This is a genomic window from Nannocystis pusilla (assembly GCF_026626665.1).
Taxonomy (GTDB): Bacteria; Myxococcota_A; Polyangia; order Nannocystales; family Nannocystaceae; genus Nannocystis; species Nannocystis pusilla.
The window spans coordinates 5427525-5483840 of sequence record NZ_JAPNKE010000002.1 but is presented as its reverse complement, the minus strand read 5'-3'; the positions used below and the strand labels follow the sequence as shown (position 1 = coordinate 5483840).

The following is a 56316-nucleotide window of genomic DNA, read 5'->3' as shown; positions in this document are numbered from 1 at the left end:
GCTCGCCGAGCAATTTGAAGAACGGGGCGAAGCGAGGCTCGAGCGGATCCAGGTGGCGATCGCCGCGCTCCACGCGGGCGATCGGGGAGGGGCGCGCGAGCAGCTGCTCGCGCTGTGGCACGAGCTCGCGGACGACCCGGCCGCCCGCTGCGTGCTCGCGCATTACCTCGCCGACACGCATGACGATCCGGCCGCGGTGCTGCAATGGGACGAGCGGGCGCTGCAGGCCGCGGAGGGGCTGACGGACGCGGCGTTGAAGCGCCTGCACCCGGCCCTGTCGCTGCGCGAATTCTATCCGTCGCTGCACCTGAACCTCGGCGAGGCCCGCCGCGTGGTCGGCGATCTCGCAGGGGCTCGAGCATGCGCGGAACAGGCGCTGACAGCCGCGCGCGAGCTGGCCGACGATGGCTACGGGCAATTCATCCGCGCGGGCATCCGCCGACTCCTCGAGCGCGTCGGTAGCGAGGCGTGACGCGATGCCGAGCTCCGGGAGCGACCGAGTTCGCGCCTGGAGTTGAGCGGCGTGCGCGTCCTGGGACGGGGCGCCGAGGACCGACGGGTGTTCCGCAGCACCTTCGAGTTCCACTCATCGGCGTAGTAAAAGCGAGGATCGATCGCCACGTGTGAAGTAAAGCCAAAGGCGAATCGGACCGGAACGTCGCGCCGACGCGCGCTGATGGGATGCGCTGTTTCTGCAAAGAGCCTCTTGGCAGCGTATGGCGCCGAGAGGCTCGGCGCCGTGCGGTTGGAGATTCCTGGACAGCCTCATCCTGAGCGTTCAGCTCAGCGCGCGACGGGCCCGTCAATACATGTATACGGCGCCGATCTGGGTGCCTGTCAGAGCGTGTTGATCGCCCCCGATACCGGTGGCGCTGCTCTGCTCGATCGCCGTCCCGATCACCAGCGTGCTGCCGTCGGCCGCGAGCCCGACCTGCGCGCCGAATTGGCAGTCATTGTGCGAATTCGGCGCCTTGAGGGAGTGCCGGTGCGTCCAGGTACCCGCCACGCGAGTGAATACGTGAGCAGCGCCGGAAGCTTCTCCTGACTTGTCGGTCGGGTCGGCGAAACTTCCGGCCCCGCCGCCGTCATCACCCGAGGCTCCCGCGACGAGGATGCTTCCGTCTCCGGACAGCGCGATTGCACCTGCAAAGTAGTCTCCTTCCTTCGCGTTCGGTGCATTCAAGAAGGCTTCCTGCTGCCAAACTTGTCCCTGGCGCGAGAACACGTAGAGGGCCCCGGCGTTCGGCTGGTCGCCGTCGAACTCGCTGGCAACCAGATCCTTCGAGGGCGCCGCGACCGCCAGGGTGTCGCCATCGCTGGCGAGCGCGACGCTAAAGCCGAAGCTATCCGACTCGCCCGGATTCGACGCCTTGATGTACGCTTGCTGCGACCATGCGCCGTCTTTCACGGTGAACATGTAGACCGCGCCGGAAGCCAGCGAGTTGTCGGTTTGGTCGCCATTGATCCCCGCGGACTTGCTCTCCTCATGACTCGCACCCACCGCGAGGGTCGTGCCGTCGGCGGAGAGCGCGAGTGCGCTGCCGAAGCCGTCCCACTTGCCCGTGTTCGACGCCTTGAGGTACGCACGCTGGTCCCAGGCGCCGCCGTCACGCGAATAGACATATACGGCGCCGGAGTCCTCGGTGACGCCTTTCCAGGGATTGCTGTCGATACCTGTGGCGGCGCTGCTCTCGTTCGGGGCGCCGACCGCGAGGGTGTTGCCGTCTAGGGAGAGCGCCACCCGGTCGCCGAAGTGGGCATAGGACTCGGTGTTGCTCGCCTTGATGTACGCGGTCTGCGACCACGCGCCGTCCTTGCGCTCGAACATGTAGACCGCGCCCGAACTCCGCCCGCTGTTGTCGCTCGGATCACCGCCGATGCCCGTCACCGCGCTGTCCTCGTACTGAGCGCCGATAGCGATGGTGTCGCCGTTCCCGGAGATGGCGACCGCGCCGAAGCCGTCTTCCGCGTCCGGGTTGAAGGACTTGAGGTAAGCCTGCTGCTTCCAGGTGTCGCCCTCGCGCACGAACACGTATGCGGCACCGGCATCGACACGCGGATTGTCGAACTGATCGACATCGATCCCGTGGGCGCCGCCGTCCTCGTACGGGGCCCCGACGACCATGGTCGTGCCGTCCGCCGAGATGGCGAGGCTGAGGCCGAAGTAATCGCCGCTCTCGGCGTTGGAGGCCTTGAAGTAGCCGATCGCGCCGTCGACCCCCGGATCGACCTGGACAGGCTCCGACTGGCTGCAGCCGGCTTGATTGCACGCGCGGACCGAATATTCGGCCGCGAGGCGCAGGTGGATCGGCATCGACAAGGTGACCGAGGCCTCGAGAAGGTCGTCTCCGAGCTGCGACCAGCCGGGAACTTCGGGATAGGGGCGCTCGAGCAGTTGATAGTACTCGGCGCCGGCGACCGGAGCCCACACGAATTCGAAGTGCTTGATCGGCGAGTAGTCGATGTAGAGGCTCGGGGCGGCCGGAGGAAACTGGGCCTCGTCCCCGGTGCCGGTGCTGTCGTCGGTGCTGCCGGTGGTGGTCGGGTCTTCGGCGATCGTCGTCGGGAACGACTGGCCGGTCGACGATTCTTCGGCCCCGGTGCTCGAGCTCGCGTCGCTCGTCGAGTCGTCCATCGTGGCGGTGGCGTCGCCCGGTTCGGCGGGCAGGGGGCAACCGAGGGCGCAGAGCGTGAGGAGCGGATAGAGGCGGGCGCGGCGTGACATGATGGGCGAGGTCTAGGCAAGCGCCGTGCCAGGGCCGCCGGGCTGTGTTTTCAGGGCTTGCACCGCCTCGCGGGGCAGGCCTGGTTGGCGGCCCCAACCGCGGTTGGGTTCTGGACTTGGGTGCGGGCATGGGGCTAGCTAGCGCTGCCGCTGGATCCGCTCCAGCGAGAAGGCGCGGCGTCTTTCAAAGCTGACTCGCTGGTGACGGTCGAGAGGCCGTCGTCACGCGCCGAGACCGCGACGGATATCGAGGTTGGTGTGAGCCAGGTCATCGGAACAACAATCCACTGCACGCATGAACGGCCGCGTCCGACAGGAATGTCGGCGCGGCCGTGCCCGATGCGAAGAAGTTGCTTGGGGCTGTTCAATACATATACACCGCACCGACCATCGAGCCTGCCGTGTCGTGCTGATCTCCTCCGATGCCGGTAGTGGTGCTCATCTCGTGGAAAGCGGCGATAACCAGCGTGCTACCATCGGCCGTCATGTCCAAGGCCGCGCCGAACAGGTATTCGCTCTGCGAGTTCGGCGCTTTAAGATAATGCCGGAACGTCCAGGCCTCGCCCTGGCGCGTGAACACGTAGGCGGCGCCCGAGTCCGAGCCGGTGTTATCGAACGGGTCGGCGAAGCTGCCCGCACCCCCGCCGTCCTCATTCTCGGCTCCAACTGCAAGAACGCTGCCGTCTCCGGACAGCGCTAGCTCTCTTCCAAGACATCCACGGCCTCCGCGTTCGGGGCCTTGAGGTAGGCGTCCTGTTGCCAGGTCTGGCCCGCGCGCGAGAACATATAGACGGCCCCTGCGGCGAAGGCCTTGTCGTTCCACTGATCCCCGTCGATCTGGATGGAAGCGGAGGACTCGAGGGACGCACCGACGGCTAGCGTGGCACCGTCAGACGCGAGCGCGATGGATTCGCCGAAGCTGCCGGACATGCCCGGATTCAGAAGCCTTGATGTACGCTTGTTGCGACCATAGCGCGTCCTTGAGCGTGAAAACATAGGCCGCGCCCGACATCACCGAGTCGTCGAGCTGATCGCCGTTGATCCCGGCGGACTTGCTGCGCTCGTACATCGCGCCCACCGCGAGCGTGGTGCCGTCCCCGGAGAGCGCGACGGCGTGGCCGAAATGATCTCCCGAACCTGAGTTGGATGCCTTGAGATAGGCGCGTTGCGTCCATCCACCTTCATCACGATAATAGACATAGGCCGCGCCGGAGTTTTCGGCGACGCCCTGCCGCGGATCCCCGTCGACGCCAGTGGCGGCACTATCCTCGTAGGGGGCGCCGGCCACGAGGGTTTTGCCATCAGCAGACAGAGCGAGTGACCGGCCAGATCTGCAGTCGACTGAGTGTTGCTCGCCTTGATGTACGCCGTCTGCGACCATGTCCCGGCCTCGCGCTCGAACACGTAGACCGCGCCCGAGTCCTCTGCCGTGTTGTCGTTGCAGTTACCGCCGATTCCGGTCGCCGCGCTGTCCTCCTGAGGAGCTCCGACGGCGATGGTGTCGCCGTTCGCGGAGATGGCTACCTCGCCGAACCAGTCCTCGGCGTCGGTGTTGAACGACTTGAGGTAGGCCTGCTGCTTCCACGCATCGCCATCGCGTACGAACACGTAGGCGGCGCCGCTGTCGGGCGCGTAGTTGTGAAGCTCGTCGCCGTTGATGCCGTGCGCGCCGCTGTCCTCGAGCATGGCTCCGACGACCATGGTGGTGCCGTCCGCGGAGATGGCGACGCCGGCACCGAAGTAGTCGCCGCTCTCCGCGTTGGAGGCCTTGAAGTAGCCGATCGCGTCGTCGACTCTCGGGTCGACCTGCACGGGGTCCGACTCGCTGCAGCCCGCTTGGTTGCAGGCGCGGAGCTTGTAGGCGGCCGAGAGGCGCAGGTGGATGGGCATCGACCAGGTGGTCGAAGTCCCGACCACATCTGGCCCCAACTGTGACCATTCGGGGGTCTCGGGGTAGGGGCGCTCGAGCAGTTGATAGTAGTCGGCACTGGCGACCGGCTTCCACGAGAACTGGAAGCGCTTGATCGGCGAGTAATCGATGTAGAGGTACGGCGCGGCCGGAGGAACTCGGCCTCGGCCCCGGTGCTGTCGCCGGTGCTGCCGGTCGTGGGCTCTTCCGCGTTCGCCGTCGTGAGGATCGACTCGGTGATCGACGACTCTTGCCCTCCGGTGCTCGAGCTCGCGTCGCTCGTCGACTCCTCCATCGTGGCGGTGGCATCGCCCGGTTCGGCGGGCAGGGGACAGCCCAGCAGGGTGCAGAGCGTGAGGAGCGGATAGAGGCGGGTGCGGTTCGACATGATGCGCCGGGCTAGGCAAGCGTCGTGCCACGTCTGTCGGGGCTCTTTTCCGGGCATTCCATCACTCCGAGATGCAGGCCGGGTTGGCGCCCCCAACCGCGGTTGGGTACCGGATTTGGTGGGCTGGCGACCGCTCACAATGCGAACGCCGCGCGGGCGAACTCTCGCAGCGAGCGCGGGGGCCGGCCCGTGCGGCGGAGGACCTCGTCGGTCACGCGGTCCTCCGCCCCGCCGGCGATCGCCTGCTCGAGCGCGCCGAGCATCGCCGCGTACTCGGTCGGCATGCCGGCGGCGGTGAGACGGGCGCACCACTCGTCGACCGCGATCGGTCGATGCACGACGGGCTCGCCGAGCACCTCCGAGAGGATCGCCGCCGCCTCGTCGTAGGACAGCGCCTCGGGGCCGGTTAGGATGAGATCCGCGTTGGCCGGCGCGAGCAAGGTCGCCACGGCGACGGCGGCGATGTCCTCCGGATCGATGAAAGCGATCCGCCCCTGGCCGCTGGCGCTGACGAAGGCGCGTTCGTTGCGGATGCCGCTGCCGAGCGCGTGCTGCGGATCGGCGAAGTTCGTCATGAACCACGACGGTCGCAGCACGGTCCACTCCGGCGCGCGCGCTTGCAGGGCCGCATGCACCGCGCCGATGCCGGGGGCGCGGGCGTCGATGGCCGACGAGCTGAGCAGGACGAAGCGCCGTACGCCGCGGGCGAGGGCGCGGTCGATAAACGGCACCATGAGACGGTCGGGCTCGGGGTCCATGGCCGGCGTGACCAGGTAGACGGCGTCGACGCCAGCCAGCGCGGCGTCATGGCTGGACGGATCGGCCCAGTCGAAGCGGACCTGATCGGGGCCGCGAGGATGACGACTGCCGATCGTGACCGCGACGTCGCGGGCCCGCAGACCGCGAGCGACCGCGCTGCCGGTCTTGCCGGTGCCGCCGGTGACGAGCACGCGCATCACTCACCTCCCAGCGCGGCGCGGACGCTGCCCTCGCGGAAGCTGCCGGTCGCGGTCGGGTCCCAGTATTCGCGGTAGCGGACGATCCGCCCGTCCTTGCACTCGAGGACCATCACGTAGTCCTGCTCGTAGGCCTCGCCCGTGGGGGCCAGCGTCGCCGAGCCGTGGACCTCGGCGAGGATCACGTCGAGATCGGGGTGGGGTACGTGCGCAGGCCGGAGAACCGCAGGTCGCGGAAGACCGCCGGCGTGCGCCGGAAGTAGGCCGCGATCGCCGGCTTGCCCGCGAGCCGCGGCGGCATCCCGAGGCGCACGGCGTAGGGGAACTCGACGACGGCGTCGTCGGCGAACAGCTCCAGCCAGCGCTCGATGTCGCGGGCGATCCACTCGAGGTGCGCCGCGAGCGCTGCGGCGGCGCGCATGGGTTCGGTGTCGAGGTGTTGCATGCCTGGCAAGCTAGTTCGGCCGGCTGCACCGCGCGTCCGGATCGCCGATCCGCGCGTCCGGATCGGTCGAGGGGCCAGGCCTGCTGCACGGTCTCGGCCGGATGCTCCCGCTCGACGAGAGCGATCCTCCGCGACTCGAGAATCACCGACTCGCGGGGGGCGCGTTCGCCGGGCCCCGCTGCTGCAGGACGCCGGCCGGCGCGGTGGGCTATGCTCCGGGCGATGACCGAGCTCGACGCTCTGGCGCGCTCCCTCGTCGTCCTCGGCAGCGAGGTCACCAGCCTCGAGCTCGGCGGGCGGTGGGGCAAGCACCGCCGGGCCGGCCGCGGCAGCGCCAAGCTGTACGCCGCGCTGCACGGCGGCGGCGAGCTGGAGGTGGCCGGGGCGCGTATGTCTCTCGGGCCAGGTGAGCTGGCCTTCCTGCCGCGCGCCGACGAGCACGTGATCCGCGACAGCGCGGCGACGCTGGTGCCGCGCGACGGCAGCGCCTGCGTGGGCATGCAGCAGACCGCGGCCGACGCGTGGACCAGCGAGGCGACGCCGACGACGACCCTGGTGACGGTGGACCTGCAGATCGATCACGCCGACGCGCCATGGCTGTCGCTGCTGCCGGCGGTCGTCCACATCACCCGCGAGGACCGCGAGCTCGGCCGCTGGCTGGCGGACACGCTGGCGCTGCTCGGCCGGGCCCGCGCGCTGTCGCCGGCGCTGCGCGAGACGATCACTGCCTCGTGGGCGCAGGCGCTGTTCGCCCAGGCGCTGCGGGCCGAGGGCGCGTCGCTGCCGGGGGCCGAGGCGCTGCGCGACGATCGGCTGGTCGCGGCGCTGCTGCGCCTGCGCGCCGAGCCGGAGAAGCCGTGGGAGCTCGGCGAGCTGGCGGCCCAGGTCGGGATGTCGCGCTCGGTGCTGGCCGCCCGCACCACCGCGCTGCTCGGCGAGCCGGTCGGCAGCTACCTCCGCCGCCTGCGCCTCGACCGCGCCGCCAGCCTGCTCGCCACCACCGACGCGCCGATCAAGGCGATCGCCGCCCGCGTCGGCTACGCCAGCGAGCCCGCGTTCACCCGCGCGTTCGTCCGCGCCCGCGGCACCGCACCCCAGGCCTACCGCCGGGCGCTGCGGCGGGCGTGACGACTCTTTTTGGGGGCGGAGGGACATGGCGAAGGGCCCGACGAGCATGGCCCCGAGGACATGTGGCTGTGCGGGCAACCGACGCGCATGTCCCCGAGGACATGTGGCTGTGCGGGCGACTGACGCGCCTGTCCGCGAGGACAGGCCGCGAGGCCTCGGCTGGCCGTCCCAGCGCCGCTCGTCCGCGTCACCCCGCCGGCGGTGACCACTCGACGCGGTGCTCGTAGAAGCGCGCCTGCGCGGCCGCGCCGAGGCGGAGGAACAGCGGCAGCATGCGGTCGCGGAACCAGGCCGCCACCGGGCCCGCGGGGGCCTTGCCGTCGCCGTTCTTGCGCGCCTGGCGGACGACGGCCTCGACGCGGGCGCGGCGCTCCTGCTCGAAGCGCGCGAACGCGGTCTGCGGCTCCGCGGTGTCGCGGAGGCACCGCGCCAGCACCAGCGCGTCCTCGAGCGCGAGGGAGGCGCCCTGGCCGGCCGAGGGCGACGTCGCGTGGGCGGCGTCGCCGAGCAGGCACACGCGGCCGGCGTGCCAGCGCGGCAGGGTCATGATGTCGTGCAGCGCCCACGGCCCGAGCAGCGTCGGCGTCGCGCGGACGACGTCGGCGATCCACGGCGGGTCACCGGCGTGCAGGGCCAGGATCGACGCGCGCCGCTGCTCGGGGTCGGCGACCTGCATCGTCTCGCGCGCGCCGTTGTTGTGGAACCACCACACCTCGCCGCCGGGCGCCGCGAACGCGCCGAAGAAGGCGCGCCGGCCGAAGGTCATCGCGGTCCACCCGGGCTCCAGCGGCGCGTCGGGGCAGCGGGCGAAGCCGCCGACGTCGCACAGGCCGGTGAAGGCGGGCGTCGGCGATGCCGGCAGCGCCAGCGCCCGCACGCGCGAGCGCACGCCGTCGCAGCCGAGCAGGACATCGGCCGCCAGCGCCTCGCCGCTCTCGAGGCGCGCGACGACCTCGCCCGGTCGCTCGGCGAGCGCCACCACCTTCGCGCCCGAGCGACAGTCGGCGCCGCGCTCGGCCGCCGCGGCCATCAGCGTCCGGTGCAGCTCGGCGCGGCGGATCATCACCATCTGCGCGCCGAACCGCTGCGCGTGCTCGCGGTGATCGATCTGCCCGATGCAGCGGCCGCGGGCGTTGAAGAACCGCAGCCCCGCGCACGCCGCCGAGCGAGCGCGGATCTCCGCGCCCAGGCCCAGCTCCGCCAGCACCTGCAGCCCGTTGGGCGCCAGGCCGAGGAACGCCCCGGCGTCGCGGTCCGCCTCGCTGCGGGCCTCCAGCACCGCGACCTCGACCCCGAGCCGGCGCAGGAACATCGCCACGGTCGGCCCGGCGATCCCGCCGCCGACCACCAGCGCTCGCCGGAGCGGCGCACGCATCGAATCCGTCACATCGCACCTCCTGGGCGCGAGGATTCGCCCTCACGACAATCATTGCAAGTGACGAAGCGTGACGGTAAACATCACCAACCGTGAATATCGCCGCGCTCGATCTCAACCTGCTGCTCGTGCTCCACACCGTGCTCGTCGAGCGCAGCGCGGCCGCGGCGGCGCGGCGGCTGCACGTCACGCCGTCGGCGGTCAGCAACTCGCTGGCCAAGCTGCGGGCGCAGCTCGGCGACCCGCTGGTGGTCCGCAGCGGGCGCGGGCTGGTGCCGACGCCGCGGGCGCTCGAGCTGGCGCCGCACCTGCGCGCGGCGGTCCGCGAGCTCGAGCGCGTGGTCGCCGGCAGCGAGCGGTTCGACCCGGCCACCACCACCCGCAGCTTCGCGCTCGCGCTGTCCGACGCCCACCAGATCTGCGACCTCCCGCGGGTGGCCCGGGCGTTCGCGGCCGCGATGCCGCGGGCGCAGCTGCGGATCGTCAGCATCGATCACTTCGAGGCCGTCGGCGGGCTCGCGGGCGGCGAGGTCGACGCGGCGGTGGCTCCGGCCACCGCGCCGCAGGCCGGGCAGCACGCGCATCACCTGTACGAAGAGGCAGGTGTGCTGCTGGTCCGCCAAGGCCACCCGGCCGCCGGCAAGCCGGTCACGCGCGAGGTGTGGGCGTCGCTGCGTCACGTCGACATCCACCTCGCGCTCGGCCGCGGCGGCATCGGTCACCGCGCGGCGCGGGCCTGGCTGGCCGGCGAGCGGCTCGCCTTCGACGTCGCAGTGGTGGCGCCGAGCTTCCTCGCGGCCGCGGTGGTCGCCGCCAACTCCGACTACGCGTGCGGCCTGCCGCGCCGGGTCGCCGAGGCCCTGGCGCCCGTCCTGCCGCTCACGCCGCTGGCGCTGCCGGGCCCGCCGATGGCGTTCTCGATCGACCTCGTGTGGCACGAGCGCACGCACCTCGACGCGGGGGCGCGGGCGTTCCGCGAGCTGGTGATCGCCGCGCTGGCGAGCCCGCGTCCGGCGAGCAAGCGCGGCCGTCGAGCCCGCGCGTGAGGCCCGCAGGTGCTCGCCCGCTGCGGGCCTCGTTCGACGGGCAGGCTCGTCGGCCACGGCCGCGGCGCAGCGAGTCGTCGAGCCGCGCGCAGGTAGAGGCTGAAGGTGTCGTCGGTCGCCGCCGAGGCCGCGCGCTCTGTCGCCGGACTCGCGGCGCCGGGCGGCCGAGTGTCACGACGAGAGGATCCATCACCGCGGTACCGTCATGCGGAGCGAGCGGGTATCGTAGGTCTCGCCATGCCGCGTCTCGCCGTCCGCGCCATCCTCATCGAGGACGAGAAGATCTTGCTCGAGCAATTCCAGGACGCGAACGAGTCGTGGTACGTGACTCCCGGCGGCGGGGTCGACGAGAACGAGACGATCGAGGAGGCCTTTCACCGCGAGCTGCGCGAGGAGCTCGGCGTGCAGGCCGAGTTCGGCGCGGTCGCCTTCATCCGCGAGATCATCGCCGACCGCCTGGCCGTCACCAACTTGCCGCGCGGCTTTCATCAGGTCGAGGTGTTCGTGCACGGCCGCCTGCTGCCCGGCCAGACCCTGCAGATGCTCGCGCCCGATCGGTCGCAGATCGGCCTCGTCTGGGTCCCGCTGGCCGAGCTCCACACCCTGCCGTTCTTCCCGCGCGACCTGATCCCCGAGTTTCAGGCCCGCGCCTTTCCGCGGTTTTATTACGGGCACCGCCGTTAGGGCCGCGACCTGCCGAGCCCGCTCGCGGATCAATGCAGTAGCGGGCGCCGCATGGGTGGTCGACGCGTCGCCGACTCTGGTACACCCGGGCGATGCACCACAGCCGCCTCGCCGGATTCATCATCGATTGTCAGGACACCCCGCCCGACGACGCCGCCGCGTTCTGGAGCCGCGCGCTCGGCATGGCCTCCGAGGGCGACGACGGCCACGGGTACGCGGTGCTCGACGCCAGCGCCCGCGACCTGCACATCGAGGTCCAGCGGGTCGATCACGCGAGCCGCGTCCACCTCGACATCGAGACCGACGATCAGCCGGCCGAGGTCGCCAGGCTCGAGCGCCTCGGCGCCCGGCAGGTCGCCAAGGGCGCCCGCTGGGTGGTGATGGAGGCGCCGACCGGCCAGCGCTTCTGCATCATCAACGCCCGCCGCCCGCTCGCCGGGGCGCCGGGCACCAACGTGTGGCCGTGAGGCCCAGAGCGCACCCGCGATCGCGGCTGCGTGGTGATCACGAGCCCCCGGTCATTTCGACGGACAGCCCGCGTTCATCTCGCGCCGACACGATCTCGCCGTGATGCCGCTCGTCGCGTCGCGCCCGTGGAATCACAGCAGGGCGATCGTCCGCGCCGTCGCGGCGGTCATGCGAATCGCGGCGAGGCCGAGCCGCCGCAGTGACGCGCTCCGAGGCCGAGCGACGCGGGCGCTGGCAGGGCCGGAGAGCGCTCAGTCGTCCACGATCAGCTCGACCGCGCCGATCGCCTCGGCGCTGCCGTCGTCGACGCGGACCTTGATGTAATAGCGGCCCGGGGGCAAGTCGGCCGGCACGGCGAGGTCGGCCTGCGCCGCGCCGCCGACCAGCGCGGCCTCGGTGTCGACGACGACCTTGTCGTTGGCGACCTCGTAGTTGGCGGCGATCACCGCGTCGCGCTGGGGGTCGTCGTCGGGCGGGACGGGGACGAGCTCGCCGAGGATCTTCGAGCGCGCGGTCTCGAGGGTGACGTGCGCGGCGCCGTCGCCGAGGTTCGCCGCGAGGATGTCGACGGCGACGCTGCCGCCCGGCGCGACGGTGGCGGGAGCGACGCTGACGGTGGCCGGCTCCGGGTAGCCGATGACCAGCGCCGGGTCGCCGAACAGGGTGTAGAGGTGCAGGTGGCTGCGGCGCAGCGCGTCCATGTCGGCGTCGGACAGCGAGAGGCCGAAGGCGTTGTCGATCTGGGCGCGGAAGCCGTCGACCTGGGTCATGACGCGCTGCTTGGCGCGCAGGAACGCCTCGCCGACCGTGGCCGGGCGCTCGGCGGTCATGACGAGGCCGAGCTCGCGGATGAAGATCGTGTTGGGATAGACATAGGAGAGCTCGGTCGACGAGAGCACCGCGACCGGGCCGTTCGGGGCGGCGAGCAGCGTGGCGCCGACGCTGTCGCCCGGGCCCGCGAAGGAGCCCATGGCGCAGGCGATCAGGGTGACGATCGGGCTGCGACCGGTGATCGACAGGTCGGCGAGGGCGTCGACCTCGAGCAGCGGATACAGCTGATTGTTCCACTCGAGCGGAGGGAAGCTCGTGGCGCTGCCGTGGCCGATGTAGGTGACCATCAGCGAGCCCTCCATGAAGCGCTCGACGACCTTGTCGCTGAACTGCTGCGGGACATAGACGTAGGGCGAACTCTGCAGGCCGTACGTCATGGTGATGTCGAAGTCGTAGGGGATCTCGTCGACCGCGGTGTTGACGAGCTTCTCGACCAGGCTGTCGACCAGCGCGCCCTGGCCGAGAGCGCTGGCGAACATGTTGATGCGTCGATTGTGCGGGCCGACGCTGCGGACCTGCTCGTGGCGGACGATCTTGTCCAGCGCGGCCGTGACGGCGGCGGGGTCCCTGGCGGGGATCCGGCCGACCGCGAGGTCGGTGATGTCGTCGTTGTCGAGGTCGGCGTAGAGGTTGTCGGTGGGGATCGTCATCGGCGGCGCGACCTCCAGCACCTGGACGACCTCGCCGAGCGGGACGGTGTCGGCGTCGACCGGGCCGCCCGGCTCGGCGTCGCCGACGAGCAGGGCGAACATCGGCCGATCGGGGTCGCGCGCCGCGTGGTAGCCCCGCAGGCGCGCGCGGATCGCTTCGACCGGATCGCCGCCGTCGGCCAGGATCTCGCTCATGCGCACGAGCGCGACGGTGTGCCCGCCGGCGCTCCGATGCTCGCCGATGCCGGCGGCGGCGTCGGCCAGCGGATCGGCGGCGATGATGACGTAGTCGACCGGCGGCGGACCGACCTCCTCGGTGGTCGATTCGCCGCCGGTCGGGACCGCGGTGGTGCCGGTGGTCGAGGTCGTAGCATCGACGACATCGTCGGTGGTGGTGTTGCTGGTGGTCCCTGGGCCGTCGGTGACGCCGTCGGAGGCGGTGGGACTGCAAGCGACGAGCGCCACGAGCAGCGATGATGCGACCGATGCGACCGATGCGACCGATGCGACCGATGCGACCGATACCCGCGATTGGACCATTCGCGCATTCTAGCAAGCGCCCGGCGAGGCGCAGGGCGGACGCGCGCGAGCGGAAGAGAGCAGCCTCACCCGTATCACGGATGCCGCGCTGCTGCCCCGAGGGACAGGTCCTTTCGCCGATGATGCCCGCGCCGGCGGGAATAGATCGACTTCGCTGCCTGTTTCGCCGTCGTCTCGTCGAACGACGACCGCTCGCCGATCACAGGCTCCGCTAGCGCAGTCCGCCGGACACGCTGAGGAGCTCGCCCGTCAGCCAGGCGGAGGCAGGGAGGCGAGGAACACCGCCACCGAGGCGATGTCGTCGACCTGGCCGAGGCGGCCGAGCGGGGTGGCCGCGATCAGCTGGCGCGCGAACTCGGACTCGGGGATATGCAGCGTGCGCGCGCCCTCGGTGTCGACGGCGCCCGGGTTGATCGAGTTGACGCGGATCTTCCGCGGCCCGAGCTCGAGCGCGAGGGTCTGCGTGAGGCCGTCGACCGCGTGCTTGCTGGCGGTGTAGACGACCGACTGCGGGGCCGGCTTGCGCGTCACCGTCGAGCCGATGTTGATCACGCTGCCGCCCTCGGGCCCGAAGTACTTCAGCGCCTCCTGCACCGTGAGCAGCGGCCCGAGCACGTTGGTGTCGAACTGGCGCCGGAACTCGGCCTCGGTGACGGCCTCGAGCGCGTCGAAGCGGAACACCCCGGCGTTGTTGACCAGCACGTCGAGCCGGCCGAACACCCGCCTGGCCTCGGCGAACAGCCGCTTCACGTCGGCCGCCTTCGACACGTCGCCCTGGACCGCGAACGCCTTGCCGTCCTGCTCGGTGATGGCGGCGACGACCCGCTCGGCGCCGGCCTTGTCGCTCGCGTAGTTGACGACCACCGCCGCGCCGGCGCCCGCCAGCGCGGGCGATGCCCGCGCCGATGCCCTTGGACGCGCCGGTGACGACCGCGACCTTGCCCTTCAATGAATCGACCATCTTCGCTCTCCTCGTGGTGTTATCAGTTCGACCGTTCGATGAATGTCTAAGTGACGCCCGAGGTGAAGTCAAATCGCTACCCCGGTTTTTTCTTCCGTTCGTCCCGCCGGCTCGGCCTGCCCGAGCCCCCTCGTGACCGCGCACACGGCCGTCCGCCCGGCTAGAGCCCCGGCGGTCCGCGTGTTACGCTGTCAGCGATGCTCCGCTTGACGGACAAGCAGGTCCAGCGAATCTCGAGCGCCCTGGCCGAGCCGCGGCGCTTCCGGATCTTGCAAGACCTGGCCGCCGACCGCACGCAACAGATGCCCTGCACCGCGATCGTCGAGTGCCACGGGGTCAGCCAGGCGACGATCTCCCACCACCTCAAGGAGCTCGAGACGGCGGGCCTCGTCGAGATCGTCCGCGACGGCAAGTTCGCCCACGTGGTGTTCCAGCGCGACGTCTGGCGCGCCTACCTCGCGCGCCTCGCCTCGCTGTGAGCGCCAGCCGGCACCTCCCGGGTCGTCGTGACTGCGTTCATTTGGACGTTTAGGTTAACGTCTAAATGTTGCATGGGATGAAGTCAAGCGCCCGCAGCGCCGCCGGGACGTCGAGGTCGGGCGCGCAGCCGCGCGGGCAGGTGGGCGGCAGACCGCGCAGCTCGAGCTCGAGTGCCGCGCTCAGCGATAAGCTCGTGGCGATCCGCTGGCTGCCCTGAATGAGCCCAGGCCGGACGTTCGGGGGCAGGACCCCGGCTCCGTTCGTGAGCGAACGAGCGCGGGGCGGCGCGGGCGCGGCTCGAGGTGACGCCACGGGGCTCCACTCACCGCCAGCGCCACCCGAGACAGGGCGCCGGCTTCTCGGCGCGAGAATTCGTGTGTCCCGGAGGACATGTCCCGAGGGACACGCTCGCTCACTCGAGGCGGACGTCGTCGAGCTCGAGCGCGAACGGGCCGGTCTGGGTCGCGCCGAAGAACAGGCCGAGGACGTCGTGGGGCTCGAGGCCGCCGAGCTCGGCGAAGGTGACGGTGTGCTCGGCCCACTCGCGGCCGACGGCGATCTCCTTGCGCAGCGGGGCGACGCCGAGCTGCTCCGCGAACACCATCACGGTCAGGGCGCTCGCGCCGTCGCTGCGCGCCGCGAACACCAGCTTGGTGAACTTGCCGAGGTTGGCCGGCTGCATCGGCGCGGCGCCGGGGAAGAACATCGCCCCGGCCCACTTCGGCTGCTCGCCTCCGGCCACGGTGCCGCTCATCCGCAGCGCGCCCTTGCTCTTGCGCGCGCCCTTCTTGGCGAGGCCGAGCTCGACCGTCGAGGCGCCGCCGATCAGCGCGTCGGTGGCCGGCTGCCAGCCGGCGCCGAACTCCGCGGCCAGCTTGCCGGCCTCGAAGGCGGCGATCTTGCCCGACTCCGAGCCGGGCGGCGGCGGGCGGCGCGCCGGGCCTCCAGCGCGGCGTACTCGTCGGCCACGGCCTTGCGATAGCCGTCGCGGTCGAGCCGGTGCCCGGCCTTCCACACCGCCTCGATCGCGCGCGTGGCGGTGATGTCGGCGGTCGGATCGCCGCGCACCAGCAGCAGGTCGGCGCGCTTGCCCGCGACCACGCGGCCGCGGTCGCTCATTCTGAACCTGTCCGCGGGGACAGACGTGGCCGCCGCCAGCGCCGCGGTCGCCGGCAGGCCGGCGCGCACCAGCAGGGCCAGCGCGTCGTGCAGCGACACGCCGTGGACCGTGCCCGGGTTGGGCGCGTCGGTGCTGGCGAGCAGCGGGACCCCGGCGCGGTGCAGGGCGCCGACGGTCGCCAGCGCCCCCTCGCACGCGGCGGCCGGCAGGGGGCTCGGCCAGGTCGCGGACAGCGCTCGCACGTCGGCCGGCCCGAGGAACGGCTTCAGCTCCGGGTCGTCGGCGACCGCCTTGCCGCGGCCCGGCTCGCACAGCCCGAGCACCACCGCCAGGGTGTCGGCCACGAACACCCGCCTGTCGCGCGCCAGGGCCACGAACGCCTCGGTCGCCGGGCCGTCGAGGAACACGTGGGCGAGGCCGTCGGCGCCGGCCTCCAGCGCGGCGGCGGCCTCGCGCTGGCTGCTGACGTGGACCACGGTCGTCAGCCCTTTCGCGTGGGCGGCCTCGACCAGGGCGCGCACGGTGTCGACGGCGAGGGTGGGCATGCTGCGGCCGAAGCCGGACCCGTCGTCGAGCACGATCTTGAGGTAGTCGGCGCCCTCGGCCAGGCGCGCCGCGACGAACGCCGGCGCCTGGTCGGGGCCGGTGAGGGTGGGGATCGCAAACCCGTACTCGGTGCCGTGGCCGCCCGGCGCGGTGGCGAGGATGCCGGCGCTGCGGAAGTCGGCCAGGACGCGCCCGCCGGCCCCGGCGACGGCCTTGCGCAGCGGCCCGCTCACGGCCGGCAGGGTGAACATGTCGAGCTCGGTCGTCACCCCGAACACCAGCGCCTGGCGCAATTGGACCTGCGACTGGATGTGCGTGTGCGCGTCGATCAGCCCCGGCAGCAAGGTCCGGCCGGCGCCGTCGACCACGGTGGCCCCGTCGGCGACCGCGAGGTCGGGGCCGACGCCCACGATCACGCCGTCCCGGACCGCGACGGAGGTGCGGGCGACCACCGCCTCGCCGTCGAACAGGCGGACGTCGCGGATGACCAGGTCCGCGGCGATCGGCGGGGAAGTCCGCACCGGCGCCTCGCTCGCCGAGGGCCGCGAACAACCCAGCGCGGCGAGGGCTGCGAATGTGAGGACCGTGCAGGACGAGCGGAGGCGCATCTGTCCCCCCGATACCACATGACTTCCGGGACAGAGTCGCGACCGGTCCGCCGAGGTCGTGCGAAAGCGCTTCTACGGCGATCCCTGATCGTGGTATTCACAGCGCGATGTCCATGGGTCGGGTCGCGTCGCTGGTCCCCGGTCTCTTGCTGCTCGCGTGCAACTCGCTCCCGCCGCCGCAGACGACCTTCGGCGTGCTCGGCAGCTCGACCGACGACGCGCCGGTGATGATGGGCGACGCGCACGCCAGCCTCGACTTCACCCGCCCGGGCGAGCCGGTCGGCGACCTGGTCGGCTGGAACCTCGGCCGCGGCACCGCCTACGCGCCGGAGAACGACCCGCTGCACCCCGAGTGGCGGACGCCGCACAAGGTCGCGGCGGCGCAGGCGTTCGCGGAGGCGCGGCCGGGCCACGGGCGGGCGCCGCTGATGCGCTTCTCGGGCCTGCAGATCGACGGCGCGCGCGGCGAGGACGGCTATCACTTCTATCGCTGGGTCGAGCCCGGGCACGCGCCCGCGGCCGGCGACGCGATGGCGACCTTCGAGTACTTCGCGCTGATGCAGGACGCCGACGCGGCGCCGATCGTGACCCTGAACTTCGGGTCAGGTACCGCGGCCGAGGCCGCCGCCTACGTCGCTCACCTCAACGGCACCGACGCGGACGACGTCAACGTGGCCGCGCGCCTGCACTGGGGTCAGGACCAGCCGTATCGCCAGACCCTGTTCGAGCTCGGCAGCGAGCCCTACGCCGCATGGAACACCGGCTATTCGGCGGACGGCGATTACGCGTACGCCAACCCCGAGGCCAAGCACGGCGGCGATCCGAAGTGGTCGGGCAAGCCGAGCGCCTCGGCGGCCGACTTCGCCGCGCGCGCGCTCGAGTACGTGGCCGCGGTCAAGGCCGTCGAGCCCGAGGCCCGCTTCTGGGTCCCGCTCGCGCCGGCGTCGATGGACGGGTGGGGCGGCGTCGAGGCGGCGGTGCAGGCGCTGGCGCCGTTGCTCAAGGACCCGGCGGTCGCCGGCGCGGTGGTCCATCACTACCTGGTCGACGACGCGAAGGCGCTCGGCTGGACCGAGCCCAACGATCTGTTCTTCGCGCTGGCCGGCGCGGAGGTGTTCCGCCCCGGCTTCGCGCGCGCCCGCGCGGCCCTCGACGGCGTGCGCCCCGGGCTCGAGCTGGTGGTCAGCGAGTACCACGTCGCCGGCACGTCCTCGCGCGGGCAGTTCGAGCGCGGCCGCGAGGCGGTGGTCGGCCTCGGCCTGGCCGGCATGCTGCTGCTGTACGCGCAGCTCGGGGTGGAGGCCGCCTGCCAGCACGCGGCCCTCGACTACGACACGATCGACAGCCCCGACCGCGACCCACTGCTCGAGCCCTGGTACAACCCGTTCCGCGAGGGCAAGAACGAGACGGTCACGCCGATGGCCAGCTACACGGCCACCCGCTTCGTCGGCGAGCACCTGCTCGAGCGCGCGGCCCCGCTCGAGTTCTCGAAGCAGGTCGATCAAGACATGACCGTCGGGACAGAAAAGGTGAAGGTCCCGCTGGTCCACGCGGCCGCGTTCGTCGACCCCGCCGGCGAGACCGGCAGCCTGGTGGCGCTGCACCGCGACCTCGAGCGCAGCCACACTTTGACGATGGACCTGCCCCCGGGCTGGACGGCGACCGCGGCCAGTCAGTGGGCGCCGCCGGCCGCGGATCACAACACGCTGTACTTCCCGATCGCGCCCGAGCCGGCGCAATACGTGCAGGAAGGCGAGCGCGTGCAATTGACGCTGCCGCCGCACAGCCTGGTGGCGGTCCGCTTCGCCGCGGCGCAGTGAGGGCGCCGATCTGGCGTGAAGGACATGTCCGTACGGGCATGTTGCGATGAGGCTCAGAGGCGGCGGATGTGGCCGCGAATGGCGAAGGTTCCGTCTTCGACGATGTCCTTGAAGTCCAGCCGCCCGGTGACGTCGCCGAACTCCTCGGAGCCGTCGGCGATCGGGTGCTGACAGCGGCCGTGGAGCTCGACCCCGCCGGTGAATTCCGGGTCCCACTTGGACTCGAACTTGTACGTGGTGGTGAACTGGATCGGCTCGCCGTCGAGTTCGCCGATGAAGAGCTCCCGGCCGGTCTCGAGATAGACGCCGCTGGGCGGGCCGTTGTCCTTGAAATCGTCGACCTTGGTGTACCAACAGCCCTCCAGGTCGCCGCTGATCACGATCGTGAGGTCGATGAAGTCCGTAAAGGGAGGCGGCGGCGGAGCGCACAGCTCCTCGGTGTCGACGACTCCGGTCGCCGCGATCTTCGTCATCGCTGCGCTCGCGGGCGAAGGTTGGAGCAGTATCCACGCCATGAACAGGGGGAGCTGGATCGCCGACCGGAAGAGCGTTCGCCCGCGACTGCCGGGGCGGGCGGAGTGATGCAGGTGCGTCATGGTTCCTCGCTGTCCTTTTCGTAAAAGAAGACGTTCGGATGGATGTCCCCCGAACGTGGCGGCGGCCAGGTGACGATAGCCACAGGTCTCTCCGGTGGAAGCGCTCGCGGAGCGGGCCATCGATTGGATTGCAGCGATCTACGGCAGCATGGGGACGCCGCGTCAGCGAGTCAGAGGGGCCGGGCTGATGTGCGGGCGAGCAAGTCGCTAGCGGGTTCGGCGCGCGACCTCCCGGGTGCGTGGCGCGCGGAGCCTCGCTGGCGTGGAGGACATGTCCGAAGGATCCTGTGATCCAGGCGACGCCCCCTCGTCGCTCGCGGCGTCACCTCGGCCGAGGGGCGGGGAGGACGCGAATCGCGTGGATCGGCGAGAGGCAGGGCATCGAAAAGTTCTGGGCGCCCAGTTCCGGGCGCTTGGGCGGCTCCGGCTGCAACACGCCGACGACCTCGACGCGCTCGCCTTCGAGGTCGGCGATCTGCTGCGGGGTGGGGCGGGTCTCCTTGTGCCAAAGGCTCTCCAGGAGCACTGCCTGCCCGTCGGGCAGGATCACGACCGGCCAGACGTCGAGGACGACCTGCCCGCCCTTCGCGGTGAACGTGCGGAGCGCGTAAGTGCCGACGGCGCGGCACAGCCCGCCGTCGTGAGCGGCGCGCAGCACTGCCTCGCAAGGAGGCGTGCTCGAGTCGACGGGCAGTGCGGACTGCGTGGCTGCGACCTTCGGAGGTGACGGTTCGGGGGGCGCCGGGCGCGTACACGGGGGCTTGCAGGCGACGAGCAAGAGCGCGACCACGAACGGGACGCGCGATGCACGGGGGAGCGGCTCGTCGCGGAGCGGTTCGTCGTGAGGCAGGTGCACGGCCGGATGTTAGCAACGGTCGCGCTTGGGTTCACGTCGGAACCCCGCCCGCGTCTCTGCGGTGTATGCTCGTTCCGTGCCGGACGGTCGCCCTGCGGTTCTCTTGCCGATGCGCCTCTTCCTCCTCGTGTTCGTCGCCGGCGGCTGCCAGGCGGTCCCGTGCCCGGAAGCGGACGAGAATGCGAGACCGACGCGGGTTCCCGAGCCGCCCCAGGAAGACCGGCCTGCCTGCACGCTCTCGCGTGAGGACGCGTCGCGTCACGCTCGAGCATGGCTGGCGTCTCTGGCGGGTACCGAGGCGCTCCCCGACGGCCTGGCCGCCGATACCGCGTGCGTCTCTCATTGCCTCCAGCCGCGAGACGACGTCGAGGGAGGCGGGACCTGCCCGTCCTGGGAGTGCGGCTTTCGTTACGGCGAGGGCGGGCACCGCGACGGCTCCGCGCCGGTGAGCGTGCATGTCGTCCGCTGCGGCGAAAAGAGCTTCGCGTCGCTCGGGCTCGCTGGCTGCTTCGCGCGGCCGCACCGCTGTGAGCTGCGAGTCGGGCGCGAGCACGCGGCGAAGCTGGCGGCCGTTCACGGGACCTTTCGTTACCTGTACCTGGCTTGGGTCCCCGCTGCCGAAGAGTTCCAGTGGATCGCCGAGGACGACTGGCGCTCCGCCGCTCCGCACGAGCTCGTGCGGATCAGCGCCCACGACCCAGGCGACGTTCGCCCGGGACCCGCTGCTACCGCTCCGAAGAGCGAACACGGATCGTCGTCGGATTGAGCCCGTAACCCGGCACGTCGCCGTCCTGCCGGATCATCTGCTGCTCGTGGAACGTCTGCCCTTCCTTGGTGGGCGGCCCGTACATCTGGTAGTTCCAGGCGTCCTCTCCGCTGTTGGCGAAGTTCTCGAGGGTGATCGAGTCCCCTCCACTCTTCAGGATGACGGCCCCCCAATGGAAGTTCCACGGTGCGTTGTCTCCCCAGGCGATGCCTGAGTAGTTTTGCGCGACGATGCTGTACGCTTCTCCCGTCTCGGGCCGCGCGAATCGATTGATCCCGGCCATCGCATCGAAGGAGTCGTTGGCTTCCAGCCTTCGACGCATCGACGTGGCGAAGTCGTCGTCCGCCCCAAGGGGGACCGAGCGTCGTTTCTGGAGGTACTCCGGCCACGCCTTGGCGAACGGTCGTCCCGACGCGCCGGCATAGATGTCCTCCATCATCATGTCAGGCGATTGATGCACCGGTCCGAACTTTTCACCGTACTGATAGGCGGCGGTCTTCGCCGGGGTCGGAATTGCAGGCGCCCGCGGGAGCGAGGGCCTGGCGCTCGTCGAGCCAGCAACCGGGTGCGAACTCTCCGATCCGGTTATAGACGCCCTGCGTCTTGCGACCGCTGCCATGCATGATCGAATGCGCTGCATCACCGCAATCGTCGACGAGTAGCATCCCGCCGGCTCGCGCATTCCCCTCGGTCTTGTTGCGCCGATTTTTCGGACGCACCCGCCGCAAGCGAGCGACGCCGCGCTCGCTTGCCGGCAGCGCGAGTTCCTCCTTGTCCGCCGTGATCTCGAGGTCCGATTTCTGGGCCGCGAGCAGCTTGTTGGCCCGAGCGATCAGGGCCGGATCGGCATAACAATGACGACCGCCTACGACCGGGTCGTCCTGGCGAACGGCCATCCGGAGGTCGTCGGCGATGCGCCAGTCGTGGCCGCCCCATTCTTCTTCTCGAAGTAGAATTGCAGCGACGCGGAACTCGTGAGCGCCGGCCGCGGCGCCAGTCTAGCGCGCGTTCCGGCGAACGAATCGAGCAGAGGGCGCGCGCTCCTGCCTTCCACGACGGCGTCTGCGACGGCGTCGGCGCCGCGTTCGTGTGCGTCGCCGGGCCGGCCGACGCCGCCCTGCAGATTCACGCCGGCTCGCTGCTGGATCACGTGCGCCGCCTCGTGAGCGGCGACTCGCAGGTTGGGGGTTCGAGAGAATGCGACCGACTCGCCCAGGACGTGCGCCGATGCGCCTATCGTTCGATGCAGGTCGACGGCGCGACCTCCGGTCGTGGCGTTGATCGATGCGACATCGTAGGGGCCGAATGACCGCTGGATCTCCGCCGCGAAGGGCAGTGGCGCGGTCGCGCCGGAAACGGCCTCGGCGGCCTTGCGTCGCAGCGTCGCGTCGCTGTTCTCGTCGACGGGAGGAGACCCCATCAGGGGGCGAGAGGGTTGCCGCGGCTTTGCGGCAGGCCGGAGCGGCGCGGCCTCGGTCGGCTTTTTCAGGAGCGGTGCGTACGTCATGTCGACATCTCTATCGCCACGGACACACGTGGCGCGCGTGGTGCAGGGCTCACGAAGAGAACGATCGTACGCTCCCATGCGCGGCGCAACAAGCGGCCCCGGGGCTCGCCGAATCGAAGGCGGGGGAGGCCACGCTGGATACCGGAGAGCGCGCGTTGCGCCCTCCGTGCGCGCGAAGAAGACCGGCGCGCGAATGATCGCTCGAACAACTCCCTCTCGCGCGAAATACGGTCTGTCACGAACTCATGGCTTCACCTACCCCGCGAACATCCGCCGACGATCAACCGCTCGCCGGCAGCAGGCCGATCGCGCGCATCAGCGCGATCGCGTTGCTGCGGCCGACCAGGCCCGGGCGCATGCGGTAGTCGAACACCAGGTTGCCCTCGACCACCTCGTCGGCGAAGTGGACGTTGCAGGCGCGGGGGCCGAGGTCGGCGACGGCCTCGGCCAGCGCCAGGTCGTGCGTCGTGCACAGGCCGATCGCGCCCTCCTCGACCAGCGCGCGCAGGACCGCCTCCGCGCCGATCTTGCGGTCGTGGGAGTTGGTGCCGTGGAAGATCTCGTCGAGCAGGAACAGCAGCGGCGGCGCGGCGGCGCGGGCCAGGTCGCGCAATTGCAGCAGCCGGCGCAACTCGCTGTAGAAGCGCGAGCGGGCGTTTTGAAGCGAGTCTTCGATCCGCAGGGTCGCGCCGATCTGCAGCGGGCTCAGCGTCATCGACTTCGCCGACACCGGCGCGCCCGCCAATGCGAGCACCACGTTGATCCCGAGCGTGCGCAGCAGCGTGCTCTTGCCCGACATGTTCGAGCCGCTCACCATCATCACCCGCAGCGGCTCGCCGAGCGCGACGGAGTTGGCCACGCAGGCGCGGAGCAGCGGGTGGCGCAGCGCCTCGCCGGCGACCTGCGGCCCGCCGGAGACGATCGTCGGCATCGGGTCTTCGGGGCGCTCGTAGGCGTAGGTCGCCAGCGACGCCAGCGCCTCGAGCTGGCCGAGCGCGGCCAGCCAGCGGGCGATCGAGGGGCCGTGGGTCTGCCGCCAGCGCTCGACGGTCAATGCGCCGTGCAGCTCCCACATCAACAAGAAGGCGATCGGCGCGAACAGGCCGCTCTTGCGCGCCTCGAGCCAGTCGACCGCGCGCGCCAGGCGGGCGATCGCGGTCGAGCCGGCGACCTCGCCGGTGCGCAGCTCCGCGGCCAGCTCGGCCAACCTCCGGCTGCCGGCGGTCGGCTCGCGCTCGACGCGGCCCAGCAATTGCGCGATGACGTCGAGGTCGCGCCGCGGGCCCTCGACCGCCGCGACGATCGCCGCGGTGCGCGGACGCAGCGCGCGCATCACCACGCCCTCGATCACCGCGACGATCAGCAGCGGCACGAACCCGAGGTCCGCGGCGAACGCCAGCACCGCAGTGACCACGCCCGCGAGCGCGAGCGCCGAGGCGAGCAGGCGCAGCGGCACGAACCGCGCGGCGTCGATCTGCGGCGGCGCGCCGCCCCACGCGACCAGCGCCTCGGGCGCGACCGCGGCCCGCACGTCGCCGCCGAGCAGCGCCAGATCTTCGCGCAGGTCGAGCCGCTCGCGCAGCGCCAGCACGGCCTCCTGGCGCGCCGCCACTTCTTCGACCGTGGCCGGCTGCAGCAGCCAGCGCGCCAGGGTCGCCTCGCCGCCGCGGGTGCGCGCGGCACACAGCAGCGCGAACAGCGAGGCCGGGCCGAACAGGTCGAGGTCGCCGGCGTAGGGGTGATCGGCGGGCACGAACTCGCGGTGCTGCACGCCCTCGTCGCGCCACTCGTCGTCGAGGCGCCGGAGCGCCCGCCGGTAGTGCTCGACGGCCAGCTCGGCGCGAGCCCGGCGGCGATACGCGCCCTCGTGGAGGACTACCAGGGCGAAGAAGCCGAACAGGGGCGCGAACGAGGCCGCGAGCACCGCCGGCCGGTCGGCCAGGCCGAAGCCGAGGAGTATTAAAGACGACGAAGACGCCGAGCCGCCAGTCGGAGATCCGTCGAATCTGGCGGTCGACGCGATTGACCACCGCCTGCCGCGCGGCGAGCCGGCGCTGGTACTCGCTGCGCGGGTCGGACACCCGCGGGATGATGCCGCACCCGCGCCGGATTACAACGAGAACCCGCGCGCCCGCAGGCCGCGCAGCCGCGGGCCGCCGTGATCCCGGGCCCGGTGTGAGGACGATGGGAGCGCAGCGAAGCCCCGCCGCGCCTCACAGCTCGCGCGAGAGCACGACGGGAGCGCAGCGAAGCCTCGGACGCGCCTCACAATTCGCGCAGGAGCGCAGCGAAGCCCGGCCGCGCCTCACCGCTCGCACAGGAGAATGACGAGACCTCGAGCGCGCCCCTCGACGCTCGCGCAGGAGGACGACGAGGCACCGAGCGCAGCGAAGCTCCGGCGCGCCTGAGGGCTGCGCAGGAAGACGACGAGCGCTCGCGCGAGGCTCGTCTCGCGCGAGGCGCTGCCCGGGAGCCCGCCCACGCCGATGCTCCTCGGCAGCAGCATCGGCGCGAGCGAAGACCGCGACGGAGCCTCGCGCTCGTGCGATCAATAGAATGACTTAAAAAACATGTCCAAAGGATAATGTCTTGAAGAGCATGCCCTTTCGGGCATGTGAAGAGGGCGCAGTCACTCGAGGTCGCAGAGCCGGCGCAGCGCCGCGCGGATCTCGCTGAGGTTGTGGCCGTCGTAGCGGAGCGCGTTCGGGTGCGAGAAGCCGGCGTTCCACGGCTGGGCCGGCAGGACGACCAGGCCGCGCGGGCGCCATTCCAGCCAGCGCTCGACGTAGGGCGGCCAGTCGTCGACCAGGACCTTGCCGTACACGAGGCCCTTGTCCATCGTGATCGTCACCGGCACGCCGGGGAGGTGTTGTTGGCACCACTCGAGCTTCTCGGTCCACGCGCTCGGGGTGCCGACCGGGCCCTTGGTGAGCACATGGGTCTCGAAGCGCAGCGCCTGCAATTCGGCGAGCACGTCGAAGCCGAGCTGCAGCCGCGGCAGCGAGCGCCACCAGCCTGGTTGACGGCGGATCACCGTCTCGCGCGCGCAGCCACGGCGGGCTGTCGTCGTCGCCACCCAGCGGCGGATCGGCGGGCCCCCGAAGGGTCTCCAGGTCGCGCATGAGCGCGCCCTGGTAATCACAGAGGGTGCCGTCCATGTCGATGAGCGCGACCAACCCGACCTTCGCCATGTCGTGATGGTAGCGTGAGGGTCGCGCGATCGCCACGCGCCTGGTGCTCGTGCGGCCGGCGTGATACCCCCGGAGGCATGATGAAGCGCGCCTCATCGTGCATGTTTTCGCTCGCGCTCGCGTGCGGCGGCGGCGGCGGCGAGACCACCACCGACGCCGGCTCGACGAGCACCGACGCGACCGGCACGACCACCGAGACCGGCACGAGCACCGAGCCTGGCACGAGCACCGAGACGGGCACGACCGACACGTCGACCTCGACCGCGCCGACGAGCACGAGCGACCCGACCACCACGGGCACGCCGCCCACCGGCACGAGCACCGACGCGACCACCACCGACGCGACGACGACCACGAGCACGACCACCGGCGCGATCGATCCGCCGATGTCGCTGGAGGACGTCGTCGACGGCGAGCTCGAGCTGATCGCCGACGGCCACATGTTCACCGAGGGCCCGATCTGGAGCCCCGATGGCTACCTGCTCTACAGCGACATCCCGGCCAACACGATCTTCCGCTGGTCGGAGGGCGAGCAGGCGAGCGCGTTCATCAACCCGAGCGGCAACTCGAACGGGCTCGCGTTCGACCTCGAGGGTCGGCTGCTGGCGGCCGAGCACGGCGGGCGACGGATCTCCCGCCGCGTGATCGGCGAGCAGAACGCCGAGACCCTCGCCGGTGAGTTCGAGGGCCAGAGCCTGAACAGCCCCAACGACATCGCGGTCCGCAGCGACGGCACGATCTACTTCACCGACCCGCCCTACGGGATCCAGCCCAACCAGCAGGAGCTCGACTTCCAGGGCGTGTTCCGCATCGACCCGCAGGGCCAGCTGTCCCTCATCGCCGACGACTTCGACCGCCCCAACGGCATCGTCCTGGCGCCCGACGAGAGCCTGCTCTACGTCGCCGACACCAACGCCGAGCACGTGCGCGTGTTCGACGTGCAGGCCGACGGCAACGCGGTCGGCGGCCAGGTGTTCGTCGACCTGCAGAGCGATCAGCCGGGCAACCCCGACGGCATGGCGGTCGACGCGTTCGGCGACCTGTTCGTCAGCGGCGGCGGGGGCGTCCGCGTGGTCACGCCCGCGGGCGAGCTGCTCGGGACCATCCAGGTGCCGGAGCAGGTCACCAACTGCAAGTTCGGCGACCCCGACGGCAAGGCGCTGTTCATCACGGCGCAGGCGCGGGTCTACCGGATCCGCCTCAAGGTCCAGGGCGCCGGCGCGTAGGGTACCATGCGCGCGATGTCGCTTGTGGAAGCGTTCAGCCAGCTCTTCCCGATCTCCTCCCCGCATTTCTCGCTCGAGCTCACCGACGAGAGCGTCGACTCCGCCGGCGAGACCTGGGGCGGGTGCAAGGTGACGGAGGACGGCCGCCTGGAGGCGACGGTCCGGCTCGTCGTCTGGGACGTGCAGGGCGAGCAGCGAACGATGCGCGACATCAAGGAGCAGCAGGTCACGATCGTCGCCGCCGCGCACCTCGACGATCCGCGCGTGCTCGCCTACTTCGAGGGTTTGGCCGCCGCGCTCGACTTCGCGTTCGCGCGGATCGACGAGGCGATCGCGGACAGGGGCCCCGCCGCGGCGACCGACCGGCTGGAGGTGGCGATGCCGTACGAGTTCCTCCCGGGCGATGTCCTCGCGCTGCGCCGCCCGCAGACCGCCGAGGACTTTCAAGATGCGCTGCTGACGAACCGCAAGCGACTCGGCTGGCTGCTGCCGTAGGCGCGGACGACCACCGATCCTGTCCTCGGGGTCAGGTCACGGGCCTTGCGGCGACGCGCAAATCTGCTGTCCTCGGGGGCAGGTCGTGGGCCGAGCGGCGAGGCGCGTTTGGCTGTCCTCGCTCCCGGACTTCGACCGTCACGCGCGGCGCCGGCTCGCGGCCGCCGCGGGTGAACACGAGGCGCGGGTCGTCGCGCCGCACCAGTCGGACGTCATCGCCTTTGACCGCGCTCACCGCTGTGAGGACCACGTCTCGCGGCGCCGCGAGCCGGAGGGTCCAGGTCGACAGAGGAGCGGGGAGGTTCGGCGAGTCCAAGCTCTGGACGACGATAGCAGACTCGACCGCGCGAAGCGGTCGAACCTGTCCTTTGGACATCCAGATTCGGGCGCTGTCTGCTTCACAGGTACGACGACCGGCCATCGGCGAATGACGGCAGCGCCGCGGCCAATCACGGGACCTGCTCGGCGACCGCCTGCGTGGATGTCTCTCGGGCCAGGTCGATGCGACGCCTCGCCGTGGCCACCCGGCCCCGCGCGTCGCGCGCGAATCGGTCCGTCCGCGGCGTCGTGGCCTTCCTCGCGGCGGCCGCGCCCGGCGGGCACCTTTGACGCCGCGGCCGGGCCCGGCGTATCGTCGCGCGGCCGATGACCGACCCCTCCGCAGCGGCCGGGAGCACGCGCTGGGCCTGGCTGCGCGGCCACGGGGGCATGTTCGTCGGCTTCGCGGCGATCCACGCCGCCCTGGTCCTGAACTCGATCCCGCTGCGGGTGGTGTTCGGCGCCAAGCCGTTCGGCGGGCCCGACTACCAGACCCACTTCCAGCACACGCACACGCTCACGCGGGCGCTGGCCGAGGGTCGGCTGTGGGTCTACGACCCGATGATGCTGGCCGGTTATCCCGCCGGCCTGTTCTTCGACGTCGACAACAAGGCCCACTTCCTGTTCTGCACCGTGCTGCACCGGCTCGGCGTGCCGCTGGCGACCGCGTTCAACCTGTTCACGCTGGTCTCGGCGATCGCCATGCCGATCTCGCTGTGGCTGGCGGCGCGGCTGCTCGGCGTGTCGGCCAAGGCGCAGGCGTGGAGCTTCGGCCTCGGCGTGCTGCTGTGGCACTTCGAGTCGCTGATCCGCTTCTTCTGGGGCGGCGGCATGATCTCGTTCGCCACCGTCTCGCACCTGTGCGTGCTCGTCCTGGCGCTGTTCTGGCGGCAGCTCGCCGGCGCGCCGGTGCGCGGCGGCTGGGCTGCCCTGCTGGTGCTGCTCCCGCTGGCGCTGCTGACCCACGTGTGGAGCTTCGCCGCGCTGGCGGGGCCGATGATCGGGCTCTACCTCGCGCGCGCCCGCGTGCTCGAGCTCGTCGACCACGCCCGCGTGTGGGCCCTCGCCGCGCTGACCGTCGCCACCAATGCTTACTGGCTGTGGCCCGCGCTCACGCACATGGAGCTGATGGCGCCGTCGCACAAGCTCGGCCAGGCCACGCCCGACTTCTTCTTCTACGACCTGCTCGAGGTGTTCGTCGACCCGCTCACCACCGGGTTCGTCCGCCAGCGCACTCTGGTCCGCACCGTCGCGGTGCTGGCGGCGATCGGCACCCTGGTCGCCTGGCGCCGCGCGCGGGCGCCGGCCCTGCGCTACGCCGGCGGCACCCTCGTGTGGCTGTTCGGGCTCAGCTACGTGGGCGCCTTGCTGCCGCTGGTGCCGGCCACCGAGCCGTACCGGTTCGCGGCGCCGATGGCCTGCTGGGCGGCGGTGCTGGCCGGTCCGTGGCTGGCCGACAACCTGACCCGAAAGACATGGTCGCAAGTACCCGCGAGTCTGCGCGGCCTGGCGATCGGCCTGCTCGTGCTGCTGGCCCCGCGGGTCTACGCCCAGCTCGCCACCTTCTTGCCCGGCGTCGACGTGTCGCCGATGGGGTTCTTGCAGAGCGCCGTGCTCGAGGAGCAGTTCTTCCCGAGCATGAAGCTGCGGCCGATCAGCGACGACTTCCAGGAGGTCGCCGCGTGGGTCGCGGCCCAGCCCGACGACGGCCGCGTCCTCGTGCATTACTGGGCCCTCGGCGAGTACCTGCGCTGGGCCACGGACCGCCCGATCCTCGGCGGATTCCCCGATCGGCGCACGATCCACGAGCAGGCCAACCTGTTCCACTGGACCGACAGCGACGAGCGCTATGGCGAGGGCCTCGAGCGCTACCTGCAGACCTTCAACGTCGCCTACGTGCTGATGTCGGTGCCGCACATCCCGGCCATCGAGCGCCGGCTCGACCTGCTGGAGCCGCGCGGGATCGTCGGCGGACGCTATCGCGCCTACCGCGTGCGCCGGCCGACGGGCTACGTCGTGGGCGGCAGCGCCGAGGTGAAGGCGGGGCTCGGCCGGCTCGCCGTCTCGGCTGCGAAGCCCGCGCCGGGGACCGAGGCGCTGGTGCTGCGATTCCACTGGCTGGCCGAGCTGCGCTGCCGGAGCGGCGTTCCGAACGTCGATTGCCGCGTCGAGCGCGAGCCGGTCGAGGGCGACGAAGCCGGGTTCATCCGGGTCGTCGGCGCGCCGACGTTGCCGGCCGAATTCGTGGTCGAACAGGGTCCTTGACGCCCCAGTGTGGACGGGGGGCCGATGCCTGCCGCCAGGGGGCGGCCGGTATCACACAGGTAGGGCGGGGGCGGTGGCGGTCCGTCCGAGTCTGTTCATCCTTGGCGTAACCGAGGCCCGTCATGCGCAGTATCTCTATCGGCCCGCGGATGCACTGGCCCCCGCTATTTGTCGACCTCTCCGTCGCCGCTATCTCCGACGCCGAGGCGAGCACTCGCTCTATTCACACTCCCCCTATCGAGACGAAGCACGCGCTCGCTGGCGTAGCCCTGGATCGCCAGGGTCGACCCGCCAGCGGCGCGGGGGCCCGGGTCCTTGCATTCGAGGCCAGGGCCGCAGACGCGGGCCGCACCGCCGCGACGGACGGCCCCGCCGCGTTCGAGCTGGAAGACCTCGACCGGCGCTCCGTGCTCCGCGAAGGCATGCGCGCCGGGTCCTACCCGTACGAGCGTCCTACTGCCTATTCGCACTCCGAGGTCCTGGCCTGGCTCACGGCCACGATCGACGGGGTCCGCTCCGGCGACGATCCCGTGTTCGACACGAGCGTCGCCGACCACGGGTCGTCGCGGCAGCGCGACGGCTCGCCCATCCACGCCGCGAAGTGATGCCGCGCGCCCGCGTCGCCGAAGCCCGAGGCGACGCGGGCGCGAGGTGTCACCCCGCGATCACGGCCCCGTGCAGCAGCGCGGCTGCGCCGGCGCCGACCAGCGGTCCCGCGATCGGCACCCACGCGTAGCCCCAGTCGCTGTCGCCCTTGTGGCGCAGCGGCAGGACGGCGTGGGCCAGCCGCGGCCCGAGGTCGCGCGCAGGGTTTATCGCGTAGCCGGTCGGCCCGCCGAGCGACAGGCCGATCGCCAGCACCAGCAGGGCGACCGGCAGCGCGTCGAGGGCCCCGAGCCCGTGCGTCGGCGCGGCGATCTGCAGCACCCCGAGCACGAACACGAAGGTGGCGATCGCCTCGGTCAGAAAGTTGTGGCCGAGGTCGCGGATCGCCGGGGCGGTGCAGAACACCCCGCGCACGGCGGCCGGGTCGGCGGTCGCGTCGAACTGGCGGCGGTAGGCCAGCCACACGCTCACCGCGCCGACAAAGGCCCCGAGCAATTGAGCGCACATGTACGAAGGGACAGCCTCCCACGCGAACTTGCCGCGCAGCGCCAGCGCCAGGGTGACGGCCGGGTTGAGGTGCGCGCCGCTGGCCGAGGCGGCCGCGTAGACGGCCACGAACACCGCCGCGGCCCACCCGGCGGTGATGGCGACGAGGCCGCCGCCGTGGCCGTACGTCTTCGTCAGCGCGACGTTGGCGACCACGCCGTCGCCCAGGACGATGAGGATCGCGGTGCCGAGGAGCTCGCCGGCGAAGGGGGTCATCGCCGCGAGGATAGACCGGGCGCGCCCGGCCGGTCCATCCTCGAAAATGGCCGCCTCACAGCCGCAGCCCGCGCTGACGGTTCGCCGAGGCCTCGGGGAGGGTGTCGACGAGGTGGTGGAGCCTGACCGCGTCGCGGAAGCTCGGGGCGATCGAGGTGCCCCCGAGGTCGCATCGCGGCGCGACATGTTCCATCCATCGTGTGCGTCTCGGACCGAACGAGCGTACGGCGTGAGCGAGACCGGTCGCAGGCGAGCCCGAAGCCTGGGCCGCGGGCTCCGCTGGTCAGGAGAAGAGGGTATGGAGAACGCATCCACGATACCTGCTCGCCGCTCGCTGCTCGATCGGCCTCAGAGGCTGGGACTTTTGCCGACGATCTGGTTTTGGAACAATTGGGACGCCCAGCGCCTGCTCCTGCCCTTCGTGTTGCTCTTTGCCGTCCCCGCCTTCCTCGTTTGCGACGCGCTCAGGATGTGGGCCGGGCTTGATACGTGGGTATCGCTCGTGCCAAGTCTCTTGATCTTCTGTTTGACGATGGGATTGGTCGAGAGGCGCGTGCGCAAGCGGGCACGCCTGCGTTGCGCGCCGGACATCGCGGAAGCCCGGCCAACCGTCACGCTCCGTGCGCAGGAGTCCGAGCAGGGGGAGCGGTGGGCGAAATCAGTCCGGAGAGAGTCTCGCGTTCCGCCAACTCCGCGGAAAGACGGCGGCGCGCGCTCGCTCGGCGAAGCCGCGGAGCGGCTCGACCTCTGATCATTCTGCGCTGTCGCCCACCGGGCTCATCGGCGCGCCGGTCGGAGCGATGACGAGAGCATCGAGCACGAACGCGTCGCCGACCTGCTCGCGGCCGATGCGGGCGCTCCTTCCATCGCCTGCCAGGACGTATTGGCCTTCGCGCAACGCGAGCTCGGCGACGCGGAGCTCGGGCGCGTCGCCGCGGAGGAGCTCGACGGCAAGGGCATGCCCGCCACGCCCCGTGCCGGCAGGATGCGCAGCGTGCGACCGTCGAGCAGCGGAAGATCGACGGGCTCGTCCCGCTGGAGCCGCGCGGCGGCCCGCTCGATGCGCTGCGGATAGCCGACCTCCACCAGCGCGAAGTACATGCCGGCGCGATGATGAGGAGCTCGGCCCTCCATTCGATCGTGGAAACTCCACACGCTCTTCATCGTCGCGCGGAGCCCGAGGCTCGCGCGGTCCCGGACGAACAGGACCATCTCGACGCTCGTCGGGGTCGTGGGCTTCGGATGGCCAGGACGGCGCGTGTAGATGTTCGTGCCGTACTCGAAGAAGAGATATTCGTCGTCCCGGTAGCGCACGACCACCTTCGAGAGATCGTCGCCGTCGACGAGGCCGACATCGAGCCCGTCGCTGCCCACCACCGCGCTGAAGCCTTGACGCTTCGGCCGGAACAGGAACGTGAACACGAGCGTCAGTCCGACGATGAGCCCGACTACCGCAGGGAGCGAGTCCATGCTGCGCTGGACGAGCAGCACGAGCGCGCCGATGAGGCCTCCGAATACGAGCCCGATCGCGAGCGCCGGCTTGAAGGCCTTCATCCAGTGCTGCAGGGGGGTGGCCCGGCGGCCGAGCGTCGACACGTTGTAGCCGCCATGATCGACCTCCGAGAACGCGAACAGGGGGGCGCCGATCGCCGGCGAGACGGGGCCCACGAGCGCCAGGATCGAGCTCGCCGGTTTCCTGATGTCAGCTGGGAGTGTCGACAACGGGACGAGCGAGAGGGAGCCGTCGGGGGTCATGGCGCCGCATGCTAACCGAAGCCGCCGCCGATCGCTCGTCGCAACGCGGGTGCCAGGCCGAGGGCCTCTCCGGACCCCTGCTCCAGCTCGCGGCGCGCCGCCGGGAGACCTGGCTTCACTTCGGCGGCTCGGCGTTCCAGTGCACGCCGAGCATGGAGTCGGGGCTGACGATGAAGCCGGCCCCGTCGGCGACGCGAATGATCACGGCGTTGCGATAGTATTCGATGCTCTCGACATGCTCGATCGTGCGAGCACGACCGCCGGCCTCGCGGATCACGACGACGCCGCTCTTGCGCTCGAAGGTGAAGACATCGAGCATCCCGGAATCCGGAGGGGTGCTGCCGACCGTCCCCGTCAACTCGAGCTTGGCCTCGCCGTCGAGCTTCACGCGGTCCCGCTCGGCCACGGTCTCGGGGTCGATGCAGCGGCTGATGACGCGCGCGGCGGTTCCTTCTTTTGGGGCTTGGTGGCGCGCGTACGCCAGTCGTAGACCGTGCGCCACCGTTGAGCGGGGCAGGCCGAGGCGTCGAGACTGTGGATACCCGGCGGCAATCGATCGGGCTCTTCCGTGGTGATTTCGAGCTGGTAGTGAGTGCCGCAGCCCGAGACGACGAACAACAGGAAGATGGCCCGAAACGACATTCGGGCAGGATGCCGCAGGGATTGGGTGTCGTCAAGCACGCACCCCGGGGCGCCGGGATGGCCGTCTTCGCCGCGCGCGACCGACGGAGCCATGCCTGAGCGGATTTTTGTCAATCGAGCTGCCGCGTCCGGGCTGTCGCACCGATGCGGAACGCTCTGGCACCGAGGCGAACAGCGCCCGCACGTTTCGCCGCGCGTCCGGCCGCGGCGTCGGTCGGTTCGGCATGCGGCCGGGCCCTCGTCGGCGACCCGCTGTGGCGGTCGCTTTCGCGTAGGTCGAGCGCTCGCGGGTTTTTCGCGGGAGGGAGTCGCAGGTGCAGCGCCCTTTTCGCGTAGGTCGAGCGCTCACGGGCTTTTTGCGGCGGGGAGTCGCAGGTGCAGCGCCCTTTTCGCGTAGGTCGAGCGCTCACGGGCTTTTCGCGGGAGGGAGTCGCAGGTGCAGCGCTCGAAGGGTGCAGGATCGGCCTCGGTGGCTCCGAGGCTGCGCAATAACGTAGACTGCGCGCAAGACCGTAGACCGAGGCCCCGCGCGCGCGGCGGCGCGGGCATGGTCGCTCGTTGTGGTTGGTGATACAAGAAGAGAGATGCACGCCGTCGCCGCATGGGTCTCGCTCCTGCTGTCAAGCCCGGCCCTCGCGGCTCCGTCGGGGCTCCCCACGGAGCAGGACCTCGATCGTATGCTGGCGACGATCCAGGCCGCTCACCCCGCCCACGCGCCGGGGGGCCTGCTCCGGCCCGTGGCGGATCTCGTGAAAGTGGCGGAGGAAGCGGGCCAGGCGCTGGAGTACGCGCCGGCGCCGGCGCTGCAGCGGCTCATGCACTACGTGCATACGTCGCGGACCGTGGCCTACGAGCGATCGGGCGATCGTTGGCACGCGTGCGCGCTCCTCGAAGACGCGGAGCTGCTCCTGTCGTCCCGCAAAGACGCGCCCGATCCCGCAGTGAAAGAGGCGTACCAGGCGCGGGTCGAGGCCACGCGGATCTGCGTGTCGTCCGGCCCGACTGCGACCGCGAGCGCCTCGAGCCGGCCGAGAGCGCCGGAGCCGGCCGCACGGGAGCCGGGTCCGCATTGGCACCGGGGGCGAGCTCCGCCGAAAGGCGCGCATGTCGAAGGACGCCGCGTGGTTGTTCGCTGCGGCTGGAAGCATGACGGCGATCACCATCGGCACCTCGGTGATCGCGGCAGTCAGCAAGGATCTGCTGCGCGACCAGGTGCGAGCGATTCAGGGGCAGGGCTATCGTCTGCCCACGGACGACGCGCTCCTCGATTTGAGTTATGGTAGCTACAAGCTCGGCGTCGGGCTGGCGATCGGCACCGGGGTCTTCGCGGCGGCGCTGTTCAGCGTGGCTGCGTGGCTGGCCAGGACCGAGAGGGCAGGACAGCCGAAGCGTGTGAGCCTGTCACCATTCGCTGGTGGGCGGCAGGCAGGGCTTTCGTTGTCGGGTCGCTTCTAGCGCGATCTCGCAAGGCGCGATTTCGTGCTACGTTGGGCCATGCGCTCCTGGCTCGCTCCTGCCCTGGCCGTCAGCCTCGCCCCGCTCGCCGCCTGCAACGATGCGGACGCGCTCTATGCGGCCGGCAAGGCGGTCCCGCCCTACGAAACGACGACGACCGGGACGACGGGGACGGGCGGCGCCGGCGAACAGACGAGCGGCACCGTGGAGACGAGCGGCGACGAGGGCACGAGCGCCGCGAGCTCGGCGGGTCCAGAGGCGACGTCGCTCGGACCTACGTCCATCGGCACCGACTCGATGGGCGACGCGCCGGTCGAGCCGCCCACGATCGAGGGGTTGCTCGTGCCCTTCAAGGTCACGACCGCCGGGCCGATGCCGGTCTCGGTCTACGCGAAGCATGCGCTCTCGGCGGAGGTCACGCTGGACGATAAGGCGACGTTCTTTCTCCACAACGAAGGGGACGTCGATCAGGACGGGACGAACCTGTTATCCGGTGTGATCCCGATCTACGGGAGCGCGGACAACGGGCAGCACGGCCTCGTGGTGACGGTGCGGCGAGGCGGTCTCAAAGATGAACGGAGCCGGAGCTTCGAGGTGGCGACCCCGCCCGCCGGCGCGCTGGCGTGGGAGAAATTCGGCGGCGCGGGCTCCCGGGATTCGCGGCTGGCGGTGACGCCGGACGGGTTTGTCTACGAGGGCGGGGCGCTGACGATCAACGGGGTCGCGCACCCCGCGATTCGCCTCCGCGACCCGATCACGGGGAACGACGTGTGGCCGGAGGGGACCCGTGTGATCGATGCCCGCGAGGGATCGATCGCCGACATCGCGGTGACGCAGGACGGCGAGGTGTGGGTCGCGATGAACGTGAAGGACGGCAACGTCTGGACGGCGAGGATGGCGCTGTTCACGGCGGACTTGACGCCGAAGGAGGCGCAACTGGAGAAGCCAGGAGCGACGATCCAGGCGATCGACACCACCAGCGCGGGCGGCTGCTTCGGCGCCGGGTTCTTCACGACGATCTACGGGGACGCGGACATGCTGGTGTGGCACGTGACGGCGGAGGGGACGCCGATCCTGTCGGGCTATCCGTGGGACTACGTGCCCAAGGAATGGACGCATGAGTTTACGGATCTGGCGTTCGATGTCGTGGTCGATAGGCTGACGGACGAGGCCTGGATTGTCGGCGGGTCGCGAGGCAAGCACAACGTCGACGAGCCCGCTTCGGAGATCCGAGGGACCATCCTTCACGTGGACGTCGACACGTTCGAGCACCTCAGCCCGGTCCTCGTCCGGCTGCCCAACGGAGACGTCCAGCAGAGCGCGTTCTACGGGGCGTGGCTCGAGCCCGAGGGGCTGCTGGTCACCGGCTATCAGTGCGACATGATGTGCCTCGGGCAGAGCGTCATCGCCACGCGATACAGCTTCGCAGGGATCCCCCAGTGGGGCTTCGAGACCCTTCCGAATGGGATTTCGGCCGGCAACGCCATCGCCAGCACCACGCATGGGACTATCCTCATCGCGGCGACGATGAAGGAGGGCGGCACCACGCACGGCTTCCTGTTCGGGCGGGAAGGCACGGAGCAGGCGTTCGCCCCGGTGGTCTTTCCGGGGGCGGACTCGTCGAGCGCGACCTCGGTGGTGGTAGGGCCGTACGATTGGCCGTTCGGCGGCGGCAACGTCACGATGGGCGGCGAGCCCCAGGGCTACGTCCTGCGTCTGCATCCGTAGCGCGGGCGGATGCCGCGTCACTGCGGGATGAAGGCGCTGCAGGTCTCTTTGACCAGCGCCGCCGCCTCGGCGAACGTGGGGACGAAGGTGTCCGCACACACGTCGCCGATGGCGCGGTGGGGGAACAGCTCGGCGAAGGTCCGCAGAGGGTTGATCTTCGGGGCGCCGTCGTCGTATGCGCAGTCCGCCTTGGGCGGATCCTCGGGCAGGGGGTTGATGATCGCGGCCATCACCATGGCGTCGAGATCGCCGCCCTTCGCGGCGAGAACCTTCTCGAACCAGTAGGCCGGAGTCTTGATGGACTTCTCATCGGCCGAGTCCATCACCATGACGATCACGAGGAGCGCGTCGGGGCGCAAGAAGCCCTCGTTACAGCCGCCTTTCTCGTTGAGAACGTGTGTGAGGGTGGTAGCGATCCCCCGCATCATCGGCGTGTCGGGCCCGAAAAGGCCGACGCTGGCGATGCACTTGAATTGTTCGTTGAGGTCGGGTTCCTCTTTGGTGACGATGTAGCGCCGGCCCCCGGCGAGCTCGCACGGATAGTTGGTCGCATGCGGCCCAGCGTTGAACAGGATCCCCGCGCCCATCTGCGTGTCGCAGAGCGTGGTCAACCCCTGCGAGCCGCACATGTATTCTTCTGCGTCTGGCCCGCAGTTCGGATAGTACTTTGGGCAGCGTAGCTCCTCGCAGCCGGTGCCGCTCCAGGCCCCATCCACATTGGCGACCATGATGTGCGCGTCGAAGTCCGCGAACTCCTCCTGAATCGTCGACATGAAGCCGTCGAAGCTCGCCAGCAGGGCTGCCTCCTCCTGCTCCATGGTGAAGAGGCGAGAGATCGCAAAGATAAAGTCGATCTTGCCCTTGCAGCCCACGGGCTGGTGCGACCCGAAGTCGGGCGCGGTGCCCATGTCCGGGACGGACGCCTGGGTCGTGCTCGATTCGCCGGCAGAGCCGCTCGCGCTGATGGAGGTGGTCGAGCTCGTCGAGCTGCTCGAGCTCGTCGAACTGCTCGGGTCGGTGGACGCGGCGGGCCCGGTCGGACCCTCTCCCGGATCGGTCGAGAAGCCGGCTGCGCCGGGCCGTTGTGGCAGGCGGCGAGGAGCAGGAGCGAAGCGAGCGCGCGCACGGCCCTCAGCGTAGCCGGCGTCGCCGGGGCGTGTCGAGCCCGCGGCGGCCCGCAGGCTCCGCCCCACGTTCTTCGAAACCATTGTCTCCTGTCGGGGGTGGCGGCAGCTCGTGGCCAACGACGCGCGGGACGACCGGTCGAGACAGGACATGGAGGGCCGTGCACCACACCATCATCGTCCCCCTCGCCTACGTTGCGGCCGAAGAGGTCGCGGAGAGCGCCGCTGCCGCGGCCGGCGGTGATGCCCAGGCGCGACGCCGTCCTCACGATCCGGACCCGAAGCTCGAGCTGCGGCGGCCAGAGGCCGCGCGAGTCGACGCCGCAGGTTCGTTTCGAGGCCGCGGCAGGGGAACTTGAGGCTGCGCGCGCCGCTCACTCGCGCTGCGCAATCACGATCGTGTCGTCTCGCGCGAAGCTCCGCACGTCACCTGTCATGGCCGGTCGGAGGGCCCAGACGCGTCCCGGCTGAGAGCTGCGACGGGCCCACGGCGGGCGCCTCGGCCGGGAGAGAGGCGGCCCGCCAGCGCCTCGTGCATCCTCGCACGATAAAGAACGACGCGGTCATCAGCAAGACCGCGACGAGCTCGAAGTCCACCCGGGATAGAAGAACAGGAGAAAGAAGCCCAGGTCGGACGCGACAGACGCGACACCTGCGAGACGCCCGAACACTCTCTTGTAGAATTCAGTCCAGTCCTCGGTCGTGGGTACCCGCGGTGGTGTGGGCGCCCGCGCGGGCGACCGCACGAGCTGCGCTTCCTCCGAGCCAGCCCGGGCCTCCAGCGCTGCCGGGCGCTCGTGGGCTTCAGCGGGTCCAAGCGCCGGCCGGCGGTCCGCAAGGTATTGCCGCGACCAGCGCTCGATGAGTCCACCCCAGACCCCGAAGAACACCCAGAAAGCGAGCGCGCTTTGCCACCAGGTGAACCCTAGATACTCGATGAGCGTAAAGAAGAAGGGGACGGCGGCCCAGAAGAGCAACGAGATCGGTGTCAGTGATGCGAGGACCCAGAATTCATTCGTCGCCCAGAATCCCCATTTTTGCGGCGGCAATGGCTTGGGCGGCGCTATTTCCCGCATCTCATCGCCCCTCACCCGTTTTGGGCTCCGTTACACTTTCCAGTGATCCATCCAGTCACCTTTTTCGAGACAAACGAACCGGCGCCGACGCACCATTTCTTTTTGATCAGGAGTAAGCAACCCGCTCCCACCAACGTGCCGGTACTGGCGCCCGCGATGTTACCGGCTACTTCACATTTTCCATCGCGCGATACGACACCGAGCGCCTCTGTGACCCCATTCTTCTGCCAAGCCTGGACGACGCTGGCGAGGACATCTTGTACCTGATGGGTCTGTAAGCCCGTGAGATCGGCCCACTCCGAGGCCAGGACGCCGTCGACGAAGCTGACTTCGGCCACGACGGCCTCGCCGACCGTCACATGGCCGCGGCCGGAGCCCTCGTCCTCCCAATAGACGGTGATGGATACCCTACCGACCTCCCGCAGGTTGAAGCTGACCTCGAAGTAGCCGTCCTCCGCGCTCACACGGACGTTCTCCTGCGTGATGGGGGCCTCGAGGCCGGAGTAAAAATCGTCGGCGGTCGCGCGCGGAACAGGCGCCGGGGGACTCTCGGCGGTTGCTGGCGCGGCGAAGAGGGAGAGAAACAGGGAGGCGACGGCGGCGGGGAGGTGCATGCCCCTCCATGTCTCGGCTGCAGGGCGTCGCGCGCGCCTGCAGCGAAGAGCAGCCGCAGCCGCAGGGCGACCTGGTGGGCATGGCGCCGCGGGCAAGTAGGCGGGGGCGGCGACGGTCGCCGGAGGCCTCGCACCCGCTGCCCGCGCCGGCGCGAGCCCCGGCGAGAACAGTGAAGCCGTCCCCGGCCGTGGGCTCGCAGACCGCTCGATCCAGTCGCAAAGGATCAAGACGTGATGGACATGCTGTCACAGGTCCCAGGGGCAATCCCAGTCGGAGCCGTAGCACGACCAGTTGAACCCCGCGGCCCAGTGGAACTGGTCGCCGCTCGCGTCGAGGACGTCCCAGCGGTGGGACTGGACGTCGAAGTCCCAGTCCGAGCAGGCGAAGATCCCGCAATCCCAGTCCCACGAGCTGTTCAGCCACGCCTCGCGTACGTTGCCCTGGAGCACGTTCTCGGTGAAGACCGAGCTGCCGCCGAGTTGGGCCCGCAGGACGACGTTGCCGGCGAACGGGGCGACCGCCGACGCCGAGGTCTTGGCGTTCTGCTGAGCCCAGGCGCCGCCGCCCCAATTCGGCAGGCACCACTTCGAGTCGGCCTCGGACCCGTAACACACGTTGGCCGACCACCAGGGGCCGTCCGCCGAGGTGAGCGGCTCGGCGGTGGGTTCGTCGGCAGAAGCCGACAAGGCGAGGGGCCGAGCGAGCTGGCGCTGGTCGCCGGCGGGCGCCGCGGCGACGCGGTTCTTGGCCCGCGCCTGCGCTGCGACGAGGGCCTCCGGCACCGCCGCGTCGTCGCCGGCCAGGCGCACGTAGAGGTCGGCCACGGTGCCGGCCGCGAGCGTCCCGGTGTCGACCGCCCGCGCAGCGCCGAGGGGACGGCTCTCCGAGGTGAAGATGACGCCGGGTCGGGCCTCGTAGAAGCTGACCTCGTGGCCCGGGGCGACGGAGACGCGCGCCACCAAATGGTTCAGCTCGTCGAGCCGCGGCTGAATCGCCCCGAGGGCCGCGAGCGCGCGCGCGTCCTCGGGGTCATCGCTCAGGAGCGCGTCGATCTGCGCCAGCGCAGCGCTGGCGTCGTCGTGGGTGGCCGGCTCGACGTCGATCGGGGAGACCAGCGCGAGGTCGGCGGCGTCGGCGTCGTCCGCCGCCTCGGGCTCGTCGCCGGGCATCGCCGGATCACACGCGAAGAGCTGAGGGAGCGCGAGGGTGAGGAGGAGCGTGAAGGTTCGTTGCATCGGGGTGAAATTTCCTTGATGGAATGGCTCAGGGCGCATCGCATGCATCCGGGCGCGGAGAGCCTCGCCACGAGGTCTCGTCGCCGGGTCCACTGCATGCGCCCGCCTGACTAGTGCTCGACGCCTTCGGGTCAATGCGAGAATTCGGCGATGGAGCGCGACGCCGCGGGCCGGCAATGCGACGGCCGCATGCACGGCGGCAGAGGGGCCACGAAACGCTGTTGCGATTCGGATCGCTACGACGCGGCGCGGACCCGTCACGCTGCGTCACACGCCGCCGTCGGCGAGCACACCCAGGCGGGGCCCGGGTGCGGCCCGAGGCTGAACGACCCGCGCATTCGGGGCCGTCCTGTTCGACTGCTCGATGGGGCTTTTCACCCGCGGCGGCGCAGGTCGCTCGCGACTGTACGGACAGCCGCAGGGATATCGCTCGAGAAGAGGAATGCGCAATGTCCGGCCGTCGCTCGGTTCGAGAGCGTGCCGGGCGAGCGGTCAAGGTCGGCGCCCACGCGGCGCCAGAGCGTGGCGCCGGCGCAGGCCCCGGCGGGAGCCCCGGCGGGAGATGAAGCCGGCCCCGCCGGCGGCTCGCAGGCGGCCGTGCCGGCCTCAGCTTGCTCGCGCGCTCGGCGGCTGGCCATAGCGGCATATGGAGGGGCATGCACCACACCGCGCTCGTCCTGTCATTCACGCTCGCGGCGGGGCCAGGAGCCGCTGAGGCCGCCCCGGCGCTGCTCCCGGCCGCTGCTGCCGAGGAGCTCTTTGCCGAACTGCAAGCGCCGGTCGCCATCGAAGACGTCCGTGTCGGCGTGGCCGACAGCCAGCTCGAGATCAGCTTTTATTTGCAGGCGGTCGGAGCAGTCTCCCTGATCATTCGTGAGGACGATGCAGGGGCCGGTGTGGGCCTCGTCAAGGTCGAGGACGCCGTCGTGACGGAGGTCGGCTTCGTCGACGGTGTCGTCCTCTCGCAGGCGAGCGACTTCGCCACTCTCAGCCCTGAACAGGCCGTGGCTGTCGTAGCGAGTCTCGTGCAGGTCTGGTACGAGGACGCCGAGATCGGCGTGCTGGAAGGCGACCGGGACTTCAAGTGCTGGTGGGCCGGCAAGATCGCCGGAGCGACGATTGGCGTGGCGGCGGCCGCCGGGTGCGGGCTCGTGGCCAAGGATCCGAAGTGCATGGGCCTCGGCTGGGGTGTTCACACGACCATCGCGGATTATGTCAGCGACAAGTGTAACGGGGCGCAGAACAAGTGATGGACCGCGGGACCATGGAGCTGCGGCAGCTCGCCCCCTCGCGCGGACCCCTGCCCCCGCAACGGTGGGGGTTCTTGCCGACCGAGCAATTCTGGCACCTCGCGTGGTTCACGCCGATCATGTTGGCGTTCTGGATCCCGGCCTTCATTTTTCATGACTGCCTCGTCCTCCTCGGATGGCCGTGGTGGCAGAACGGGCTCGCGTGCATGGCCTTCGCCATCCTCTGGACCGGCCTGGTCGAGCGCTGGAGCCGTCGATATCTCGCAGGGCGACGCATGCGGGCGCTGACCGAAGGCGAACTCGACGATGCACAGGAAGCGCCAGTCCCGTCGCCGGCGCAGTCACGAAAGCTGCCGGTCTTCGCCACGCATGAATCTGGGACTACGCGTACGCGAGGCTGTTCGGCCGGGCGAGAGTCGTCGCTTCCAGGCTGATCGACTTCATGTTCTTCATGGCCTGCTTCTACCCCTCCGGATTTGTCCTGGTCGGGGCCTTTTCACTGCTGGTCGTCATTTCCCTGGGCCTGGGCGCATGGCAGCGCCGGCTGCTGCGCCGAGAGCTCGCGGCCGGTGCGCAGCCGGGGCCGGCGCTCGCGGAGGCGTCCGGGTCACGCGCCTCGCGGCCTCCGCGTATCGCGTAGGCGCGAGGTGTCCTCAATGTCCTTCAGGACATGTCCCGAAGAATCCCGCGCGATCACGGCTTGCGCGGCTTGCCGAACAGGCGCCCGCGCAGCAGGTTGCGCTTGACGGGGCGCTTGCCGGCGTCGTCGGGCTCTTCGCCGTCGCGGGTGATCCGCAGCTGCCCGCCGGCGACCCACACCTTTTTCAAATGCTGCAGGACCTCGTCGGACAGCTCGGCCGGCAGCTCGACGAAGGTGTGGTCTTTTTGGATGTCGATGCGGCCGATCTGCTTGCTCGTGAGCCGGGCCTCGTTGGCGATCGCGCCGACCAGGTTGCCGGGCCTCAGGCCGTTGAGGTGGCCGACCTCGACGCGATAGGCGGCCATGCCGGGCTCGGGGCCGCGGGGCGGCGGGCGCTCCTCGGGCTCGCGGCGCTCCGGCGCGAGCAGGAACGGCTCGCCCTTGCGGACCAGCTTGGCCAGGGCGGCGGCGATCTCGAGCGCCGGGATGTTGTCCTCGCGCTCGAGCTCCTCGATCGCGTTCTGGAACGGCTCGAGGCCGCCGCCGGCGATGCTGTCGCGGATCTGCTGCTTGAAGCGGGCGAGCCGGACGTCGTTGACCATCTTGACGGTCGGCAGCTCCATCGCGGTGATCGGCTGCCGGGTGGCGCGCTCGATCATCCGCAAGAGGCCGCGCTCGCGCGGGGAGACGAACAGGATCGCCTCGCCGCTGCGGCCGGCGCGGCCGGTGCGACCGATCCGGTGGACGTAGCTCTCGGGGTCGGTCGGCACGTCGTATCCATGACGTGGCTGATCCGGTCGACGTCGAGGCCGCGCGCGGCGACGTCGGTGGCGACGAGGATGTCGATCGCGCCGTCGCGCAGCATGGCGATGGTGCGCTCGCGCTGGGCCTGCGGCAGGTCGCCGTTGATCGCGGCGGCCGAGAAGCCGCGGGCCTGCAGCCGCTCGGCCAGCTCGTCGGTGGCCAGCTTGGTGCGGGCGAACACGATCATCGCGTCGAACGTCTCGGCCTCGAGGATCCGGGTCAGCGCGTCGAGCTTGTGCACGCCGCTGACGACCCAGTAACGCTGGCGGATGTTGTCGGCGGTGCGGCTCTTGCCGGCGATCGTGACCTCGACCGGCTCGCGCAGGTGCATCTGGGCGATCCGCCGGATCGGCGGCGGCAAGGTGGCCGAGAACAGCGCGGTCTGCCGCGTCGTCGGGGTGGCGCCCAGGATCGTCTCGACGTCGTCGATGAAGCCCATGCGCAACATCTCGTCGGCCTCGTCGAGCACGACGTGGCGCAGGTGCGAGAGGTCGAGCGAGCCGCGGTGGAGGTGGTCGATGATCCGCCCGGGCGTGCCGACGACGACGTGGACGCCGCGCGCGAGGGTGGCGAGCTGCGGGCCGTAGCTCTGGCCGCCGTAGATCGGCAGGATGCGGAAGCCGGGCAGGTGGGCGGCGTAGCGGTGCAGCGCCTCGGCGACCTGGATCGCCAGCTCGCGCGTGGGCGTGAGCACGAGCGCCTGCAGGATGGGCCGGCTGCGATCGAGGCGCGCGAGGATCGGCAGGGCGAAGGCGGCGGTCTTGCCGGTGCCGGTCTGAGCCTGACCGAGGAGGTCGCGCCCGGCGAGCAGGTGCGGGATGGTCTGCGACTGGATCGGCGACGGGGTCTCGTAGCCGATGTCGCGCAGCGCTCGCTGCAGCGGCTCGGGCAGGTCGAGCGCGGCGAAGCCGGTCGGCTGGGGGAGGTCTTCGTCGGCGCTCATGCGCGGGAACCTCTACCTGATAAAAAGGGCCGCGGGGCCCGCGGCGGCGTGCCGTTTTACACGCCAGCGGGTCCCCATTGGCGCGGGGATGGAGGCGGCCCGGCAGCGGCGGGTCTGCTGCGCGAGCGCAGGCCGGTCGTGCGGATGACCTCGCCGCGGCGCGCCGGCGGCCGCACGCTCGGCCGCGGCGGGGCAATGCTCGGGGCTTGTTGACCGCGACGGGTGTGAGGTCCTCGACGAGGACGGGCCCGCGTGTCCGGGCGGCGCTCTCGACGAGGATGGACCCCAGGTTGCGACCTGCGCCCTCGCCAGCGCGGCGGTGATTGTCGCCGAGGATCGCAGACGGGCAGCGCAGGTCCTTGCCGGTGCAACGGTTCGGGGCATCCTGGCGGCGGCGCGGCGAGGCCGTGACGAGGAGCCGGCGCCATGGGGTCGCTCGTACGTGTGCGGTCGCCCGCGAGTTCGTCCAGCCGCTTCGCAGCGGAGCGCGTCGGCACGTACGACGTGATCGTGATCGGCGGCAGACCCGCCGGGCTCGGCGCGGCGCTCGTGCTCGGGCGGAGCGACCGCGACGTGCTGGGGTGCGAGGAGCTGGCCGAGGGCGTCCGCCGGGGCTCGCCGGCTCCACGGGCGAAGTGAGCGTCGGGTCCGGACGATCGCCCGCGCAACTGCGGCCTGCGCCGCATTCGTGGCAGGAGGTCGATTGCCGGTCGGCGCACATCATCCATAAACGGGGCATGCAGGAAGACCGAACCATCGAGGAGCCGGCCCACGAAGCCCACACCTGGCTCGCCAACCTCGCGCGCGAGCTGTTCCAGACCGAACAATCGGCGCAGCGTCACCCTCGCCTCGAAGCCGAGCGCCTGGGCGACGTACCGCCCGCCCATTGCCTCCGGGCCATCGCAGCGCACGCGGAGTCGGCGCTGGCCGATCTGCCCCGCCTGGCCGCTCAGCACGACCTCCCCGTCAGCACGGGAGGCCGCGCGGTGGGGACGGCGTTCTCGGTGGTCCGCAACCAAGTCGCGGACATGTTCCTCAGCCTCGAGCGCTCGTATCGCGGCACCCTGCTCGGGATGCGCCACGGGGTCGATCTGATGATCCTGTTCGAACAGGTGGCCCGGCGCGACGGGGCCGTCGAATTGGCCGACTGGTGCGCCGCGTGGCTCGAGCGGCGGGTGGCCCTGCTCCAAGAAGCCGAGCAGGCGCTGGCCTGGTTCGCGGAGCACCCGGAGCGGGCGCTGGAAGCCGCGACGCATCGGCCGCTGGCTCGCGCCTTCCGCGCGACGGTGGCGGGGATCGAGCACCTGGCCGACCGCCTGCGCCAGCCGCGACAGGCGCGAGCTTCGGTCACCCGGGGCTCGGAGCAGCGGGCCGGGTAGGGCGATCCGAGGAGGGCGCGAAGCGGGCGCTGCCGCAGTGACGGCAGCGTTCGCTGCACTCGTGCGAAGCGGTCGCTGCCGCGGTGCGGCAGCGGTCGCTGCATTTTCGCGCACAGAGGCGCGATGCGGGCTCTGCTGTGATTCCGGCAGGGCTCGCTGCATTCCACACGCGAGGCGTGCTCGTGCGTGTGGGCGCTCGCCGACGCGGCGGCGCGCGGCGACGGGCGCCGCGCACCGCCGATTCAGGTCACTCCGGCTCGCAGCCGCAGCCGGTCTCGTCGAAGAAGTGGACCATGCCCTTCGGGCACGGGAACTTCATCGCCTTGCACTCCTCCGGGTCGTAGCTGACGTACTGCCGGCCGTCCTCCTGGCAAACGCCGGGGCAGTCGGCGCCGCCGTTCTGCGGGTCGCAGTCGTCGTCGGGGATGTCGACGCACTCCTGGCCCTTGGGGCAGGCGTCGCCGGCGAAGCCGCCGCAGGCGAGCGGGGCGTCCTCGCAGATGCCGATGCAGTCGGCGCCGCCGTTCTGCGGGTCGCAGTCGTCGGCCGGGTCGTCGACGCAGACCTGACCGTCGGGGCAGGGCGTGCCCGGAAAGCCGCCGCAGGCGAGCGGGGCGTCCTCGCAGATGCCGATGCAGTCGGCGCCGCCGTTCTGCGGGTCGCAGTCGTCGGCCGGGTCGTCGACGCAGACCTGACCGTCGGGGCAGGGCGTGCCCGGGAAGCCGCCGCATGGGGTCGGCGCCGGGTCCACGCAGATGCCGATGCAGTCGTTGCCGCCCTTCGAGGGGTCGCAATCGTCGCTGGGATCGTCGACGCAGACGAGGTCGCCCGGGCACTCGAGGCCCAGGAAGCCGCCGCAGGCGGTGGGCAGCTCGCCCTTCCGCGGCGTCAGATCTTCGGAATCGCAGGCCATGACGGCGCTGAGGGTGAGAGTGAGGTGGGTGAGATGCCTAAGGTATTTGCGCATGATTTCTCCGTAACCCTTCGGTGATGGAAGGGCCATGGAGGATGCGTCGCGAATCGGCCAATTGGCGCGACCAGTCCCTGCAATCGAGCGAGAGGAACGTCCGATCGATCGGGTGAAACCTCGGCGCCAGAGGCGTAAACGATCGCGCGTAGGGCCGCGATTCGCTGCAGAGACCGGCTCGCGAGATCGCGGCCCCGGGGGCAGCGGCGGCCGCAAATGGCGTCCTGGAGGCTGCGTCGGCGCAAATGCCACAAGCGTGGTCTGGAGGCAGCAGCGGGGGTCGTCCTCGCACCTGAGGGGAATTCCTCGACCGCGCCGCAAAACGCACGAGCTGTGATCGGCCGCGGCTGCACAGAGTGACCGTCGGCCATTTCGATGGGCCATTTCGATCGGGGTTATTTTTCGCTCTGGCGCGAATCCTCGACGAAGGAGGCATTGCCGACAATGGCCCCTCGGTCCCACCTCTTCACTGAGGTCGTGCGCGAACAGCGGATCGCCGGCGCACCAGGAGCAGGCTCCACGCCCGGGCCCTTGCTTCGCCGAGCCGGACACCGGCAGCAAGCCGGCTACGGCTCGCGGAGGGGCGCGGGCGCGTGGTGTCGCGCGGCGAATCGTTCACGTCGACATCGACGAGGCGCGGCTCTGGCGTTCCTGGACGAACGCGAGCTGCGGGCGCTGGCATGCCTGCTGTCAGAGGACATGCAGCGCCGGTGGTTCTCGCGCCCGGGCGGACACCAGAGCGGGGTCCCAGGCTTTTACAAGCTGGTCCCCGCCGACGTTCTCGGGTCGTGATGGCCGATGGATTTACGACGAAGCCGGACGGGCTGCGAGCATTGGCGTCGTCGACCGACGCAAGATCCTGCCATGATTCGCGCCGCGGGCAGAGCTCGCCGCGGCGGGCGTGCGGACGACCCCTGGCGGGCGGGCGGGCGATAAAATCTGTGGTCGCTCGCTGGACGCTCCCGCGAGGCGCCTCAACCTTGCCAGGGGCCGTCGAACAAGCGACGTCCTCGATTCCTGCAAGGAGATGATGCTCATGTGGATCTTCCAAGCTGCCACGACCGCGCTCCTGACGGCGCTGTTCGCCACGACCGCCGAACCCGAGGGGCCGGTGATCGACCTCGACGAGGTGGTGGTCGCCGACGAGTCCGGCGACGCGGCCCGCGAGGAGGCGTCGCTGGTGTTCTTCATCGACGACAGCGCGGGGCTCGACCTGCTCGAAGACGGGGCGGTGCGGCTGTCCGAGCGCGGCGACTTCGTGGTCATCCGCGGGCCCAGCCAGGTCGAGATCAAGGTGATGCAGGGGCAACGCGGCGGCGCGATGTCGACGAGCTACATCATCCGCCGCATCGAATACGGGACGCTCTACCGCCTGACGAACAACGAGACCGCCGGCTGGGACATCGACATCGAAGTGCGCCTCGTCAAGCCCGGGTGAGGGCCGGTCCGCTGCCGAGCGACAGCGGTGCCGCGGGCGCGGCACCGCTGCGGCGCGGGCTACTTGAAGTTCACGAAGTAGAGGAGCGTCTTGGGGCTGTTCCCGCCCCGGCCCTGCTTCATGGTCGAGTATCCGCCGTTCTGGCTGAACCAGATGTCGAAGCTGGCCGACTGCTCGGCGTCGAGATAGGCGGCGAACGACACGTCGACCTGCCAGCCCTGTCCTGCGAACAGGCTCGAGCAGGTGCCCAGGAAGCGATCTAACTCGTCGTTGCCGGCCTGCTCGGCCTGGCTCCACGCGTAATCGACGAACGCCTGGAAGCTCTGGTCGTCGGGGCCTCCGGTGGCGTTCGCCCGCAGGGTGCGGCCCGCCGCGGCGAACTTCTGGTTCTCCTCGTCCGAGAGCTGCTTCGGCTCGACTCGCTGAATCGTCGTCATGCTCTGACCCTCCCCATGCTTTCTCGTGAAAGCTGAAATGCGCCGACGATTGCGGCGAGCGCTCGCGCGCGCCGTCGTCCATCGGCGATTGCTCCGGGAAAGTAATGCCGGTTCTGCCGCGCCGTCAAGTCGGTTGGAGTAGGCCGGAAATGCGCGTTCGTGGCGCGGCCGGGCGGGCGCCCGCGGGCTTCGGGCGGGCGCCCAGAGCCCGTGCAGGGCCGGCGGCGCGGCTTCGATACCCCTGGTGTTGCGTTTGGTGTCGCGGTGATAGGAATGGGCGTCGTGTGGGTCCTGTGCGCGTTTGATTGCTGGAGCTTCCAGGGCAGCTGCGGGGCGAGAATAGAATGCACTCTGGCGAATGGATTTCGGCGGAGCTTCCGCATGGTCGCCGACGTCGAATGATGCGACCGTGAGCGGCGTAGCGTTCGCAGCGAGCAGCAGGCCGGAGCGCATGCGACATTCGCTCCGCTCACCCGCGGGGTCGGTTGGCCGCGCGGAAGAAGTCGAGGAAGCAGCGCAGCTTGACCGGCATGTGGGCGCGGTTCGGATAGTAGAACGAGAAGCCGGGGAACTCGGCGCCGTGGCTCTGCAGCACGCGCACGAGCTGCTTGCCGGCCAGCGGCGCGCGGACCAGGCCGGCGAACACCTGGGCCAGGCCGAGGCCGGCGATCGCGGCGTCGACGATCGCCAGCATGTCGTTCAAGACCACGCGGCCGTCGACGTCGAGCTCGACGTCGTCGTCGCCGTCGCCGAGCCACCAGCGCTGGAGCCGCCCGCTGGTGACGAAGCGCAGGCGGATGCAGTCGTGGCCCTGCAGGTCGCGCGGGGCGGTCGGCCGCGGGTGACGGGCGAAGTAGTCGGGGGCGCCGACGATGACCAGCCGCTGCGGGCCGCCGAGCGGGGCGGTGATCATGTCGCGCGGGATGGCCTCGCCGAGGCGCACGCCGACGTCGAAGCCCTCGCCGACGACCTCGCTGAGGCCGTCGCTGAGGCCGAACTCGAGGCGGATGTGCGGGTGTTCGCGGGCGAAGCGGGCCAGGTGCGGGGCGATGAACAGGGCGTAGGTGACCCGCGACAGGGCGACCCGGACGAGCCCGCGCGGGGCGTCGCCCTCGCCCTCGAGCGACTCGCAGGCCTCGGCGAGCTGCGCGAGGCCGGGACCGACGCCGGCGAGGAAGCGCGCGCCGGCGTCGGTCGGGCCGACGCTGCGGGTGGTGCGGCGCAGCAGGAGGACGCCGAGGTGCCGCTCCAGCTTGCGCACGGTCTGCGACAGCGCCGAGGTCGAGACCCCGAGCTCGGCGGCGGCGCGGGTGAAGCTGCAGTGGCGAGCGACGCACTCGAAGGCGGCGATCGCCGGCAAGTCGGCCGGGCGGATTGTGAAGCGTCGATTCACAGTCCTGGAATGTTAAGCCCATTTTTCTTCACGCGGGAAGGGGCCACATTGCTCTTCACAAGGCGGCCAACGAGGCGCCCGCACGGGGCGGACGCCGGCCGGACGAGGAGAGAGACATGGCGAAAGTTTGGTTCATCACTGGGGCTTCGCGGGGACTCGGGCTGGAGATCGCCGAGGCGGTGCTGGCGGCCGGCGACATCGTGGTGGCGGCGGTGCGCGACCCGGAGCGGGCGACGGCGGCGACCGGCGAGCACCCGCGGCGGATGTTCGTGCGGCTCGACGTGCGCGACGAGGCGCAGGCGCACGCGGCGGCGGCGGCGGCGATCGAGCGCTTCGGTCGCATCGACGTGCTGGTCAACAACGCCGGCTACGGGCTGCTGGGGGCGATCGAGGAGGGCTCGGCCGAGGAGGTCGAGGCGCTGTTCGGCACCAACGTGTTCGGCCTGCTGGCGGTGATCCGCGCAGTGCTGCCGCACATGCGACGCCAGCGCGCGGGCCACGTGCTCAACATGTCGTCGCTCGGCGGCTACGCGTCGGGCCAGGGCTGGGGCCTGTACTGCGCGAGCAAGTTCGCGGTCGAGGCGATCACCGAGGCGCTGGCGCAGGAGCTGCAGCCGCTGGGGATCCACGCGACCGTGATCGAGCCGGGCTTCTTCCGCACGGAGTTCCTGGCCGGCGGCTCGCTCGGCCGGGTGCGGCGCGAGATCGCCGATTACGCGGCGACAGTCGGCGCAGTGCGCGAGTTCGCCGACGGCCACGACGGCGCGCAGCCGGGCGACCCGAAGCAGCTGGCGCAGGTGATCCTGAAGGTGGTGGCGGCCGAGCGCCCGCCCGTGCGCGTGCCGATCGGCGCCGACGCGTTCGCCCGCGTCGAGGCCAAGAACGCGGCGGTGGCGGCCGAGCTGGCCGCGTGGCGCGAGGTCGCGGCGGTGCGAGGCTTCGCCGGGTGAAAGGCCACGCGCACGACGGGCCCGACCGATCGTCGGGCCCGTCGTCGACGGCGCTGCGGAGCACCGGGCGAATGGTTGGCCGCGCGCTGCGGGGTGTGCAGATGAGATGTCCCGAAGGACATGTCCAAGCGGAGGCCGCGGGCGCGTCGAGGTTCGGCTCACTCGACCTGTGGGAACCCGCAGCAGGCCTCGGCCTTGTCGGCGAGCGTCGCGAGGGCGAGGCAGGCGGCCTCGGCCTGGCATTCGCCGACCTGCACGCCGTCCTCGAAGCACTGGCAGGTCTCGGTGTCGCAGGTCATCTCGAAGGTCGGCTCGAGCGGACACTCTTGCATCCACTGGCACGACGAGCCGTCCATTTGGCCGCCGGCGCCGGTCCCACAGCCGCCGGCGCACTCCGCCTGCTGGCCGACCTCCGCGTCGCACGCGGAGGGCTGGCCGTCGTTCAGGGCCGCGAGCTCCTCGCAGGTCAGGCCCGCCTTGCACTCGAGCCCCGCGATCCAGGCCGTGTGGCACTTGCCCTCGAAGAACGCCAGGTCCGCCGCGCAGTCCGCCAAGCAGGCCTCGAGCGAGGTCGGCTCGTCCTGCTCACAGGCGATGCTGTGGGCGCAGAAGGCCTCGCACGGGCCCGCGGGCGGCGCTTCGCCGGTGGCCGTGGCGTCGGTGGTGGAGGTCGCCTCGTCGGTCGTCGAAGTGGCCGGGGTCTCGCCCGAGCTCGATTCGGGGGCCGCGCTCGAGGTCGGCTCCGAGGCCCCGGCGCTGGTGGTCGAGCCGGACTCGCCTTCGCTGCCCGACGAGCCGTCGGTGCTCGGGTCGTCGCTGGTCACGAAGCTGGTCTCGTTCTTCTCCATGCCGCAAGCGATCAGGAGGGTGAAGGCGAGGCTGCATACATTTTTATTAAGTGACATCATGGTTCCTCGATAGCGAGGCTATCACTGGCGAATGGCCGCTCTACGGACCGCAATCGGAACTGATCCGACATCGTGTTCGTCCGTGTCGTCGGCGAGCTCGGGCGCGCGAGGCCGCTATTGCGGAGGCGGCGCGAGCCCGCGTGCAGCGAACGGGATCAGGCGCACCCGGCCGACCGCCCGGGCGGTGGTGTCGAGGACGACCAGCACGCTGCCGTCGCCGGCGGCCAGGCGAGCGCCGGGGTTCGGCAAGCCGCCGGCCAGGTGGCTGCAAAGGCCGCCGATGGTGTTGACATTGTCGGGCTCCTCGAGGCCGAGCGCGAGCTCGCGATTGACGTCGCGGATCGGGGTCCGGCCCTGGACCACGGCCGTGCCGTCGTCCTGGCGGACGATCGGCTCGCGCGGCTCCTCGTGCTCGCTGTAGACGTCGCCGACGAGCTCCTCCATGAGGTCCTCGAAGGTGACCATGCCGGCCAGCGCGCCGTGCTCGTCGACCGCGATCGCCAGCCGCGCGTGCTCGCGGCGCATGAACTGGAGGACCTCGATCGCCGGCACCGTCTCCGGGAACATCTTGACCGGCCGCAGCAGCGACTCCAGCTCGACCGACTGCGCCTCCCAGGTGCGGGCGAGGATGTCCTTGGCGCTGACGTACCCGACGATGTCGTCCGGGCCCGGGTCGTACACGAGGGTGCGCGAGCGCCGGGCCGCGAGGATGGTCCGCCGCTGCTGTTCGGGCGCCGCCCGCAGCGAGACTGCGTCGATGCGGTTGCGCGGAATCATCACGGTCCCGAGCGGCAAGCGATCGAAGCCGAGGGCGCGGGTGGCCAGCTCGCCGGCCTCCTCGTCGACCTCGCCGGCCTCGGCCGCCTCCTCGACCATCTGCTGCAGCTCTTCCTTGGAGATCCGCGTCTCCATGAAGTCGGTGCGGTCGGAGAAGGGCCGCAGGATGAGGTTCGAGCTGGCGGTCAGCAGCCAGACGACGGGCCGGGCGGCGCGCGACAGCAGGTGCAGCGGTCGCGCGATCAAGAGGGCGTAACCCTCGCCCCAGCGCAGGGCGAGCGACTTGGGCACGAGCTCGCCGAGCACGAGGCTCAGATAGGAGACGCCGACCACGACCGTGGCGAGGGCGAGCTCGGGCGCGCTGCCCTCGACGCCGGGAATGCGGCGCAAGACCGGCTCGAGCTGGCGGGCGAGGTCGGCGCCGCCGACCGCGGCTGCCGTGGTGCCGACGACGGTGATGCCGACCTGCACCGTGGCGAGGAACCGCTCCGGCTCGGCCCGCAGCTCGACGACCGCCTGGGCGGAGTGCCGACCCTCGTCCACGAGCTGCCGCAAGCGCGAGGGTCGCAACGAGACGACCGCGATCTCGGCGGCCGCGAACACGCCGTTGGCGAGGACGAGCAGCAGGATGAGAGCGAGCTCGACGAGGATGGCGACGACACCTCCGCCCGTGCTGTTAGCACAATGTGTAGAGCGTGCCCGGCGGCGGCCTCAGGCTGATGGCTCGCTGCCAGGGAATTCCCGGCGCCCAGTGCCCGGCCGCCTCGGCCGGGTCTTGTATTTCATGTCATCAGAATGACATGTCCCGAGGGGCATGCTGTGATGGCGGCGGTGATGAGCCGGTCGCTGCCGGGGACAGACTCGAGCGCGTCGGCCCCGGGCCGCGATCATTGGGGGTCGGAAGATTCCGACACGGACTCTCCGGCCTGGGGTCACGTCGATACGACATGCCCCGAGGGACATGTTTTTGGCGATGCATCGGCCTCCTGGATGTCGCCCCCGCCCGGGCGCCGGAATCATCAGGGGCCGGAGGACGGGACCCGGCGTCCTCTCGCAGGCCACGGCGAGCCTTCGGCAGAGGTCGCGGCCGGTCGGGCACGATTCCGTCGCGCCTCGTCCCGAGACCTGCCTCACCCGCTCGCGCAGGCGACGGGCTGCGCCGGTGAAGCGGCGCGGCGACAATGGCCGCGAGGACGAGGACGCCGAGATGCTGCAGATCGCCGCGCTAGCCATCGCCACCGGCCTGGTGGAGCCGCCCACGTGGGTGTTTTTCCGCGACAAGCAGGTCGAGGGGGCCGACCTCGAGGCGGCGCTGGTGCGGCAGGAGCGGGAGCTCGCGCCGCGGGCCCTGCGGCGGCGGGCGCGGGTCCGGGGCGATCGGGGCGTCGATGTCCGCGATGTCCCGCCGGCCCCGGACTATGTGCAATCGGTCGCGGCCGCCGGCGTCCGGATTCGTACCACCTCGCGCTGGCTCAATGCGGTGAGCGTCGACGCCGACGCCGCTCAGCGGGCCGCGATCGCTCGCCTGCCGTTCGTCGCCGGCGTGCGGCCGGTGGCGCGGACGCGGCGTCACGAGCACCCCTTGCCGGTGACGGAGGAGACGCCGAGCTCGCGCGCCAAGGGCCTGTCCTGGCCGCACCTGTCGGCGCTGCACGTCCCGGAGCTCCACGAATGCGGCCTGACCGGCGCGGGCGTGGTCGTCGGCGTGCAGGACACCGGGTTCGTGCTGAAGCACCAGGCGTTCGCCGGGGTGCAGGTGATCGCGGCCCGCGACTTCGTGCAGGGCGACGACGTGGTCGCCGACGAGGCGGGCGACACGCCCGGGCAGCAGCACCACGGGACCGGCGTGCTGTCGCTGATCGTCGCCGCCGACGGGGAGGTGTTCTCGGGCGTCGCGCCCGGCGTGGCGGTGATCCTGGCCAAGACCGAGAGCATCGACGTCGAGGAGCCGTACGAGGAGGATTATTACGTGGCCGGCCTCGAGTGGATCGAGGGCATGGGGGCCGACATCTTCACCGCGTCGCTCGGCTACTCCGACTGGTACGAGCCGCAGCAGCTCGACGGCAAGACGGCGGTCGTGTCGCAGGCCGCGACGGTGGCGGTCGCCAACGGGCTCATCATGTTCGCGGCGATCGGCAACGGCGGCCCGGATCCGAAGACCCTCGACGCGCCGGCGGACGTCGACGGCGTCATCGCCGTCGGCGCCACCGACTTCGACGGGGTGGTCACGCCGTTCTCGTCGCGCGGGCCGACGGCCGACGACCGGATCAAGCCCGACCTGGTGGCGCCGGGGCAGGACGTGTACATGGCCCGATCCGACAGCCTGGTCGCCTACGAGGCGTCGCAGGGCACGAGCCTGTCGACGCCGCTGGTCGCCGGCGTCGCCGCGCTGCTGCTGGAGGCCTACCCCGAGCTGGATCCGCCCGGCATGCTGGCGCTGCTGCGCGACCGCGACGCAGCCCGACGCGCCCGACAACGAGCTCGGCTGGGGCTTCGTCGATGGCCTCGCGGCGGCGGGCCTGCGCTGCACCTGCGTCGACGGCGACGGCGACGGCCACTACGCGGCCGCCTGCGGCGGGGACGACTGCGACGACGAGGACTCCGCGAGCCATCCCGGGGCGTCCGAATCGTGCGACGGGCGCGACAACGACTGCGACGCGGCGCTGCCGGCCGACGAGGTCGACGGGGACGGCGACGGGGTCCGCGTGTGCGCCGGCGATTGCGATGACGGCGACCCGGCGCGCTGGCCGGGCGCGGAGGAGCTGCCCGACGATTGCATCGACAACGACTGCGACGGCGAGGGCGACCCGGCGTGCGCACCGACGACCGGCGCGGGCAGCAGCAGCGGCGAGACGGGCGAGGCTCCGACCGGCACTTCGAGTGAGGGCACGAGCGAGGGCAGCACCTCGGCGGCGGCGACGAGCACGGGCGATGGGGCCAGCGACAGCGGCGCGCCGGCCTCCGGCGACGACGGCTGCGGCTGCGCGACCGAGAGCGACGCGCGGTCGGCCTGGCTGCTGCTGCTGCTCGCGGCCCTGCCGCGCCGGCGGTCTCGTCCATAGCGCGACTCGCAACGGCCCGCCGACGGGGTCATGCCCGGCGTCGAACCATGCGTCGGGCGCGTCGCCGGGCGGGCCGAACTCGTAGCGCGGCAATGGTGAGACACCGCGTGCGAGCGCCATGGCGCCGGGGTTCGAGACGGAGGTGATGGCGTGAAATCGATATGGCGCTGCGATCTGCCGCCCCGAGAGGTACGAATCGGGGAACTGGTCGAGCGCAAGTTGCGACGGCGGGCTGAAAGCGCGTCTGTCTCGAAGACCAGGTGAAGCTCGGCCAAGCTGCGCGTGTTCGTCGAATGGGTCGAGGCGCTGGTCCCCGCCGCCCTGGAAATTTTTCCACGCGTTTTTTCCGTTTAAAAATGTCCGTAATGCAGCGGTCGCCGGACGCGCGGCGAGGCTCGCCCGCAGAGTCTGCCCGCGCTCGCAAACACCGCGCGCGCGACTTGCGAGCGTCGGCCTGACCGATCGGTCCG

The 56316-nt window shown here is 70.8% G+C and carries 53 protein-coding genes and 4 pseudogenes (1 of these 57 cut by a window edge); 24 read left to right on the top strand and 33 right to left on the bottom strand.

Annotation, left to right across the window (positions count from 1 at the left end; translation table 11 throughout):
- Positions 1–472, top strand: the 3' portion of a protein-coding gene (locus OV079_RS24385) for a tetratricopeptide repeat protein (protein ID WP_267771250.1). The gene continues 284 nt to the left of window position 1, outside the view; 472 of the gene's 756 nt are visible here — the last part of the coding sequence; its start codon lies beyond the left edge, outside the window; its stop codon occupies positions 470–472.
- A 330-nt stretch (positions 473–802) separates the two neighbouring features.
- Here OV079_RS24385 and OV079_RS24380 read toward each other — a convergent pair whose 3' ends face one another.
- The 8 genes and pseudogenes from OV079_RS24380 to OV079_RS24350 form a co-directional block, all read right to left on the bottom strand.
- The gene (locus tag OV079_RS24380; RefSeq protein WP_267771249.1) at positions 803–2725 is read right to left on the bottom strand and encodes a hypothetical protein; all 1923 of its coding nucleotides are present in this window, start codon (positions 2723–2725) and stop codon (positions 803–805) included.
- Between the two features lie 364 nt (positions 2726–3089).
- Positions 3090–3305, bottom strand: coding sequence for a hypothetical protein (locus OV079_RS24375; protein WP_267771248.1), 216 nt, complete (start codon positions 3303–3305; stop codon positions 3090–3092).
- Positions 3306–3421: 116 nt separating this feature from the next.
- A complete protein-coding gene (locus OV079_RS24370; protein ID WP_267771247.1) occupies positions 3422–3655 on the bottom strand; it encodes a hypothetical protein in 234 nt (77 codons plus the stop codon).
- Positions 3615–4106, bottom strand: coding sequence for an FG-GAP repeat protein (locus OV079_RS58490; RefSeq protein WP_420829537.1), 492 nt, complete (start codon positions 4104–4106; stop codon positions 3615–3617). Before OV079_RS58490 ends, OV079_RS24370 begins: the two co-directional genes overlap by 41 nt.
- Positions 4107–4135: 29 nt before the next feature.
- Positions 4136–4615: pseudogene (locus OV079_RS58485) on the bottom strand (FG-GAP repeat protein); the annotation flags it as partial.
- 541 nt (positions 4616–5156) lie between these two features.
- Positions 5157–5978 (bottom strand): NAD(P)H-binding protein, encoded by an 822-nt coding sequence (locus OV079_RS24360; protein ID WP_267771245.1) that lies wholly within the window; start codon positions 5976–5978, stop codon positions 5157–5159.
- Positions 5978–6163 (bottom strand): nuclear transport factor 2 family protein, encoded by a 186-nt coding sequence (locus OV079_RS24355; protein WP_267771243.1) that lies wholly within the window; start codon positions 6161–6163, stop codon positions 5978–5980. The genes OV079_RS24360 and OV079_RS24355 overlap by 1 nt, the downstream gene beginning before the upstream one ends.
- Positions 6160–6423: a nuclear transport factor 2 family protein gene (locus OV079_RS24350; protein ID WP_267771242.1), complete on the bottom strand. Its 264-nt coding sequence runs from the start codon at positions 6421–6423 to the stop codon at positions 6160–6162. The genes OV079_RS24355 and OV079_RS24350 overlap by 4 nt, the downstream gene beginning before the upstream one ends.
- Before the next feature lie 222 nt (positions 6424–6645).
- Between OV079_RS24350 and OV079_RS24345 the strand changes: the two genes are divergently transcribed.
- Positions 6646–7551 (top strand): helix-turn-helix domain-containing protein, encoded by a 906-nt coding sequence (locus OV079_RS24345; RefSeq protein WP_267771241.1) that lies wholly within the window; start codon positions 6646–6648, stop codon positions 7549–7551.
- A gap of 187 nt (positions 7552–7738) precedes the next feature.
- Here the strand turns inward: OV079_RS24345 and OV079_RS24340 are convergent, their stop codons facing one another.
- Positions 7739–8926, bottom strand: coding sequence for an FAD-dependent oxidoreductase (locus OV079_RS24340; RefSeq protein WP_267771240.1), 1188 nt, complete (start codon positions 8924–8926; stop codon positions 7739–7741).
- A gap of 92 nt (positions 8927–9018) precedes the next feature.
- Between OV079_RS24340 and OV079_RS24335 the strand changes: the two genes are divergently transcribed.
- The 3 genes from OV079_RS24335 to OV079_RS24325 all read left to right on the top strand — a co-directional run bounded on the left by OV079_RS24335 (position 9019) and on the right by OV079_RS24325 (position 11123).
- The gene (locus OV079_RS24335) at positions 9019–9972 is read left to right on the top strand and encodes a LysR substrate-binding domain-containing protein (RefSeq protein ID WP_267771239.1); all 954 of its coding nucleotides are present in this window, start codon (positions 9019–9021) and stop codon (positions 9970–9972) included.
- A 237-nt stretch (positions 9973–10209) separates the two neighbouring features.
- Complete coding sequence (locus tag OV079_RS24330; RefSeq protein ID WP_267771238.1) at positions 10210–10656, top strand: NUDIX domain-containing protein; 447 nt, start codon at positions 10210–10212, stop codon at positions 10654–10656.
- 92 nt (positions 10657–10748) lie between these two features.
- Positions 10749–11123: a VOC family protein gene (locus tag OV079_RS24325; protein ID WP_267771237.1), complete on the top strand. Its 375-nt coding sequence runs from the start codon at positions 10749–10751 to the stop codon at positions 11121–11123.
- A 252-nt stretch (positions 11124–11375) separates the two neighbouring features.
- On the opposite strand, the gene OV079_RS24320 is transcribed toward OV079_RS24325, so the two are convergent.
- Positions 11376–13070 (bottom strand): C25 family cysteine peptidase, encoded by a 1695-nt coding sequence (locus tag OV079_RS24320; protein ID WP_267771236.1) that lies wholly within the window; start codon positions 13068–13070, stop codon positions 11376–11378.
- A 324-nt stretch (positions 13071–13394) separates the two neighbouring features.
- On the bottom strand, positions 13395–14009 hold the full coding sequence (locus OV079_RS24315) for an SDR family NAD(P)-dependent oxidoreductase (RefSeq protein WP_267771234.1): 615 nt from the start codon (positions 14007–14009) through the stop codon (positions 13395–13397).
- A 294-nt stretch (positions 14010–14303) separates the two neighbouring features.
- Between OV079_RS24315 and OV079_RS24310 the strand changes: the two genes are divergently transcribed.
- Positions 14304–14585: an ArsR/SmtB family transcription factor gene (locus OV079_RS24310; protein ID WP_267771233.1), complete on the top strand. Its 282-nt coding sequence runs from the start codon at positions 14304–14306 to the stop codon at positions 14583–14585.
- A gap of 413 nt (positions 14586–14998) precedes the next feature.
- Here OV079_RS24310 and OV079_RS24305 read toward each other — a convergent pair whose 3' ends face one another.
- A complete protein-coding gene (locus OV079_RS24305; protein WP_267771232.1) occupies positions 14999–15328 on the bottom strand; it encodes a hypothetical protein in 330 nt (109 codons plus the stop codon).
- A gap of 83 nt (positions 15329–15411) precedes the next feature.
- Positions 15412–16773, bottom strand: a complete 1362-nt coding sequence (locus OV079_RS24300) for an amidohydrolase family protein (RefSeq protein WP_267771231.1) — start codon at positions 16771–16773, stop codon at positions 15412–15414.
- A gap of 194 nt (positions 16774–16967) precedes the next feature.
- Here OV079_RS24300 and OV079_RS24295 point away from each other — a divergent pair, with 194 nt between their 5' ends.
- The gene (locus OV079_RS24295) at positions 16968–18680 is read left to right on the top strand and encodes a hypothetical protein (protein WP_267771230.1); all 1713 of its coding nucleotides are present in this window, start codon (positions 16968–16970) and stop codon (positions 18678–18680) included.
- A gap of 53 nt (positions 18681–18733) precedes the next feature.
- Here the strand turns inward: OV079_RS24295 and OV079_RS24290 are convergent, their stop codons facing one another.
- From OV079_RS24290 to OV079_RS24260, 7 genes are all read right to left on the bottom strand, one after another.
- On the bottom strand, positions 18734–19153 hold the full coding sequence (locus OV079_RS24290) for a hypothetical protein (RefSeq protein WP_267771229.1): 420 nt from the start codon (positions 19151–19153) through the stop codon (positions 18734–18736).
- A gap of 445 nt (positions 19154–19598) precedes the next feature.
- Positions 19599–19934 carry a hypothetical protein gene (locus tag OV079_RS24285; RefSeq protein ID WP_267771228.1) on the bottom strand — a complete coding sequence of 112 codons (336 nt, stop codon included), beginning with the start codon at positions 19932–19934 and terminating at the stop codon, positions 19599–19601.
- A 923-nt stretch (positions 19935–20857) separates the two neighbouring features.
- Complete coding sequence (locus OV079_RS24280) at positions 20858–21340, bottom strand: hypothetical protein (protein ID WP_267771227.1); 483 nt, start codon at positions 21338–21340, stop codon at positions 20858–20860.
- A gap of 31 nt (positions 21341–21371) precedes the next feature.
- Entirely contained in the window at positions 21372–21794 is a 423-nt protein-coding gene (locus OV079_RS24275; RefSeq protein ID WP_267771226.1) for a hypothetical protein, read from the bottom strand.
- Positions 21764–22405: an eCIS core domain-containing protein gene (locus OV079_RS24270; protein ID WP_267771225.1), complete on the bottom strand. Its 642-nt coding sequence runs from the start codon at positions 22403–22405 to the stop codon at positions 21764–21766. Before OV079_RS24270 ends, OV079_RS24275 begins: the two co-directional genes overlap by 31 nt.
- A gap of 280 nt (positions 22406–22685) precedes the next feature.
- Positions 22686–24329 carry a MutS-related protein gene (locus OV079_RS56190; RefSeq protein WP_267771224.1) on the bottom strand — a complete coding sequence of 548 codons (1644 nt, stop codon included), beginning with the start codon at positions 24327–24329 and terminating at the stop codon, positions 22686–22688.
- Between the two features lie 705 nt (positions 24330–25034).
- Complete coding sequence (locus tag OV079_RS24260) at positions 25035–25481, bottom strand: 5' nucleotidase, NT5C type (protein ID WP_267771223.1); 447 nt, start codon at positions 25479–25481, stop codon at positions 25035–25037.
- 192 nt (positions 25482–25673) lie between these two features.
- Here OV079_RS24260 and OV079_RS24255 point away from each other — a divergent pair, with 192 nt between their 5' ends.
- The 4 genes from OV079_RS24255 (at position 25674) to OV079_RS24240 (ending at position 30505) form a co-directional block, all read left to right on the top strand.
- Positions 25674–26822: an SMP-30/gluconolactonase/LRE family protein gene (locus OV079_RS24255; protein ID WP_267771221.1), complete on the top strand. Its 1149-nt coding sequence runs from the start codon at positions 25674–25676 to the stop codon at positions 26820–26822.
- Positions 26823–26837: 15 nt separating this feature from the next.
- A complete protein-coding gene (locus tag OV079_RS24250; protein WP_267771220.1) occupies positions 26838–27317 on the top strand; it encodes a hypothetical protein in 480 nt (159 codons plus the stop codon).
- Between the two features lie 645 nt (positions 27318–27962).
- Positions 27963–29900 (top strand): hypothetical protein, encoded by a 1938-nt coding sequence (locus OV079_RS24245; RefSeq protein WP_267771219.1) that lies wholly within the window; start codon positions 27963–27965, stop codon positions 29898–29900.
- A 149-nt stretch (positions 29901–30049) separates the two neighbouring features.
- Positions 30050–30505 carry a hypothetical protein gene (locus OV079_RS24240; RefSeq protein ID WP_267771218.1) on the top strand — a complete coding sequence of 152 codons (456 nt, stop codon included), beginning with the start codon at positions 30050–30052 and terminating at the stop codon, positions 30503–30505.
- Positions 30506–30554: 49 nt separating this feature from the next.
- On the opposite strand, the gene OV079_RS24235 is transcribed toward OV079_RS24240, so the two are convergent.
- Positions 30555–31268, bottom strand: a complete 714-nt coding sequence (locus OV079_RS24235) for an MIP/aquaporin family protein (RefSeq protein ID WP_267771217.1) — start codon at positions 31266–31268, stop codon at positions 30555–30557.
- Positions 31269–31632: 364 nt separating this feature from the next.
- On the opposite strand from OV079_RS24235, the gene OV079_RS24230 reads away from it, so the two are divergent.
- Positions 31633–32019 (top strand): hypothetical protein, encoded by a 387-nt coding sequence (locus OV079_RS24230; protein ID WP_267771216.1) that lies wholly within the window; start codon positions 31633–31635, stop codon positions 32017–32019.
- Positions 32020–32045: 26 nt separating this feature from the next.
- On the opposite strand, the gene OV079_RS24225 is transcribed toward OV079_RS24230, so the two are convergent.
- On the bottom strand, positions 32046–33023 hold the full coding sequence (locus OV079_RS24225) for a hypothetical protein (protein ID WP_267771215.1): 978 nt from the start codon (positions 33021–33023) through the stop codon (positions 32046–32048).
- A gap of 115 nt (positions 33024–33138) precedes the next feature.
- The gene (locus OV079_RS24220; RefSeq protein WP_267771214.1) at positions 33139–33429 is read right to left on the bottom strand and encodes a hypothetical protein; all 291 of its coding nucleotides are present in this window, start codon (positions 33427–33429) and stop codon (positions 33139–33141) included.
- A 1340-nt stretch (positions 33430–34769) separates the two neighbouring features.
- On the opposite strand from OV079_RS24220, the gene OV079_RS24215 reads away from it, so the two are divergent.
- Together OV079_RS24215 and OV079_RS24210 are read left to right on the top strand one after the other, a co-directional pair.
- Positions 34770–35120, top strand: a complete 351-nt coding sequence (locus OV079_RS24215; protein WP_267771213.1) for a hypothetical protein — start codon at positions 34770–34772, stop codon at positions 35118–35120.
- Positions 35121–35324: 204 nt separating this feature from the next.
- Positions 35325–36848: a hypothetical protein gene (locus OV079_RS24210; protein WP_267771212.1), complete on the top strand. Its 1524-nt coding sequence runs from the start codon at positions 35325–35327 to the stop codon at positions 36846–36848.
- A 17-nt stretch (positions 36849–36865) separates the two neighbouring features.
- On the opposite strand, the gene OV079_RS24205 is transcribed toward OV079_RS24210, so the two are convergent.
- The 4 genes from OV079_RS24205 to OV079_RS24190 form a co-directional block, all read right to left on the bottom strand.
- Positions 36866–37756 carry a hypothetical protein gene (locus tag OV079_RS24205; RefSeq protein WP_267771210.1) on the bottom strand — a complete coding sequence of 297 codons (891 nt, stop codon included), beginning with the start codon at positions 37754–37756 and terminating at the stop codon, positions 36866–36868.
- A 782-nt stretch (positions 37757–38538) separates the two neighbouring features.
- The gene (locus OV079_RS24200; RefSeq protein ID WP_267771209.1) at positions 38539–39048 is read right to left on the bottom strand and encodes a hypothetical protein; all 510 of its coding nucleotides are present in this window, start codon (positions 39046–39048) and stop codon (positions 38539–38541) included.
- 11 nt (positions 39049–39059) lie between these two features.
- Positions 39060–39662 carry a hypothetical protein gene (locus OV079_RS24195; RefSeq protein ID WP_267771208.1) on the bottom strand — a complete coding sequence of 201 codons (603 nt, stop codon included), beginning with the start codon at positions 39660–39662 and terminating at the stop codon, positions 39060–39062.
- A gap of 246 nt (positions 39663–39908) precedes the next feature.
- Positions 39909–40898, bottom strand: a complete 990-nt coding sequence (locus tag OV079_RS24190) for a hypothetical protein (RefSeq protein ID WP_267771207.1) — start codon at positions 40896–40898, stop codon at positions 39909–39911.
- A 656-nt stretch (positions 40899–41554) separates the two neighbouring features.
- On the opposite strand from OV079_RS24190, the gene OV079_RS24185 reads away from it, so the two are divergent.
- From OV079_RS24185 to OV079_RS24175, 3 genes are all read left to right on the top strand, one after another.
- Positions 41555–42148, top strand: a complete 594-nt coding sequence (locus tag OV079_RS24185) for a hypothetical protein (RefSeq protein WP_267771206.1) — start codon at positions 41555–41557, stop codon at positions 42146–42148.
- Positions 42149–42222: 74 nt separating this feature from the next.
- Positions 42223–42582, top strand: coding sequence for a hypothetical protein (locus OV079_RS24180; protein ID WP_267771205.1), 360 nt, complete (start codon positions 42223–42225; stop codon positions 42580–42582).
- 8 nt (positions 42583–42590) lie between these two features.
- Positions 42591–42788: a hypothetical protein gene (locus OV079_RS24175; protein ID WP_267771204.1), complete on the top strand. Its 198-nt coding sequence runs from the start codon at positions 42591–42593 to the stop codon at positions 42786–42788.
- Positions 42789–42841: 53 nt separating this feature from the next.
- On the opposite strand, the pseudogene OV079_RS58480 reads toward OV079_RS24175, so the two are convergent.
- Positions 42842–44535, bottom strand: a pseudogene (locus OV079_RS58480) (DEAD/DEAH box helicase).
- 426 nt (positions 44536–44961) lie between these two features.
- Between OV079_RS58480 and OV079_RS24160 the strand changes: the two are divergent.
- Together OV079_RS24160 and OV079_RS24155 are read left to right on the top strand one after the other, a co-directional pair.
- Entirely contained in the window at positions 44962–45174 is a 213-nt protein-coding gene (locus OV079_RS24160) for a hypothetical protein (RefSeq protein WP_267771201.1), read from the top strand.
- Positions 45175–45272: 98 nt separating this feature from the next.
- Positions 45273–45914: a hypothetical protein gene (locus OV079_RS24155; RefSeq protein WP_267771200.1), complete on the top strand. Its 642-nt coding sequence runs from the start codon at positions 45273–45275 to the stop codon at positions 45912–45914.
- Between the two features lie 247 nt (positions 45915–46161).
- Here OV079_RS24155 and OV079_RS24150 read toward each other — a convergent pair whose 3' ends face one another.
- A complete protein-coding gene (locus OV079_RS24150; RefSeq protein ID WP_267771199.1) occupies positions 46162–46881 on the bottom strand; it encodes a hypothetical protein in 720 nt (239 codons plus the stop codon).
- A 1036-nt stretch (positions 46882–47917) separates the two neighbouring features.
- Between OV079_RS24150 and OV079_RS24145 the strand changes: the two genes are divergently transcribed.
- The gene (locus tag OV079_RS24145) at positions 47918–48319 is read left to right on the top strand and encodes a hypothetical protein (RefSeq protein ID WP_267771198.1); all 402 of its coding nucleotides are present in this window, start codon (positions 47918–47920) and stop codon (positions 48317–48319) included.
- A gap of 59 nt (positions 48320–48378) precedes the next feature.
- Here the strand turns inward: OV079_RS24145 and OV079_RS24140 are convergent, their stop codons facing one another.
- Complete coding sequence (locus OV079_RS24140; protein ID WP_267771197.1) at positions 48379–48756, bottom strand: hypothetical protein; 378 nt, start codon at positions 48754–48756, stop codon at positions 48379–48381.
- A gap of 469 nt (positions 48757–49225) precedes the next feature.
- Positions 49226–50149, bottom strand: a complete 924-nt coding sequence (locus OV079_RS24135) for a LysR family transcriptional regulator (protein WP_267771196.1) — start codon at positions 50147–50149, stop codon at positions 49226–49228.
- Between the two features lie 116 nt (positions 50150–50265).
- On the opposite strand from OV079_RS24135, the gene OV079_RS24130 reads away from it, so the two are divergent.
- Positions 50266–51099, top strand: a complete 834-nt coding sequence (locus tag OV079_RS24130; protein ID WP_267771195.1) for an oxidoreductase — start codon at positions 50266–50268, stop codon at positions 51097–51099.
- A gap of 158 nt (positions 51100–51257) precedes the next feature.
- Here OV079_RS24130 and OV079_RS24125 read toward each other — a convergent pair whose 3' ends face one another.
- Together OV079_RS24125 and OV079_RS24120 are read right to left on the bottom strand one after the other, a co-directional pair.
- Complete coding sequence (locus OV079_RS24125) at positions 51258–52007, bottom strand: hypothetical protein (protein WP_267771194.1); 750 nt, start codon at positions 52005–52007, stop codon at positions 51258–51260.
- 114 nt (positions 52008–52121) lie between these two features.
- On the bottom strand, positions 52122–53408 hold the full coding sequence (locus tag OV079_RS24120; RefSeq protein WP_267778628.1) for a hemolysin family protein: 1287 nt from the start codon (positions 53406–53408) through the stop codon (positions 52122–52124).
- A gap of 337 nt (positions 53409–53745) precedes the next feature.
- On the opposite strand from OV079_RS24120, the pseudogene OV079_RS24115 reads away from it, so the two are divergent.
- From OV079_RS24115 to OV079_RS24110, 3 genes and pseudogenes are all read left to right on the top strand, one after another.
- Positions 53746–55218 (top strand): annotated as a pseudogene (locus tag OV079_RS24115) (S8 family serine peptidase); the annotation flags it as partial.
- Positions 55202–55408, top strand: a pseudogene (locus OV079_RS58475) (hypothetical protein); the annotation flags it as partial. The pseudogenes OV079_RS24115 and OV079_RS58475, both read left to right, overlap by 17 nt.
- A gap of 81 nt (positions 55409–55489) precedes the next feature.
- Complete coding sequence (locus OV079_RS24110) at positions 55490–55846, top strand: putative metal-binding motif-containing protein (protein WP_267771192.1); 357 nt, start codon at positions 55490–55492, stop codon at positions 55844–55846.
- The last annotated feature ends 470 nt before the right edge of the window (positions 55847–56316 follow it).

Coding starts and splice junctions, on each gene's coding strand:
- OV079_RS24380 (WP_267771249.1), bottom strand. CDS start 2,725: ATGTCACGCCGCGCCCGCCTCTATCCGCTCCTCACGCTCTGCGCCCTC.
- OV079_RS24370 (WP_267771247.1), bottom strand. CDS start 3,655: ATGTCCGGCAGCTTCGGCGAATCCATCGCGCTCGCGTCTGACGGTGCC.
- OV079_RS58490 (WP_420829537.1), bottom strand. CDS start 4,106: ATGGTCGCAGACGGCGTACATCAAGGCGAGCAACACTCAGTCGACTGC.
- OV079_RS24360 (WP_267771245.1), bottom strand. CDS start 5,978: ATGCGCGTGCTCGTCACCGGCGGCACCGGCAAGACCGGCAGCGCGGTC.
- OV079_RS24350 (WP_267771242.1), bottom strand. CDS start 6,423: ATGCAACACCTCGACACCGAACCCATGCGCGCCGCCGCAGCGCTCGCG.
- OV079_RS24345 (WP_267771241.1), top strand. CDS start 6,646: ATGACCGAGCTCGACGCTCTGGCGCGCTCCCTCGTCGTCCTCGGCAGC.
- OV079_RS24340 (WP_267771240.1), bottom strand. CDS start 8,926: ATGCGTGCGCCGCTCCGGCGAGCGCTGGTGGTCGGCGGCGGGATCGCC.
- OV079_RS24330 (WP_267771238.1), top strand. CDS start 10,210: ATGCCGCGTCTCGCCGTCCGCGCCATCCTCATCGAGGACGAGAAGATC.
- OV079_RS24325 (WP_267771237.1), top strand. CDS start 10,749: ATGCACCACAGCCGCCTCGCCGGATTCATCATCGATTGTCAGGACACC.
- OV079_RS24310 (WP_267771233.1), top strand. CDS start 14,304: ATGCTCCGCTTGACGGACAAGCAGGTCCAGCGAATCTCGAGCGCCCTG.
- OV079_RS24295 (WP_267771230.1), top strand. CDS start 16,968: ATGTCCATGGGTCGGGTCGCGTCGCTGGTCCCCGGTCTCTTGCTGCTC.
- OV079_RS24290 (WP_267771229.1), bottom strand. CDS start 19,153: ATGACGAAGATCGCGGCGACCGGAGTCGTCGACACCGAGGAGCTGTGC.
- OV079_RS24280 (WP_267771227.1), bottom strand. CDS start 21,340: ATGATGATGGAGGACATCTATGCCGGCGCGTCGGGACGACCGTTCGCC.
- OV079_RS24275 (WP_267771226.1), bottom strand. CDS start 21,794: ATGGCCGTTCGCCAGGACGACCCGGTCGTAGGCGGTCGTCATTGTTAT.
- OV079_RS24270 (WP_267771225.1), bottom strand. CDS start 22,405: ATGACGTACGCACCGCTCCTGAAAAAGCCGACCGAGGCCGCGCCGCTC.
- OV079_RS24255 (WP_267771221.1), top strand. CDS start 25,674: ATGATGAAGCGCGCCTCATCGTGCATGTTTTCGCTCGCGCTCGCGTGC.
- OV079_RS24250 (WP_267771220.1), top strand. CDS start 26,838: ATGTCGCTTGTGGAAGCGTTCAGCCAGCTCTTCCCGATCTCCTCCCCG.
- OV079_RS24245 (WP_267771219.1), top strand. CDS start 27,963: ATGACCGACCCCTCCGCAGCGGCCGGGAGCACGCGCTGGGCCTGGCTG.
- OV079_RS24240 (WP_267771218.1), top strand. CDS start 30,050: ATGCACTGGCCCCCGCTATTTGTCGACCTCTCCGTCGCCGCTATCTCC.
- OV079_RS24235 (WP_267771217.1), bottom strand. CDS start 31,268: ATGACCCCCTTCGCCGGCGAGCTCCTCGGCACCGCGATCCTCATCGTC.
- OV079_RS24225 (WP_267771215.1), bottom strand. CDS start 33,023: ATGACCCCCGACGGCTCCCTCTCGCTCGTCCCGTTGTCGACACTCCCA.
- OV079_RS24215 (WP_267771213.1), top strand. CDS start 34,770: ATGTCGAAGGACGCCGCGTGGTTGTTCGCTGCGGCTGGAAGCATGACG.
- OV079_RS24205 (WP_267771210.1), bottom strand. CDS start 37,756: ATGGGCACCGCGCCCGACTTCGGGTCGCACCAGCCCGTGGGCTGCAAG.
- OV079_RS24200 (WP_267771209.1), bottom strand. CDS start 39,048: ATGCGGGAAATAGCGCCGCCCAAGCCATTGCCGCCGCAAAAATGGGGA.
- OV079_RS24195 (WP_267771208.1), bottom strand. CDS start 39,662: ATGCACCTCCCCGCCGCCGTCGCCTCCCTGTTTCTCTCCCTCTTCGCC.
- OV079_RS24190 (WP_267771207.1), bottom strand. CDS start 40,898: ATGCAACGAACCTTCACGCTCCTCCTCACCCTCGCGCTCCCTCAGCTC.
- OV079_RS24185 (WP_267771206.1), top strand. CDS start 41,555: ATGCACCACACCGCGCTCGTCCTGTCATTCACGCTCGCGGCGGGGCCA.
- OV079_RS24175 (WP_267771204.1), top strand. CDS start 42,591: ATGTTCTTCATGGCCTGCTTCTACCCCTCCGGATTTGTCCTGGTCGGG.
- OV079_RS24160 (WP_267771201.1), top strand. CDS start 44,962: ATGGGGTCGCTCGTACGTGTGCGGTCGCCCGCGAGTTCGTCCAGCCGC.
- OV079_RS24155 (WP_267771200.1), top strand. CDS start 45,273: ATGCAGGAAGACCGAACCATCGAGGAGCCGGCCCACGAAGCCCACACC.
- OV079_RS24150 (WP_267771199.1), bottom strand. CDS start 46,881: ATGCGCAAATACCTTAGGCATCTCACCCACCTCACTCTCACCCTCAGC.
- OV079_RS24145 (WP_267771198.1), top strand. CDS start 47,918: ATGTGGATCTTCCAAGCTGCCACGACCGCGCTCCTGACGGCGCTGTTC.
- OV079_RS24140 (WP_267771197.1), bottom strand. CDS start 48,756: ATGACGACGATTCAGCGAGTCGAGCCGAAGCAGCTCTCGGACGAGGAG.
- OV079_RS24130 (WP_267771195.1), top strand. CDS start 50,266: ATGGCGAAAGTTTGGTTCATCACTGGGGCTTCGCGGGGACTCGGGCTG.
- OV079_RS24125 (WP_267771194.1), bottom strand. CDS start 52,007: ATGATGTCACTTAATAAAAATGTATGCAGCCTCGCCTTCACCCTCCTG.